Source organism: Streptomyces sp. NPDC127068, assembly GCF_042724695.1.
GTDB lineage: Bacteria > Actinomycetota > Actinomycetes > Streptomycetales > Streptomycetaceae > Streptomyces.
The window spans coordinates 1-56,439 of the sequence record NZ_JBHXEN010000025.1; the positions used below are offsets into that span (position 1 = coordinate 1).

A 56,439-nucleotide genomic window follows, 5' to 3' on the forward strand; every position below is an offset into this window, starting at 1 on the left:
GCTCACCCTCACCTGGTCCCTCGCCCTCACCACCCTCGGCTACCTCTGGGCCACCGCCAAGTACCACAACGACCCCAAGTAACCCCCACCGAACACCCCCGAACGACCTCGCCGAACGCCCCCGCACAGATCACCACGGGCGGCTCGGGGAAATGAGCTCGACTAGGCCCGGTGTTGTAGATGGACTGGGGCAATGACAACTTCCACTGAAGAACTCCTCCCCGCCACCCGCCGCGCGTTGCTGCACCGACTCGCCGTGGCCCAGTCCGAAGGACGGGCGCCCTCGGTGGTCGCCGCGGTCGGGCGGGGCGGGGAGACCGTCTGGAGCGGGGCGCGGACCTCGGCGGGCGGATCCTGGTCCGCCCTGGACACCCAGTACCGGATCGGGTCGATCACCAAGACGTTCACCGCGGTACTGGTGCTGCGGTTGCGGGACGAAGGGCTGCTGGACCTCGGTGACCCCCTGGAGAAGCACCTTCCGGGGACCGCGGCCGGCGAGGTCACGCTCGCCGAACTGCTGGCGCACACCGGCGGGCTCGCCGCGGAGACCCCGGGACCCTGGTGGGAGCGGACCCCCGGATCGTTGCGGCCGGAGCTGGCGGACGTCCTGGGCGAGCGGCCCTTCCGCCATCCGAAGGGGAGGGTCCACCACTACTCGAACCCCGGGTACACCCTGCTGGGCGCCGTCGTGGAGAAGCTGCGGGGCGCCCCGTGGGAGGAGGTGCTGCGTCGGGAGGTGCTGGAGCCGCTGGGGCTACGCCGGACCGGCGCCCGGCCGCAGGCCCCGCACGCCGACGCGTGGGCCGTGCACCCGTGGGCCGATGTGCTGCTGCCCGAACCCGTGGAGGAGCTGGGACTGATGGCCCCGGCGGGGCAGTTGTGGTCCACGACGGCGGATCTGATCCGCTTCGGTGTGTTCCTCGCCCGGGGCGACGAGCGGGTGCTGAGCGCCCGGTCGGTACGGGAGATGGGCACTCCGGCCGCTCCCCCGGCCACCGCGGACCTGGCGTCGGGGATCTCGTACGGGCTCGGGACCCAGGTGCTGCGGGTGGGCGGGCGCACGCTGGTGGGGCACTCGGGTTCGCTGCCCGGATTCCTGGCCGCGCTGTTCTTCAGCGCCGAGGACGACGTGACGGTCGTGGTGCTGGCCAACTGCACCTCGGGGCCGGCGGTGGTGGGGGTCGCCGCCGATCTCCTGCGCATCGTGGCGGAGGCCGAGCCGCGCATCCCGGAGCCGTGGCGGCCGTTGCCCGCGGTGGACCGGGCGGCCCTGGACCTCACCGGGCCCTGGTACTGGGGCGCGGCCCCGCACGCGCTCCAGCTCACCGGGGACGGCGGGGTGGTCCTGGGGCCGCTGAACGCATGGGGACGGGGTTCCCGGTTCCGGGCCTGCCCGGACGGCACTTGGCTGGGTCTTGAGGGGTACTACGCAGGGGAGACGCTGCGGGTCGGGCGGCGCCCGGACGGTTCGGTGAGCCATCTCGACCTGGGTTCGTTCGTCTTCACCCGGGAGCCGTACGAGCAGGGCGCGCCCGTTCCCGGTGGAGTGCACCCCGAGGGGTGGCGGGGCGGCGTCCAGTAGTGGGCGACACCGCGGGGCGGGCCGGGACACGGAGACGTCCGGCCCGCCGGCGGGTGTGGGCACGGCTGCCGTCGCCGCGGACCGGTACCGGTGCTCAGAGCGCCAGCTTGAACCCGATGTGGGACGGCGTGAACCCCAGGCGTTCGTAGAAGCGGTGGGCATCGGTGCGGGTGGCGTCGGACGTGAGCTGCACCAACTGACAGCCCTGGCGTCGGGATTCCTCCATCGCCCATTCGATGAGCCGGCTGCCCAGACCGCTACCGCGCTCGTCGACGTGGACCCGGACGCCCTCGATGACCGACCGGACGGACCCCCTGCGCGACAGACCGGGGATGACGGTGAGTTGCAGGGTCCCGACGACCCGGTCCTGTCGGACGGCGACGACGAGGTGCTGGTGGGGGTCGTCGGCGAGCCGCCGGAAGGCCGCACGGTAGGGGGCGAGGTCGTCCGGCGACTCCCGTTGGGCGCCGAGCGGATCGTCGGCGAGCATGTCCACGATGGCCTGGATGTCTTCGTCCGTTGCCGGCCGTATGTCGAGGTCTCCCATGCCGAACACCCTAGGTCCCGCGGTGGCGTCAGCCCGCGGCCACCGTCAACGGGGCGAACCGGCGGGTCCAGTCGCCCGGAAGTTCCGTGGTGCCGTAGGTCATCACGTCATTGTGGAAGGACGGGGTGAGGCCGCGCTCCCGGAGCCAGGACAGTACGTCCTCGTGGCGGGCGTCGACGTCGACGCGCACCGGTCGGGTGGCCCCCGCGGCGAGTGAGGCGATGAGTGCCACGGCCGTCTCGGTGTCACGGGCGATCAGTGGGCCGACGACCTCGGCTCCGGTGTTCGGCCAGATTCCGCCGTAGCCGATGATCCGGCCGCGCTCCTCGGCCACCCGGAGTCGGTCCGCGAAGGCCGGCAGTCGGGTGATCATGTGCGTGCGGTCGGACCCGAAGACCGCACCGTCCAGATGCAGGATCGTGGGCAGGTCCTCGGCGGTGGCCGGACGGGTGGCGATGCGCGGTTCCTGGCCCTCGGGGGTGAAGGTGCCCTGGAGGGATTCCACGCCACCGACCGTCTTGAACCCCAGCTCTTCGTACAGGGGACGGCCGTTCGCGGTCGCGTGCAGGGTGAGAGGTGTCGAACCGGCCTCCGTGAGGACGTGTCGGATCAGGTGCCGCCCCACCCCCCGGCGGGCGTAGCGGGCGGCGACCAGGACCATGCCGATCGCCTGGAGGTCGGGGTTGCCGGGAGGGCCGTACGACGTCACCACGCAGGTGCTGAGGAGCCCGTTGCCGTCGGGTGCGTCCATGCCGTACGCGGTGCCCGCGGCGAGGAGGAGGCCCCACTTGTGCTCTTCCCGTGGCCAACCACGGTCATGGGACAGGTCGGCGCAGAGCGTGGTGTCCCGCCGGGTGAGCCGGCGGATGGGGAGTGCGGAGAGGGAGAGTGAAGGTGTCGACACGCTGGTCAGGCTGTCTGACGGACCCCCTTGGCGTCCACCGCTTTGCCAGCACTCGCCCGGATGTTTCGGCCACGGCGGGTGAGTCCCCAGGGTTTGAGGACCGAGACGGCCGTGATGAAGACGTACGTGGTGAGCGAGACGGCTGGTGGCAGGACGAGGTCGATCGTGCTCTCGACGGGCTGACCTGACGTCACCCGGGCTGCTGCGGCGCTGACCTCGGGGCGGAAGGCGAAGATCGACGCGGTGGTGGCGGCCAGCGTGAGGCAGAACTTGGTGAGGACCCAGCGGTGGCGCAGGAGCCCCCAGGGAGTGCCCAGCGAGAGCACCAGACCGGTGGTGAGGGTGGTGAGGGAGAGCGGCAGGATCAGCCAGTCCGTGAAGACCCTCATGGACCGGTAGGAGGTGGCCACGGTGTCTGGTTGACGGGTGGTCGCTGCGGTGACGGCCAGTGCCAGGAGCGCCAGCGAGAGCCCCAGCCAGCCGGCGGAGAAGGCGATGTGTGTCACGAGGGTGGCCCGGCGGGCCCGACGGCTTAGTTTCACGTGAAACACCGTGCCGGGATGTCGGACGCCCGTCGTCTGGCCGGGGGAGTAGCTTCGGCTACGCGGCTCGGCGTAGGGCCCGGCCCCGCAAGGGCGTTGAGCGGTTCATCGATGCGCTCCGGGGCGCGGCGCGGGGTGGGTCGAGTGCTTGTGCGTATCCCTCATGGGTAGGGTCGGCTCCGGTAAGTGATCGTCAGATCGCAGCGCGTGGGGCCATGGGAACCGTGTGACGGGGCAGCGTAGCTGGAGGGGGAGATCGACGTATCGCACTTCGCGCTTTGTGCCCCCGACCGGGGACTCTGATGGGAAGCTACTTTGTAACGACTGCGGTCAATGTCACATCTTTGTCCATCTTGTCCCCGCTAGAAGGGATTCACGGTTGAATGAGCGCTGCATTGGCTGATGGGCGCAATGCGGGGGAATCAGCGGCTTCCGGCCAGGGAAGTACCCGGATCGACCGAAAGATGCTTGAGGCGAGGCAGAGAATGGACGCTCCGACCACCACGTCGGCCAAGGGCACCACCGACACCGCCGACGAGGCTGAGGAGAACGGTGGTTGGTTCACCGCCGGGACCGCTCCGGAGCCCCCGGGTGGGGAGGCGAACCCCACGGCGAACCCATCGGCGGAGCGTCCGCGCACCACCGTGGTCCGTCCGGTGGGCCGAGCGGCGGGCGCGGGACCGGTGTCGGCTCCGCAAGCGCACGCGCCGGAGGGCCCGAGCACCCCTGAGGACGTGCGAATACTGCCAACGGTGGAAGACGCGCATCAGCAGCGGGGCGGCAACGGTCAGGTGGCCGTCGTCGACCATGCGAACGGCGGGGTCCGTCCCGGCAGGACGAGGAGTGCTGACGGATCGACACCGTCCCCCGACGCGCTGCGCGTACGCCGCACCCTGGAGGAGATCGAGCCGATCGGCGACAAGGTCACCTCGTACTTCTACGCGCTGTTGTTCGTTCGGCATCCGGATCTGCGTTCGCTGTTCCCCGCGGCGATGGACCTCCAACGGGACCGGCTGCTCAAGGCGCTGCTGTTCGCCGCGGACCACATCGACGACCCCGTGGTCCTGGGGGAGTACCTGAAGAACCTCGGGCGCGGCCACCGCAAGTACGGGACGCGGGCCGAGCACTATCCGGCGGTGGGCGAGGCGTTGTTGGGTGCGCTCTCCCGCTATGCGACGGGCTCGTGGGACGCGGAGTGCGAGGCGGCCTGGGTCAGGACCTACACGACGATCTCGCAGGTCATGATCGATGCGGCGGCCGAGGACGAGGTGCGCGCGCCCGCCTCCTGGCACGCGGAGGTGGTCTCGCACGAACTGCGGACCCCCGACATCGCGGTGCTCACCGTCCGCCCCGACCAGCCGTACGCCTTCCTGGCGGGGCAGTACGCGAGCCTGGAGACGCCGTGGTGGCCGCGGGTCTGGCGACATTACTCGTTCGCCTCCGCGCCCCGGTCGGACGGGCTCCTCTCCTTCCATGTGAAGGCCGTTCCGGCGGGTTGGGTCTCCCAGGCGTTGGTGCGTCACGCCCGTCCCGGGGACGTGCTGCGGCTCGGTCCGGCCTCGGGGTCGATGACGGTCGACCACACCACCAGCAGCGGTCTGCTCTGCCTCGGCGGCGGGACCGGGATCGCCCCGATCAAGGCCCTGGTGGAGGACGTCGCCGAGCACGGGGACCGCCGGTCGGTCGAGGTGTTCTACGGCGCCCGCACCGATCACGACCTGTACGACATCGACACGATGCTCCGGCTCCAGCAGATCCATCCCTGGCTCTCGGTCCGGCCGGTGATCGACGCACAGGCACGGGTGCAGCTGCCGGACGCGGTACGGGAGTTCGGGCCCTGGTACGAGTACGACGCCTATCTGTCCGGGCCGCCGGGGATGATCCGCAGCGGGGTGCAGGCGCTCCGGTCGAGCGGAGTGTCCGTCAACCGCATCCGTCACGACTATGTGGAGGGTCTGGTGGCGGCCGGCACCTGATCGGGCGGCTGCGGGGTGCGGAGGGGCACCCTCAGCCCAGATCGGGTGCGTGCATGGCGCGTACGCCTTCGATGTTCCCGTCGAGGTAGTGGCGGAGGGACAGCGGCACCAGATGGACCGAGGCGATGCCGACCCGGGTGAACGGCACCCGGACGATCTCGTACTCGCCACTGGGCTCGTCGACTTCCGGGCCGTGGCGCAGGGAAACGTTCATGGACGCCATCCGGCAGACGAAGAAGTGCTGGACCTTCACCCCCGTCGCACCGCCGTCCTCGCCTATGTGCTCGACGGTGTCCACGAAACAGGGCACGACATCGGTGATCTTCGCGCCGAGTTCCTCGTACACCTCGCGGTGCAGGGCTTCGACGACCGTGGCGTCGTCGGCCTCCACGCCACCGCCCGGGGTGACCCAGTACGGATCGACCCCGGGCTTGGTCCGCTTGATGAGGATCAGTTCGTCGCCGTCCAGGAGGATGGCGCGGGCGGTGCGTTTGACCACGGGACGGACCGTCATGGGAGAAATGTGGCCCGCTTGGTTCCACGTGAAACATCGCCCTCCGGACAGGCGGGCCGGAAACTGCTCAACTCCACTGCGCTCCGGCCCTCAGGAGCCGGTCGTGTGCCCGGGCGACGGTCGGCACGGCCAGGGTCCCGGTGCGGACGACGAGGAAGTACGTGCGCAGGGGTGACACCACGGGTTCCAGGAGGCTGACCACATCGCCGCGGGCCAGCGCCGGGGCAGCCAGATAGCGCGGGAGCACCGCGAGTCCGACGCCCGCTGCCGCACAGGACAGCACTGCCCGGAGGTCCGGGACGATCACCCGCCCGGAGCCGGTGGGGACCGAGTCGAAGACGGCCGTCCAGTAGTGCGTCACCAGCGGGAGGGAGGCATGGACCTCGACCACCGGCAGGCCGTCGAGCAGGGGTGCGCCCGTGCGCTGCAAGGCGGCGGTGCTGATCCGCGCGGCCCACCGGGGAGCGGCGACCAGGACGTGCTCCTCGTCGCAGAGCGGGGTGGCCGTCAGCAGTGCACCGCGCGGCCGGGTCGTGGAGATCGCCAGATCGTGATGCCCGGCCCCCAACCCCTCCAGTACCTCCTCGGCGGTGCCGAAGGACACCCGTAGTGCCTGGTCCTGGCCGTTCCCGTCGGCCCGGGAGGCGAGCGCAGGGAGCACCCGCTCCGCCGTGAACTCGGGCGGGCCCGCGAGGTGCAGCGTGCGGGGCACGGTGCTCTCGGCGAGTCCCGTGCCGGCGATCTCGACCAGCGCGTCGAGATGGGGCGCGGCCTTGTACGCCAGTTCGTCGCCGATGGTCGTGGGGGTGACCCCGCGGGCCTGGCGCAGGAACAGGGGGCGGCCGAGCTGGCGCTCCAGGGTGCGGATCTGGGAGGTCACGGCGGGTTGGGAGAGCCCGAGCAGGGCGGCGGCCCGGGTGAAGGAGCCGGCCCGGTGCACCGTGACGAAGGTGCGCAGCAGTGCCAGGTCCATGGCGCGCCTCCCCTGCGCTGTCCGCTCCGTTCGGGTGCCCCACTATAAATATGTCGATAGGTTGCTGTCGCTAGGGTGATTGGACACGGACAGAGGGTCAACTAGCCTGGATCGGGCGGTTCTTCGCGCGTCGAACCGCGAGTGGCGGTCCGAGCCACGAGGGGGGAGGCTCGGGCCGCCCGCCCCGGTTCAGACCGCCCGGTCGAGTGCCTGGAGAACGTCCCGGACCAGGTCGGGCGCGTCCTCGATGCCGGCCGAGAGCCGGATGAACCCTTCCGGTACGGGATCGCCGCCCCAGCGGCGGCGACGTTCCGCGGTGGAGCGGACCCCGCCGAAGCTCGTGGCGTCATCGACCAGGGTCAGTGCGTCCAGGAACCGTTCCGCACGGGCCCGGGACGGCAGGGTGAAGGACACCACGCAGCCGAAGCGCCGCATCTGGCGCACGGCGACGGGGTGCGCGGGGTCGTCGGGGAGCCCCGGATAGCGCAGCCCGGACACGTCCGGCCGTTCGCGCAGCGCTTGGGCGACGGCGAGCGCATTGGCGTTCTGGCGGTCGACGCGGACCTGGAGCGTGGCCAGGGAACGGTGTGCGAGCCATGCCTCCATGGGGCCCGGAATGGCGCCGACGATCTTGCGCCAGCGGCGTACGGCCTCGGCGGTCGCGGCGTCGCGGCAGCTGACGTACCCGAGGAGCAGATCGCCGTGCCCGGTGAGCTGTTTGGTGGCGCTGGCCACCGAGAAGTCGGCGCCGAGCTCCAGCGGGCGTTGCCCCAGGGGGGTCGCCAGCGTGTTGTCGACGGCGACCAGGGTGCCCCGCGCACGGGCGGCGTCGATGAGGCGACGCAGGTCGCAGACGTCGAGCCCGGGGTTGGACGGGGTTTCGACCCAGAGCAGCCGGGCTCCGTCCAGGACGTCGAGTTGGGCGTCCCCGGCGGTGGGCGCGGTACGGACCTCGATCCCGTACGCGGTGAGCTGTTCCCCGACCAGGGGGAGGACCTGGTAACCGTCGGCGGGGAGGACCACGGTGTCACCCGCGCGGAGCTGGGAGAAGAGCACGGCCGAGATCGCCGCCATCCCGGAGGCGAAGGCCAGCGTCTCGACCGGCCGGGGCCCGTCCGTACCGCCCGTCGTCCCGTCGGGGGCCTCCAGCTCGCCGACGGCCCGCTCCCACAGCGTCCAGGTGGGGTTCTCGTCCCGCGCGTACCGGTAGGGCCCCGTTGCCTCCCCGGGGAGGTGGAAGTGCGCGGCGAACACCGGGCCGGGCAGCGCGGGCTCGTGCTTCACGGGCTCGGGCAGCCCGGCCCGTACCGCCCGGGTGCCGTCCCCGACGGGACCCGGCAGCGGGCTCCCCGCCGGACCGTTCCCCGCCGGACCGCGCTGCGTACCGTCCGCCGTCATCGCCTCGACCCTCCGCCTTCCCGGGCGGTCCCCGTGCGGCACCGCCCGTGCCGGGGCGGGCGGGCCGGTGCCCGCCGCCCGGAGGCCCGCCGGGCGCGTGGTGCGGAGCCGGCGGGGTCTCCGTCACCAGGGTCGGTCACGTCCGGGGTGGCGGCCGGGGCGGGGTCGCCCGGACGGGGGGCGACCCGGCACGGACCCGGCACCGTGCGGATCAGTCGCCGTCGGGCAGCACGACGTTCAGCGCCCAGGAGACGACGGAGATGATCAGGGCGCCGAGGACCGCGGTCCAGAAGCCCTCGACGTGGAACCCGACGTCGAGCTTGTCGGCGACCCACGAGGTCAGCAGCAGCATCAGGGCGTTCACGACGAGGGTGATCAGGCCCAGCGTCAGGATGAACAACGGGATGGTCAGGATCTTGACGACCGGCTTGACGACGATGTTGACCACGCCGAAGATCAGCGCGACGACGACCAGGGTGAGCGTCTTGGCACCCGTGCCGTCCCCGGTGAGGGTGATCTTGTCGAGCAGCCAGATCGCCACGGCCAGGGCGCCGGCGTTCGCGAGCGTCTTGACTAGGAAATTCATCATGTGTCTGATCGTGGCAGACGCGTCCAACCGGGTGACCCGGGAGGACCGCGCCAGTTCGCCGGGACCACCATGGACCCCGGTGGACGGGGAACACGTGCACGGATGGGTGCTGACGGAGATGGGCAAGGGCTGATGAAGGCATTCCGGCTGGACGAGCTGGAGATCGAGCGGGCCGCCAACGACGGCGCGTACCTACAGTTCCTGCGGGAGCGGAACATGTCGGTCGGCCTCTACGCGCTGGACGCGGGGGCATCCGATCCACAGCAGCCGCACGGCCAGGACGAGGTGTACTTCGTGGTGAGCGGACGTGCCTCGATCACCGTGGGCATGGAGACGACGACCGTGGCCCGGGGCAGCGTCGTGTACGTGCCGGCCGGGGTCGCGCACAAGTTCCACCACATCACCGAGGACCTGCGGGTGCTCGTGGTGTTCTCTCCTCCGGAGGGCTGAGGAGGCCCGTCCGGTTCCCCGCCGGAAGGCCGAGTTCCGGCCTCGGGGTTCCCTCAGGGTGCGGTCAGGGGAGGACAAGGGGCCGCGGGCGTCCGTCCGACGGCGCGGCGCCCTAGCATCGAAGGCACGGATCGAAGACTCGCACCCCTCGCGCCCCACGGCCCGGCAACGGGCCGCGTCGTCGAGGGCGGGGTCGGGCCGGGTACGCGAAGGGTGCGCCGACGTCGGACGACGGTGGCGCGGAGCGGAAGGAAGGAACCGTGCGGGAGATCTTCTCGGGCTTGCCGTGGTGGGTGAAGTGGGTCGCGGTGCCGGTCATCGCGCTGTTCGTGTTCGGCGGACTGATCGTCGGGGTGCTCTCCTTCCTGGTGGAGCTGCTCTTCAAGGTGCTCGTGTTCGTGGTGCTGGTCGCCGGCCTCGTCTACGTGGTGCGGAAGTTCACGTCGTCGTCCTCGTCACGGGGCGACTGGTAGCACGTCAGAGCGGTGGGGGTCCGGGGCCGGGTCCCCCTCCCGGGGGAAGATTGTCCGGGGTATGGAAATAGTCCGTATCGGACGACTAGAGTCGAAGCGGACACCCACTCGCCACGGGAGTGAGCCTTGGCCCCGGATGATCCCGCTCCGACCCTGATCGGCTCCGTACAGCGCGCGCTGCGACTGCTGGAGGCCGCCGCCTCGCACCGCGGGGGCGCGCCGGCCAAGCAGTTGGCGCGCGAGTCGCGGGTGGCGCTCCCCACCGCGTACCACCTGCTGCGCACCTTGGTGCACGAGGGCTACGTGCGTCGTGAGCGCGGGGTGTACCTGCTGGCGGAGGCGGCCGAGAGGCTGGCCGGCGCCGCGGCCCAGCAGAACCGTCGGGGCAGGATGCACGACGCGCTCGCGCACTGCCGCGACGTGCTCGGGGTGCCCGTGTACTTCGGGGTGTACCGCGACGGCGAGATCGAACTCGCCGCGGTGGCCGACAGCCCCGCGCATCCCGCGATCGAGGAGTGGGTGGACTTCCGCGAGACCGGGCACGCCCACGCGCTGGGACAGTGCCTGCTGTCGCAGCTCGGTGAGAAGGCCCGCCGCGACCACCTGCACCGGCACCCCGTCCGGTACGTGACCCCGTACTCCGTGCGGGACGAGGAGACCTTCCTGCGGCGGCTCGCGGCCGTCGACCGCATGCAGCCCGTGCTGGAGCACCAGGAGTACGCGCTCGGGACGGTCTGCGCGGCGATGCCCCTCATGGCCGGCAGCACCGCCATGGCCATCGGCTTCTCGCTGCCCGCGCACCAGGAGGACCGACTGCTGCCGACGTTGGCGCGGTTGGAGCGCGAGGTCGGAAAGCTACTAGGGACACTCGGCTTCTCTATCAGCATCTGAAAACTCACTCCTTGTGATCTGTCGTGTACTTTAAGCAAGATGCCATGAGTGTCAGGGGGCTGATTCCTGGCCAGTCGACGCCACACGACGGGGTAGCCAATGCGCGAGTCGGTACAGGCAGAAGTCATGATGAGCTTTCTCGTGTCCGAGGAACTCACCTTCCGCATTCCCGTGGAGTTGCGTTACGACAGTGCCGATCCCTATGCCGTGCGGCTGACCTTCCACCTCCCCGGCGATGCGCCCGTGAGCTGGACGTTCGGCCGTGAACTGCTGGTCGACGGGGTCGCCGAGCCCTGCGGGGACGGGGACGTGCACATCGCCCCGGACGATCCGGAGATCCTCAGCGATGTGTTGATCACGCTTCAGGTGGGTGCCGAACAGGCCGTCTTCCGGGCGGGGGTGGCGCCGTTGATCGCCTTCCTGGACCGCACGGACAAGATCGTTCCGCTGGGCCAGGAACGGGCGATGGCCGGATTCGACTCCCTGTTGGACCAGGCGCTCGACCGCATCCTGGCGGAGGAACAGAGCGCGGGTTGACGTCCCGTCAACGCCGTGGCCGGACCATCCCCCCGGGGGTGGGTCCCCCGATGAGCACCCGCCCCCGTCCCGGACGGTTCAGCCGCCCGTACGCGCCTTGCGGCGGCGGCGGCCCCGGCCCCCGGGCGACGGGACGGTACGCGCGGGAGCGGCGCCCGTTCCCGGGCGGTCCGCGGCCACCACCAGCGTGGCCAAGGCCGTCGTGACCGGCACGGACGCCACCAGGCCGATCGATCCGACCAGCGTCCGGACGATCTCCTCGGCGACCAACTCGCTGTTGGCCACCGTGCCCACGGAACTCTGCGCGATCGAGAACAGCAGCAGCAACGGCAGCGCCGCGCCCGCATAGGCCAGGACCAGGGTGTTGACCACCGAGGCGATGTGGTCCCGCCCGATGCGGATGCCCGCGCGGTACAGCGCGCGGCGACTCATCGTCGGATCGGCCTGGTGCAACTCCCAGACCGCCGAGGTCTGGGTGACGGTCACGTCGTCCAGCACGCCGAGCGAACCGATGATCACCCCGGCCAGCAGCAGACCGCTCATGTCGATCCCCGGGTACAGCCCGTGGATCAGACCGGTGTTGTCGTCGGTGTCCCCGGTGAGCGAGGCCCAGCCGATGAACAGGGAACCCAACACCCCGATCAGCAGCAGGGACACCAGCGTGCCGAGCACGGCCACCGAGGTGCGGGCGGACAGCCCGTGGCACATGTACAAGGCGATCAGCATGATCGCGCTCGCCCCGACCACCGCGACGACCAGCGGATTCGAGCCCTGGAGGATCGCGGGCAGGATGAAGAACGTCAGGATCAGGAAGCTCACCGCGAGGGCCACCAGGGCCATCAGCCCGCGCAGCCGGCCGACGAGCACCACGGCGAGCGCGAACAGTCCGGCCAACAGCACCATCGGAAGCCGACGGTTGGTGTCCGCGACCGAGTACTGGAGGTCCCGCGGCGCGTCGGGGGCGTAGGCGACGATCACCTTCTGGCCCTGTTCCAGCTTCCGCGAGGCATCGGGCTGCACGATCTCGGTGAACGTCCGACCCGCGTGCGGACCCGTGGTGACCTTGACGGTGGCCTTGCCGCAGTCGCCGGTCGACCGCTGCTGCGCCTGACTGCCCTCAGGGGTCGAGGTGTCTCCGGTCGGCGGGACGGCGCCCGCGTTGACGGACTTGCAGTCGACCCGGTCGACCCGGGTGACCGTCGCCTGCTCGGTCTGCCGGTCGAAGCCGACGCCCGTGCGCTCGTGGGTGGGGGCGCCGCCCGGCCACAGGACGACCAGCCCCACGACGACGGCCGTGGCGAAGGGGATCAGCACCGCGGCGATGATGCGGCGCAAGCGGGCCGAGACGGGCGCCGCCGGACCGTGGGAGTGAGAATGCCCGTGGCCCCCGTGGCCCCCGTGGCCTCCCCCGCCTCCTCCCTGGCCGCCGTGGCCGTCCGGACCGTGGCCGTGGCCGTGGGCGGTCGACTCCGGGGCCGTCGCGGGGGACGGCGACCAGGGCTGTCCGGCGGGCGGGACGGGAGGCTGCGGCGTGGTGGTCACCGCCCGATCATCGCAAGAACGGGCGGGGCCCACTGTTCAGCACGCCAGACATGACGCTAGCGTGGGGGCACCTTTGCACACGCGGGAGCTCGGAGCACCGGGCTGAGAGGGCGCTGACCTCCGTACCCGGACCTGCTCGACGCTTCACGCGGACGGGTGCTCCGGCGGAGAACCGCTGCGTCGACCGCTGAACCTGTTACCGGGTAATGCCGGCGTAGGGAGTAGGTCTCATGACCATCAAGGACGCACGCACGCCTGCCGTGACCGCGCCCGACCCCACCGATCCCACGGACACTGCGGCCCCCACGGACACTGCGGACCCCGGGCCGACCGTCGGTTGGCACAAGGCGTACGTCGAGGGCCCCCGCCCCGACCTGCGCGTGCCGGTCCGTCAGGTCCACCTCACCAACGGCCGGTCGATCACCCTGTACGACACCTCCGGCCCGTACACCGATCCGCACGCGGACACCGACGTCCGCCGCGGGTTGGCGCCGCTACGGGAGAACTGGATCATCGCGCGCGGCGACACCGAGGAGTACGCGGGACGTCCGGCCCGCCCCGAGGACGACGGGCTCAAGCACACCTCGCCGCGCGGGGGTCTGCGCAACCTGGACGCGGTGTTCCCGGGGCGCCCCCGCCAGCCCCGACGGGGCCGCGACGGAAAGCACGTCACCCAACTCGCCTACGCGCGCCGCGGTGAGGTCACGCCCGAGATGGAGTTCGTGGCGCTCCGCGAGAACGTCGAACCCGAGGTCGTACGGGCCGAGATCGCCGCCGGCCGGGCGGTGCTGCCCGCGAACGTGAACCACCCGGAGATCGAGCCGATGATCATCGGCAAGCGGTTCCTGGTGAAGGTCAACGCCAACATCGGCAACTCCGCCGTCACCTCGTCCATCGAGGAGGAGGTGGACAAGATGACCTGGGCCACCCGTTGGGGCGCCGACACCGTCATGGACCTGTCCACCGGCCGCAACATCCACACCACCCGGGAGTGGGTGCTGCGCAACTCCCCCGTGCCGATCGGAACGGTGCCGCTCTACCAGGCGTTGGAGAAGGTGGACGGCCGGGCGGAGGAACTGACCTGGGAGATCTACAAGGACACGGTCATCGAGCAGGCCCAGCAGGGCGTGGACTACATGACCGTCCACGCGGGCGTCCGGCTGCCGTACGTACCGCTCACGGCGCGCCGCAAGACCGGCATCGTGTCGCGCGGCGGATCGATCATGGCCGCGTGGTGCCTGGCGCACCACAAGGAGTCCTTCCTGTACGAGAACTTCGAGGAACTGTGCGAGATCCTCGCCGCCTACGACGTCACGTACTCCCTGGGCGACGGGCTGCGCCCCGGTTCCATCGCGGACGCCAACGACGAGGCGCAGTTCGCGGAGTTGCGCACCCTCGGTGAACTGAACCGGATCGCCAAGGGCTTCGACGTCCAGACCATGATCGAGGGCCCCGGACACGTGCCGATGCACAAGATCAAGGAGAACATCGACCTCCAGCAGGAGATCTGCGAGGAGGCCCCGTTCTACACCCTGGGTCCCCTGACCACCGACATCGCGCCCGCCTACGACCACATCACGTCCGGGATCGGCGCCGCCATGATCGCCTGGTGGGGCACCGCGATGCTCTGCTACGTCACGCCCAAGGAGCACCTGGGCCTGCCCAACCGTGACGACGTGAAGACCGGGGTCATCACGTACAAGATCGCCGCCCATGCCGCGGACCTGGCGAAGGGGCATCCCGGGGCCCAGGAGTGGGACGACGCGCTCTCCGACGCCCGTTTCGAGTTCCGCTGGGAGGACCAGTTCAACCTGGCCCTCGACCCCGACACGGCACGGTCCTTCCATGACGAGACCCTGCCCGCGGAACCCGCGAAGACGGCGCACTTCTGTTCCATGTGCGGGCCGAAGTTCTGCTCGATGAAGATCAGCCAGAGCATCAACGAGCGGTTCGGCGGCGACGCCGCTGCGGACGCCTCCGCGGAGGAGGTCGCCGAGGGCATGCTCCAGAAGTCCAAGGAGTTCGCGGCCTCGGGCAACCGGGTCTACCTCCCGCTGGCGTAGCGGGCGCGACCGGCCCGAGCTGCGGCGGGTCCGCGCGGGAGGTCCGCGCGGGCCCGCCGCCGGACGCGTGCCCGAGTGCGGCGGGCTACTCCGGTGGGTGTTCGGGCCCGCCGAAGTCCGGGCTGCTGAAGTCCGGGCTCGAATAGCTGGGGCGCGGCCCCGTCGAGCCCCGGTCGGGGCTGCTGAACCCCGGCCGGTGGTAGCCGAGGTGCGGCATCCGACCGGAGGTGCCGGCACCCGCCGGGGCCGCCGGGCCGTACGTTCCGCCGGTCCCGGCAGCCCCGGCGTCGGGTTTTGGGGCGTTCGCCAGGGCGGTGCGGAGGAAGGGCACGATGCCGTGCTCCACCAGGGCGTCGCGCCACACCTCGCGGGCCAGTTCGACCCGTTCGTCGATCTCGCGCCGCGGGGCGTCCCGCAGCGCCGTCGCGTTGTTCCGCAGTGCGGCGAACAGCAGTCCGGCCGCGGCGACGAGGATCGCGGCGGCGGTGATCGCGCCGAAGACCCAGCCGGTGGCGAGCAGGGTCCGGCCGATCGCCAGCCCGGGGCTGAGCGCCCGTAGGGCGTAGCCGACGAGCAGGAAGATCACTGCCGAGGCCCCTGCGAGCACCGGTGCGAGCACCGTGAGGACGGCGAGGACACCGGCGCCCGTGGGCTCGGGCGTGCCGTCGGTCGTGGTGCGCGGGGCGGTGGCACGTGCTTCCGCACGGACCTTCACGTAGGCGTCGTACTCGGTGGTGGCCGCAGCAGTGATCAGGGCCCGGGCTTCGACGGCCCTGCTGCGCAGCTGTTCGGGGTTCAACCGGTGGCTGACGGGCCCCAGTTCGGGATGGTGCGCGGTGGTGCGCAGCGCCTCGTCGAGGATCCGCTCGTACTCGGTGCGGTCCTCGCTCGACAACTGCCGCGGAACGCTGTTCATCTGCATCCCCCGATGCTCCGTAGGGCGTGTGGCTCACATGGTTGAGAGCCGTCGGGCAGAAACGGAGGGGAGCCTGCTACGGATGGGCCATGGTAGGGCCGGCACGGCGCACGGTGACAGGGGATTTCCGAAAATGGTGCCCCGGTGCCGCAAGATCCTCCGTTTCCGCCGTGGCCTGCGGAACGTTCAGTCGTGCAGGGGGAGTTGCTGGACCAGCAGCTTTCCCGCCATGGTCACGCCGCCGTCCATGGCGATCGCGAGTCCGTCGGCGTAGACGTGCGGTCCGTGCACCACCGGGCCGCGGCTGTCGTCGTCGTCCTCGGAGCCGACCTCCCCGAGCAGGTAGGGGATGGGGCTGTGGCCGTGCACGACGCGGGAGCCGCCGTAGGCGGAGAGGAGTTCCCGGGCGGCTTGCGGGCCGGCCTCGTCGCGGAAGGCGAAGCGCTTGGTGAACTTCCGGAACAGGTCCCAACACTCGTCGGCGTCGTTGCGCGTCAGGGTTTCCCGCACCGTGTCGTTCACGGCCTCGATGGAGTCGCCGTAGTCGAGGTAGGCGGTGGTGTCCGAGTGCAGGAGCAGGTGGCCGTCCTCCTCCACCATGGCGTCGAGCCGGGACATCCACTGGAGGTGGTGGTCCTGAAGCCGGTCCATGTCGGCCTTCTGGCCGCCGTTGAGCAGCCAGGCCGCCTGGAAGGTGGCGGTGCCCGCACCGGAGTTGACCGGCGTGTCGCCGAAGCGGCGGGCGCCGATGAGGAGCAGTTCGTGGTTGCCCATGAGGGCCTTGCAGTAGCCCCCGGCGGCGGCGGCCTCGGCGGACAGCTTCATGACCAGGTCGATCACGCCGATGCCGTCGGGCCCGCGGTCGGTGAAGTCGCCGAGGAACCAGAGCCGGGTGGTGCCGGCGGACCAGTTGCCTTCGGTGTCGATCAGGCCCTGCTCGTGCAGCGCGGCGACCAGTTCGTCCAGGTAGCCGTGCACGTCGCCCACCACGTACAGCGGCCCGGGGCCGTCCGGGGCGTGGGGCGCGGGGGCCGGGGCGGGGGACCCGTCCGGTGTCGGGAGGGCGTCGCCCCGCTTGATCACCGGGAGGTCGCGCTGCGTCGGGGTGTAGCCCTCGGGCTCCTCGCCGCCGTCGTAGGGCGGGGTGCCGCCGGGCGTGGCGGGGTACGCGGCGACCGGCGGGTGCCGGTCACCGGGTGCGTGCCGGTCACCGGGTGCCGGGTGCTCACCGGGTTCGGGGTGGGCGGGGGCGTTCGCGGGCTGGTACGGCGCGCCGTCCGGAGGTGCGGCGGGCTGCGGTGGGTGCGCCGGAGCGGCGCCCGGGTCCGCCATGGCGCCCGGGTGCGGACCGACGCTGCCCGGATGCGGACCGACCCGTGGATCGGGCCGGTCGTCGGGCCGGTCGGGATGGACGGGACCGGCCTCGTGCACATAGGCCGGCACCCGGAAGTCACGTACCGTCGGCGTTCGCACGACGGGTCCCTGACCTGCCCCCTGAGTCATCGACCCCTCCACCACCTCGCGCCGCAACTGCACCGGATCGGACTGCCTGGTCGCAGCGGCCCGCGGTGTCGTCCGCCCATCATAGGAATGCGGATCGCGCTGTGTGATGACCCAGGGGTGGTGAATCGGAACAGCGGCCCGGTTCACCGCGCTTTTCTCCCGAATTGGGCGGCGACCGGATGTCCGTTCACCCTCGGCTAGCCGGTGCGCGGCGAGCGGGGAGGGCTGACGGTGGTGCGCGGATGACGCCGTTCGGAGGAGGTGCGGACGATCAGTTCCGTGGGTATGACCTGCTCCATCGGATGGTCGGACTCGACTCCCTCGATCGCGTCGATCAGGAGTTGGACGACGGCCGTGCCGATCCGCCGCGGTTTGAGCGAGAGCGTGGTGATCGGCGGTTCGGTGGTGGCGTAGACGGTCGATTCGCTACAGCAGACGAGGAGCAGGTCGTCCGGTACGCGCAGTCCGTACCTGCGGGCGGCGGCCAGCAGGTCCGTGCCGTTGGGGTCGAAGAGGCCGTAGACCGCGTCGGGACGGTCGGGTCGGGCCAGGAGGCGGTCGGCGGCCACGGCGCCCGCGCAGGGGTCGTGCGCCGGGTACGCCTCGTAGACGGGGTCCTGCCCCACGCGCTCGCACCAGTGCAGGTACGCCGTCGTCGACAGGTGGGTGTAGGTGTCGGTGGTGGTGCCGGTGAGGAGTCCGATCCGGCGCGCGCCGGCTTCCGCCAGGTGGTCGAGGATGCCGAGCACGGCGGCCTCGTGGTCGTTGTCCACCCAGGCGGTGACCGGGAGCGAACCGGCGGGTCGGCCGTCCGAGACGACGGGCAGGCCCTGGCGGACCAGTTCGGTGACGACCGGGTCCTTGTCGGAGGGATCGATCACGACGGTGCCGTCGAGCGCGACGTTCGACCACACGTCGACGGGACTGCGGCGGGAGGTCGCCGGAAGGATGACGAGGGCGTACCCCCTGGCCAGTGCGGCGGAGGTGGCGGCTCTCGCCATCTCGGCGAAGTAGGCGAACTCCGTGAAGGTGAAAGGTTCATCCCCGTAGGTGGTCACGGTCAGCCCGATGAGGCCGGACTTGCCGGTACGGAGGGTTCGGGCGGCGGCCGAGGGGCGGTAGCCGAGACGGTCGGCGACCTCGCGGACGTGGCGCCGGGTCGCGTCCGGTAACCGGCCCTTGCCGTTGAGTGCGTCCGAGACGGTCGTGATGGAGACACCGGCGGCGGCGGCCACGTCTCTGATGCCCGCTCGGCCCGGCCGGCCGCCTCGGCGGGGGGTGTCCGCCCGGCTCACCTGGTGCTTCCCTGCTGCTGTCATGGCGTGCCGATAGTAGGGCTCAGACGGTGGGGTGGGGCGGACGGGGATCCACACGTTGACAGGCACGTTTCTGCATGGTGATGAGGGGTGAGAAGGGTTCAAACACAAGGATGTTGAGGGATCAGCCAGGGAATCCAGGACCTTGGAGGGGGCTGGGCCTCGGTGGGCAGCCATGTCTCGAAGAGGTCTCAACTCACCTTGACGAGGGATGCGCGCCACGGCGCAAGCCAGGGGCGCGAGCTTCTTCGGCGTGCGCCGTCGGGTTCTTCCGGGGTCGTCCGTCGGGTTCCTCGGGGGTTGTCTGGGGCGGGAATCCTCTTAGGGTGTGAAGCATTACGGTGCTGGTCGAGTCGCGAGGAGTTGCGTGGTGAGCGTGCAGAGTCCCAGGCTTCGGGCCGAGCTGGCGGGGGTCCCCGCCTACACGCCCGGCAAGCCCGCGGCGGCCGGCGGCCCGGTGGCCTACAAACTGTCGTCGAACGAGAACCCGTACCCCCCGCTTCCGGGCGTCATGGAACGGGTGGTCGCGGCGGCCGGAACGTTCAACCGGTACCCGGACATGGCGTGTACGGAGCTCATGGCCGAGCTGGCCGACCGGTTCGACGTCCCGGTGGGCCACCTGGCGACCGGCACCGGTTCGGTCGGGGTCGCCCAGCAACTGCTCCAGGCGACGGCGGGGCCGGGCGACGAGGTGATCTACGCCTGGCGGTCCTTCGAGGCGTACCCGATCATCACGCAGATCAGCGGGGCGACCTCGGTGCGGGTGCCGCTGACCTCGGGGGAGGTGCACGACCTGGACGCGATGGCCGCGGCGATCACCGAGCGGACCCGGCTGATCTTCGTCTGCAACCCCAACAACCCCACGGGGACGGTGGTGCGGCGGGCCGAGCTGGAGCGTTTCCTCGACCGGGTGCCCGGCGACGTGCTGGTGGTGCTGGACGAGGCGTACCGGGAGTTCATCCGCGACCCCCAGGTGCCGGACGGGGTCCGGCTCTACCGGGACCGCCCCAACGTGTGCGTGCTGCGGACCTTCTCCAAGGCGTACGGACTGGCGGGCCTGCGGGTCGGGTTCGCGGTGGCCCACGAGCCGGTCGCCGCGGCGCTGCGGAAGACGGCGGTGCCCTTCGGGGTGAGTCAGCTCGCGCAGGACGCCGCGGTGGCCTCCCTGCGCGCGGAGGACGAGTTGCTGGGCCGGGTGGGCTCGCTGGTGAGCGAGCGGACCCGGGTGCAGGCCGCGTTGGGCGAACAGGGGTGGACGGTTCCGGAGTCGCAGGCGAACTTCGTCTGGCTGCGGCTCGGGGACCGTACGGGTGACTTCGCCGCGGCATGTGAGCGCGCAGGGGTGGTCGTCAGGCCGTTCGCGGGGGAGGGCGTGCGGGTCTCCGTCGGTGAGACCGAGGCGAACGACTTGTTCCTGCATGCCGCCGAGGCGTTCCGCAAGGAGCTGTGATCACCGCCATGTAGGCGTACGAGGCTCCTGGCATAGAAGGCCCCCGGGCACCGAGACCTTCGGTTCCGGGGGTCTTCTGCTGTCTGTGCCTGGGTTCAATGGGGTGTCTGGTGGTGATTCCCTCCCGTAAGGGGGCCCCCGGGTGCAAGGGGTGGAGAGGGGTAGGACATAATGCTTGTGAATGTGAACGCGTTCACAAGCGCGCCTGGATGGTCCCGTTATGCCGGAGATCAAAGGGGCAAAACTGCCGCTGTGAACACGGCACGTAAGGAGAAGGAGACGTGGACCTCGCTCTAGCGCCGGAGACCCTGTCGCGATGGCAGTTCGGCATCACAACCGTCTACCACTTTCTGTTCGTCCCTCTGACGATCTCCCTGGCGGCCCTGACCGCCGGACTGCAGACGGCGTGGGTGCGTACGGGGAAGGAGAAGTACCTCCGGGCGACCAAGTTCTGGGGCAAGCTCTTCCTGATCAACATTGCCATGGGTGTCGTGACCGGCATCGTGCAGGAGTTCCAGTTCGGGATGAACTGGTCTGACTACTCCCGCTTCGTCGGTGACGTCTTCGGGGCGCCGCTCGCGTTCGAGGCGCTCATCGCCTTCTTCTTCGAGTCGACGTTCATCGGGCTGTGGATCTTCGGCTGGGACAAGCTGCCGAAGAAGCTGCACCTCGCGACCATCTGGATGGTGGCGATCGGCACCATCCTGTCCGCGTACTTCATCCTCGCTGCGAACTCCTGGATGCAGCACCCGGTCGGCTACCGGATCAACGAGGTCGCCGGGCGGGCCGAGCTCACCGACTTCTGGGCGGTCCTGAGCCAGAACACCACCCTCACCCAGGTCGCCCACACCCTGACGGCGGCCTTCCTCACCGGTGGCGCGTTCATGGTCGGCGTGTCCGCGATCCACCTGGTCCGCAAGAAGCACATCCCGGTGATGAAGGTCTCGCTGCGGCTCGGGCTGGTCACCGTCGCCATCGCCGGAATGCTCACTGCGCTCAGCGGTGACCGGCTCGCCAAGGTGATGTTCGACCAGCAGCCGATGAAGATGGCCGCGGCCGAAGCCCTCTGGGACGGTCAGAAGGCGGCGCCCTTCTCCCTCTTCGCCTACGGGGACGTGGACAAGGGCCACAACACCGTCGCCATCGAGATCCCCGGGATACTGTCCTTCCTCGCCGAGGACGACTTCGACCACTTCGTGCCCGGCATCAACGACGTCAACGCCGCCCAGCAGGAGAAGTACGGACCCGGCGACTACCGGCCCAACATCCCGGTCGCCTTCTGGTCGTTCCGCTGGATGATCGGCTTCGGCATGGCCTCCTTCGGCATCGGCCTGCTCGGACTGTGGCTGACCCGGAAGAAGTTCCTGCTGCCCCCGCACATGAGGGTCGGCGAGGACGAGATGCCGAACCTCGTGCTCTTCCGGAACAAGGCGCTCCATGCGAAGTGGGCCCGGGGGTACTGGCTGCTGGCCGCCTGGACCCTGGCCTTCCCGCTGATCGCCAACTCCTGGGGCTGGATCTTCACCGAGATGGGCCGTCAGCCCTGGGTGGTGTACGGCGTGCTCCAGACCCGGGACGCGGTCTCCCCCGGTGTCAGCCAGGGCGAGGTCATCACCTCGATGGTCGTCTTCACCCTGCTGTACGCCGTTCTCGCCGTCATCGAGGTCAAGCTGCTCGCCAAGTACATCAAGGCCGGCCCGCCCGAACTGACCGAGGCCGACCTCAATCCGCCGACCAAGATCGGCGGCAATGACCGCGACCCCGACCGGCCGATGGCCTTCTCCTACTGACGGCCTACTCACGGAAAGGAGCTGAAACGTGCAACTCCACGATGTCTGGTTCGTCCTCATCGCGGTCCTGTGGATCGGCTACTTCTTCCTGGAGGGCTTCGACTTCGGTGTCGGCGTCCTGACCAAGCTGCTCGCCCGCAACCGGACCGAGAAGCGGGTCCTGATCAATACGATCGGCCCGGTCTGGGACGGCAACGAGGTGTGGCTGCTCAGTGCGGGCGGTGCCACCTTCGCCGCCTTCCCCGAGTGGTACGCCACCCTCTTCTCCGGGTTCTACCTCCCGCTGCTGCTGATCCTCGTGTGTCTGATCGTGCGCGGAGTCGCCTTCGAGTACCGCGCCAAGCGCCCCGAGGAGAACTGGCAGCGCAACTGGGAGCGCGCGATCTTCTGGTGCTCCCTGCTCCCCGCGTTCCTCTGGGGAGTCGCCTTCGCCAACATCGTCCGGGGCGTGAAGATCGACCAGAACAAGGAGTACGTGGGCAACGTCCTCGATCTGCTCAACGGCTACGCCCTGCTGGGCGGTCTGGTCACCCTGACCCTGTTCACCTTCCACGGAGCCGTGTTCGTCGCGCTGAAGACCGTGGGCGACATCCGGGTCCGGGCGCGCAGGCTGGCCACCCAGGTCGGTCTGCTGACGGCGGTGCTCGCCCTGGGGTTCCTGATCTGGACCCAGCTCGACAAGGGCGACGTCGGCAGCCTGGTCGCCATGATCGTGGCCGTCGCCGCGCTGGTCGCCGCCCTCGGGGCCAACCTGGCCGGACGGGAGGGATGGTCGTTCGCCTTCTCCGGCGTCACGATCATCGCCGCCGTGTCGATGCTCTTCCTGACGCTCTTCCCGAACGTCATGCCGTCCTCGCTCGACCCGGCCTGGAACCTCACGGTCACCAATGCCTCGTCGACGCCCTACACCCTGAAGATCATGACCTGGTGTGCAGGGATCGCGACCCCGGTGGTGCTCCTCTACCAGGGCTGGACGTACTGGGTGTTCCGCAAGCGGATCGGTACGCAGCACATCGCGGACCCCGTGCACTGATGTCCCGGGGCGGGACCCACACCCGAGTGCCGCCCCACCGCGCTTCCCTGGGGGTGTTTCACGTGAAACACCCCTGAACCGACCCCGAGGGTGTGTTTCACGTGAAACCGATCGACCCGCGACTGCTCCGATACACCCGCGCCACCCGAGGTTTCCTCGTCGCTGTGGTGGTTCTGGGCCTGATCGGGGCGGGGCTGGTCATCGCTCAGGCCATGCTGATCGCGGAGATCGTGGTCGGCGCCTTCCAACACGGGCTGTCCGTGGGGGAACTCTCCACTCCGCTGCTCTTGTTGCTGGCCGTGACCGCGGGCCGGTCCGCCGTCTCCTGGCTCACCGAACTCGCCGCCCACCGGGCCAGCGCGGCGGTGAAGTCGGAACTGCGCGGGCGGCTGTGGGAGCGGGCGGGCGCCCTGGGGCCGGGCTGGCTGAGCGGACAGCGCACGGGCTCGCTGGTCGCCCTCGCCACCCGGGGCATCGACGACCTGGACGACTACTTCTCCCGCTATCTGCCGCAGTTGGGTCTCGCGGTCGTCGTTCCGGTCGCGGTGCTGGTCCGGATCGTCACCGAGGACTGGGTCTCGGCCGCCATCATCGCGGGCACCCTGCCGCTCATCCCGATCTTCATGATCCTCATCGGCTGGGCGACCCAGGCGCGCATGGACCGCCAGTGGCGGATGCTGTCCCGGTTGTCCGGGCACTTCCTGGATGTCGTCGCCGGGCTGCCCACCCTCAAGGTGTTCGGCCGGGCCAAGGCCCAGGCCGAGTCGATCCGCACGATCACCGGCGACTACCGCCTCGCGACCATGCGGACCCTACGGATCGCGTTCCTGTCCTCGTTCGCCCTGGAACTGCTCGCGACCCTGTCCGTCGCCCTGGTCGCCGTCACCATCGGCATGCGACTGGTGCACGGGGGCCTCGACCTCTACACCGGTCTGGTCATCCTGATCCTGGCGCCCGAGGCGTACCTACCGGTTCGCCAGGTGGGAGCGCAGTACCACGCCGCCGCCGAAGGGCTGGCCGCCGCCGAGGAGGTCTTCGAGGTCCTGGAGACCGAGGTGCCCGCTGCCGGAACCGGTGCGGTCCCCGTGGTGTCCGGAGGGTTGGAACTCCGCTTCGACGCGGTGACCGTGCGCCATCCGGAACGATCGGTGGACGCGGTGTCCCGGGTGTCCTTCGCCGTGGCCCCCGGTGAGACGGTGGCCCTGGTAGGGCCCAGCGGCGCCGGGAAGTCGACACTGGTCGCCGCTGCGCTCGGTTTCGTACGGCCCCGGGACGGGCGGGTGCTCGTCGGGGGCGCCGACCTCGCCGGCGTCGACCGGGACTCCTGGCACCGACAGGTCGCCTGGGTGCCGCAACGCCCCCATCTGTTCGCCGGTTCCCTCGCCGAGAACGTCCGCCTCGCCCGCCCCGAAGCGGACGACACCGCGCTACGAGCCGCCCTGCGGGACGCCGGGGCGCTGGAGTTCGTGGACGCGCTGCCCGCCGGGGTGGACACCCCGCTGGGCGAGGACGGAGCGGGACTCTCCGCCGGTCAGCGGCAACGGCTCGCCCTGGCCCGGGCGTTCCTCGCCGACCGCCCCGTCCTGCTCCTCGACGAGCCGACGGCCGCGCTGGACGGGGAGACCGAGGCCGGGATCGTCGACGCGGTACGACGGCTGTCGGTGGACCGCACCGTCCTGTTGGTGGTGCACCGCCCCGCCCTGCTGGCCGTCGCGGACCGCGTCGTCACGCTGCCGCTGCCCGAACAGGACGCCCCCGCACACCTCGACCGGTCGGCTGCGGACGGGCGGGACACCTCGTCCACCGGCGCGGGCATCGCCGCCGATCACGGGGCCCGGCAACGTCCCACCGGAGTGGACCTGCTCGCCGACCTCACCGACGGCGGCACCGCCTTCGGCGACGAACTGTTCCAGCCGGCGCGGGACCGGGAGGAGCCGCTGGTCCCGGCCCCGGGCGGTGCGGTGCCCGGGGACACCGGACGCGTCGACGCCCGGGAGCGCGGGGCCGACCGCGGGAAGGCGGCCGGCGCGTCGGGTAGGGGGGCCGTGCTCGCCCGGGTACGGAACATGGCCGGGCCGCGACGGGGGCGGCTCGCCCTCGCACTGCTCTTCGGGAGCCTCGCCCTGGGCAGCGCCGTCGGCCTGATGGCGACGTCCGGGTACCTGATCTCCCGCGCCTCCGAACAACCGCCCGTGCTCTACCTGATGACCGCCGTCACCGCGACCCGCACCTTCGGCATCGGACGGGCCTGCTTCCGCTACGCCGAACGACTCGTCTCGCACGAAGCGGTGCTGAGGATGCTGGCCGACACCCGGGTGGCGGTCTACCGGCGCCTGGAACGGCTGGCACCGGCAGGACTGCGCAAGACCCGCCGCGGTGACCTGCTCTCCCGGCTGGTCGCGGACGTGGACGCGCTCCAGGACTACTGGCTGCGCTGGCTGCTCCCGGCCGCCGCCGCCCTCGCCGTGTCGCTGGGGGCCGTCGGCTTCACCGCCTGGCTGCTGCCCGAGGCGGGCGCCGTGCTCGCGGTGGGGCTGCTCGCCGCGGGGGCGGGAGTGCCCCTGATGTCGGGCGCCGTCGCCCGGCGGGCCGAACGACGCCTCGCCCCCGCCCGCGGTGCGCTCGCCACCCGGGTCGCCGATCTGCTCACCGGAACCGCCGAACTGACCGTCGCGGGTGCCCTGGGCGACCGCACCGACCGGGCCAAGCAGGCCGACTCGGTACTGACCCGGATCGCCTCCCGCGCGGCGAAGGCGACCGCCCTCGGAGACGGACTGACCACGCTGATCACCGGGATCACCGTCACCGCGACCGCGTTGGTCGCGGTGCAGGGTGTCGCCGACGGACGCCTGAGCGGGGTGGCCACGGCCGTGGTGGTGCTCACCCCGCTGGCCGCCTTCGAGGCGGTCATGGGCCTGCCGCTGGCCGTCCAGTACCGCCAGCGGGTGCGCAAGAGCGCCGAGCGGGTCCACGAGGTGCTGGACGCTCCGGTGCCGGTACGCGAACCCGCCGTCCCGGAAGCCGCACCCGACTCCCCCTTCCCGCTGCGGCTGGACGGGGTGCGCGCCCGGTACGAGGGCCAGTCGGACGAGGCGCTCGACGGGGTCGACCTGGTGCTCACCGAAGGCCGCAGGGTCGCCGTCGTCGGGGTCTCCGGCTCGGGCAAGACGACCCTCGCGCAGGTGCTCGCACGGTTCCTGGACCCGGTGCCGGGGGCGGGGACGTACACCCTCGGCGGGGTGGACGCGGGTGCGTTGGACGGGGACACCGTGCGCCGGTTCGTGGGGCTCTGCGCCCAGGACGCGCACCTCTTCGACAGCTCGGTACGGGAGAACCTGTTGCTGGCCCGCCGCGGAGCGGGAGAGGCCCGGCTGCGGGAGGTACTGGCCCGGGTGCGCATGCTCGACTGGGTCGACTCGCTGCCGAACGGTCTGGACACCCTCGTGGGCGAACACGGCGCGCGGCTGTCCGGCGGCCAGCGGCAGCGGCTCGTCCTCGCCCGGGCGCTGCTCGCGGACTTCCCGGTCCTGGTGCTGGACGAGCCCGCCGAGCACCTCGACCTGGCGACGGCCGACGCACTGACCTCGGACCTCCTGGCGGCCACCGCGGGGAGCACGACCCTGCTGATCACCCACCGACTGGCCGGGTTGGACGCGGTGGACGAGGTGGTCGTGCTGGACGCCGGCCGGGTCGTGCAGCGGGGCCCCTTCCGGGAACTGGTCGACGCGGAAGGGCCGCTGGCCCGGATGAGGGAACGCGAGCGCGCGGTGGACCTGCTGGCCGCGGGGGTGTGAGCCCGCGCGGCCGGGGTGCCCGGGCGGCACTCCCCGGGTGGGATCGTTGCGGTGACCGTACGCCCACCCGGGCGCCACGGACGGGGTCGGGTTTCGGGGGGTACAGGGGGTTATTAGGCTTTGGGCATGGCTGGGAAGCAGGACGGTGACGGATCGTTGCGGATGTCCGGCGAGCTGGCGGCCCGGGTGCCGCAGTTGCTGGACGCGATGCGGTCGGTCGGTACCGGGCTGGAGCTGCACTCGACGCTCGACCGGATCTGCGAGACGGCCGCCGAGCTGGCACAGGCGCGGTACGCCGCGATCGGCGTGGTCGCGGAGGACGGCGACGGGCTCTCCGACTTCGTCTTCCACGGGATCGACGAGGCCACCGCGGACCGCATCGGGCGGTTGCCGGACGGCCACCGCGGGCTGCTCGGCGCCCTGATCCACCACCCCGAGCCGGTGCTGCTGGCGGACCTCGCCGCCGACCCGCGCTCCTGCGGGTTCCCGCCGCACCACCCGCCGATGCGCAGCTTCCTCGGCGTGCCCATCCGGGTGCAGGGCGAGATCTTCGGCAACCTCTACCTGACGGAGAAGCGGAACGGCGCCGAGTTCGACGACGACGACCTCAGCATCGTCCGGGTGCTCGCGACGGAGGCGGGCATCGCCATCGGCAACGCCCGGCTCTACGGGGCCGCCCGGCAACGGGAGCGCTGGATCGACGGCTCCGTCGCGGTCACCACCGCCCTGCTGTCGGGCGGCGACGCCGATGACGCGCTCCAGGTCGTCGCCGAGCAGGCCCGCCAACTGTCCGACTCGGCCGCGGGGATCGTCCTGCTGCCCGCCGAGGAGGGCGGGCTGGAGATCGTCGCCGTGGCGCCGGAGGGACGGCACGGGGCCCTCGGAGTGGTCATCCCGCCGGAGAGCCAGATCGCCGCGCTGCTGCTCGCCGGCGAGACCGTCTTCCTGGAGGACGCGGCCACCGACCCCCGGGTGCTCAGCGCACTCGTCCGCGGCTACGGACCGTCGATGCTGCTGCCCCTCCAGAGCGAAGGACGGGTGCTGGGCTCGCTGGTCACCCTGCGGGAACGGGGCGCCCGTACCTTCACCGAGGCGGAACGCACCCTCGCCGGCCAGTTCGCGGCCCAGGCGGCCCTGGCGCTGAAGATGGCCGAGGCCCAGCGCGACCGGGAACGCCTCGCGGTCTTCGAGGACCGCGACCGGATCGCCCGGGACCTCCACGACCTGGTCATCCAACGGCTGTTCGCGACCGGGATGATGCTGGAGAGCGCCCAGCGCAAGTCCGGCAACCCGGCGGTCCAGCAGGGCGTGGGCAAGGCCGTCGACGAACTCGACGTGACGATCCAGGAGATCCGCACGGCGATCTTCGCCCTTCAGCAGGGGCCGGCCGAGGCACCCTCCGGACTGCGCACCCGGGTCCTGCGGGAGATCAACACGGCTGCGGTCCCCCTCGGCTTCAAGCCCTCGCACCGGTTCGTCGGACCGGTGGACACCATGGTGGGCGAGCTGACCGGCAAGAACCTCATCGCGGCGCTGCGGGAGGCCCTGTCGAACGCGTTCCGGCACGCGGAGGCCGCCCGGATCGACGTGGTCGTCGATTCCACGGTGACCCTTCCCGACGGGGCGTCCGGGGTCCGGCTCACGGTGGCGGACGACGGGGTCGGCATCCCCGAGGGCGGTCGGCGCAGCGGTCTGCGGAACCTCAAGCGCCGCGCCGAGTCCCTGGGCGGCGACAGTTGGTACGGGCCCGGCATCGGTGAGGACGGCGGGGGCACCAGCGTGGTCTGGCAGGCGCCGCACTGACGGAGGAGCACCCGTGGCGGTCCCTTCGGTCCGGCCGCCCTGTTCGGCGGTATCCGGCTGATCCGTACGGACCACCTCGTCCCCCGTGCGTACGATCAGTGCGCGCCGGCGCCACCGAGTCGCGTAACGATCCGTCACATGCCCCTCTCCTCCCGCCGTCGCCCCTTCTTCGTCCCGGCCGTGATGTGCGTGCTGCTCGGCCTCGCCGTCCCCCACGTCAGTGCGTACGACGACACCTACCCGCCCGGGCTCCCCGACGGTCTCGGTGTGGCCGGGCGGGGGGCCGGTGCCGAAGTCGCGCGGCTCTACGAGGAGGCGGCCGAGGCGGCCCGCTCCCACGAGGCCGGCCAACGGGAGGCCGCGGCGCAGCGGCAGCAGGCGGAGGAGCTGGAGCAGCGGCTGGCCCGGGAGCGGCAGGCCATCGAGGAGCTGCACGGGGACCTGGGCCGGATCGCCAGGGCCCAGTACCGGACCGGCGGCGAGGTCCCCTACACCGCGCGGATGCTGCTCACCGACCGCCCGGAGGAGGTGTTGCAGGGGCAGCGGGCGGTGCGCCAGGCGGAACTGGCGGTGCGCCAGCAGATCGGCGAGAGCCGCGCGGCGGAGCGGCAGCTCGTCCGGGACGAGGCGGCGGCGTCCCGGGCGTGGCGGGCGCTGGCGAGCCGCAACGAACGGCTCGCCGAGCTGAGGCGGGGCATCGAGCGCAAGCTCGAAGAGGCGCAGTGGCGGTTGCGGAGCGAGGCCGAGCGGTCCGTGGCCGCGGGGCGGTGCCCGGGAGCGGTCCGGCTGTCCCAGGACGGGCCCCCGACGACCCGTACCTGGGTCGCCCCGCTCGCGGGGTACGCGCTGTCGGCGGGGTTCGGCGGGACGGGGCAGCGCTGGGCCAGCCGGCACACCGGACAGGACTTCGCGGTGCCCGAGGGGACGCCGGTGCGGGCGGTCGGCGAGGGGCGGGTGGCGGGCGTGTCCTGCGGGGGCGCGTTCGGCATCGCCGTCGTGGTGGCGCACCCGGGCGGCTACTACACGCAGTACGCGCACCTCTCCTCGGCGGCGGTCGAGCAGGGCGAGCAGGTGCGGGCGGGGCAGTGGATCGGCTTGTCGGGGACGACGGGGAACTCGACGGGTCCGCATCTGCACTTCGAGGTGCGGCTGACCCCGCAGCTCGGTTCCGGAGTCGATCCGGTGCCCTGGCTGGCCCGGCGGGGCGTCGAGCTGTGAGCGCCCGGGTGCCGGGCGGCGGCTGTGATCAGTCCGTTCGGCGCGCGGTGAGGAGGCGTTCGATGACGAGGGCGACGCCGTCCTCGTTGTTGCCGGTGGTCCGTCCCGAGGCGGCGGCCAGGACATCGGGGTGGGCGTTGCCCATGGCGTACGAGGTGCCCGCCCAGTTGAGCATCTCGACGTCGTTCGGCATGTCGCCGAAGGCGATGACCTCGGCGGGGGAGATGCCGCGCTCGGCACAGCACAGTTCCAGGGTGCTGGCCTTGGAGACGCCGGGGCCGCTGATCTCCAGCAGGGCGGTGGGGCTCGACCGGGTGACGTTGGCCCGCTCCCCCACGACGGCGCGGGCGAGGCCGAGGAACGCGTCGGGCGCGAGGTCCGGGTGGTGGGCGAGCAGCTTGAGCACCGGCTCGGCGGCGACGGCCGACCCCGCGGCGAGCAGCTTCTCGGCCGGGGCGACGCTCTCCCCGACATCGAACGAGAGCGGCGGGTAGGCAGGCTCGTGGTGCAGGCCGCCGGTGCGCTCGATGGCGAAGGCCGTGTCGGGGGCCGCCTCCCGCAGGGTGCGCACCACCTGGAGGGCGGAGTCGGCGGCCAGCTCGCGGACCTTGAGGAAGCGGGGGTTGACCGCTCCCCCGTGCAGGTCCACGACGGCGGCGCCGTTGCCGCAGATGGCGATGCCGTGGCCGTGGAGGTGGGCGCTCACGACGTCCATCCAGCGGGCCGGGCGTCCGGTCACGAAGAAGACCTCGATGCCCGCCTCCTCGGCGGCGGCGAGGGCGGCGACCGTGCGGGGGGAGACGGACTTGTCGTCCCGCAGCAGGGTCCCGTCCAGGTCCGTCGCGATCAGCCGGGGCGGGAGGGCGGAGGTGGCGGTCGTCCACGGCCGCGGGGATGCTGACGTCACCCCGTCATTCTCGCGCATATGCCAGCACGTGTGTGTGAGGGTTCGCACATGTGAGTGATTATCGACGCGTCGAGCCTTGCGCGCACGGGGTCCCCGGGGGTCCGTGGGGGTCCATGGGCCCGGGTGCGCTGCTGCTGTCGGTGTGCTGCCGGACAAACCTCGGCGGGCCTCGCGGGACGTAGGGTCGAGGCCATGCGACTGAGTACGGTGATCCTTCCCGTCCACCGGTGGAGCGAGGGGCAGCAGACCTGGCGGCGGGCCGAGGACCTCGGCTTCCACACCGCGTACACCTACGACCACCTGTCGTGGCGGACCTTCCGGGACGGGCCATGGTTCGGCACCGTCCCGACGCTGACCGCCGCCGCCACCGTGACCACCCGGCTGCGCCTGGGCACCCTCGTGACCTCAGTCAAGCCTTTTTCACCTATCGCGAGCTGACCTGCTCTTTCGTGGGCGCTCTGGAGCCAGCCACGACCAGATCCGGCAAGAGCTAGACGGTATGGATGAAGGAGCGGTACTCCCGGGCCACCAGCTCCACCTCGCGGAAATGTCTGTTGAGGTACTGCCTAATGGAGACAATCTCCCCATCGGCCGCAATGCTGGCGTAGGCCTGTGTGTACCCGCGCGGATCCGTGTCCGAGGAGTAGACGCGAGCCCCCTGATCCTGATGTACCCAGATGCGTTGCTCGTCGGCCATGGACACCTCGGCCCCAACGGGTGTGATCCTCTCCAGGAGCACGTAGTGCAGCCCCAGAAGATCCAAAAGCTCTCGGTCACGTTCCCACACGGTCCCCGCGTACATGTTGCTCATCAGGAACAGCGGGTCTCGGTAGACGAGCCGTACCGCATCGGGGAACGACATACCTCGGCCGTTCCAGCACAGGGCACCACGTACCGAGTACTGCAGCCCTTGGCGGGGTACGGCTTCGCCCATGACTATGGGCAGGAGATTCTCCATGCGGTCCGACCACCCATGGATGACTGCTCCCAGGAGGTCACAGGGGTTGTAGACGTGCAATCCGACGTCTCCCTCACCGACCTTCGGGCTCACCCCGTCGAGCCAGCCGTCTACGAGTGATTCCCACTCGTGATTACCGCCCAGGCTCTGCCGAGCCTCCTGCCGGAACGCTTTCCAACGGCTGGCTACCTCCGGGCTGGCGGTGCCTGTGTACAGGATCTGGCTGTCTCCTCGTTCGTCCCCGGTCAGGAAGCGGAACAGGTCCGGCTGCTCGAACGCGGCGGTGTCGTCGTAGGCGCCAGTGCCGCGGAAGCCTTGGATGGCCCAGTTGGGGTCGTCACGGAGGTTCTTCAACAGCCCTGGCCGTGCAGACTCCATGTTCATTCCACGTAGGTTGCTGCGCGCGAGCCGGTTGCAGAGCTCGCAGAGGGCCAGGTACTCCGCCTGGTGCTCTTCGGCGAACGGTTCCGGCCCGTCGTAACCCTCTAGAAGATCCGCTGCGGCGAGCTCCTCGTTCACCCGGCCAACCGCCAGGTACAGGCCGAAAGGCGCGGGGATGTAATGCTTCTCCGCTACCCGGTCCAGATCCGCCGCCAGCAGGTCGAGTGCCCCCAGCTCGTCCGCGACCTTGCTGATGATCCTCCAGCCCTGCTCACGCTGTTCCTCCGTGGCGAAGAAGAACAGGTTGTGGATGGGGGTGATGCGGGGTTCGAACGCCCGGGGCAGAAGCTCCACCCGCTCGGTCCCGATGGGAGTGCCGTTGCTGTCCAGGAGCAGTTGGTACCCGCGAAGATCATGACTCCAGTCGCGCGCGGCGTGGCTGACGGCGATCAGGAGTTCCTCCCAGTCGTCCGGCATGGCAACGATCACCGCACGGATCCGGTCCGGCGCGAGGTTCTTCTCCCGGCAGAGAAGCTCGGTGTACTTGTTGACCTCGTGCAGGGCCTGCCGCGCACTGGACCGGGACCGCTTCAGCTCGATGACCACCCACATCTGGTGCCGATCACGGGCCAGGATGTCGATGCTGCCCCTGGTGCCGTGTGCGTTGGGTAGCGGGTACTCCTCGAACTGAACCGGCCGGAGCCCTGGCTCGATCAACTCCAGGTTGTGTACGAGCGCATTACGGAGAACGTTTTCGAGAGGCGGTTGCATGACCGAAGGCTAAACCGGAGAACTGACAAGAGCCCTGGGGTGGGGCACAGTTGGCGAGTCTCTACCCCTTGGTCACCCTGTCTAAGGACTGCCCTGTATCTCGGCACAAGTGCTGGCCGACCGCCACTAAATCGAATTGTCCGGTTGTGGTTTGACTTGTGACTTTGGTCGCGACCTGAACATTCGGGGAATCAAATGCCGGTTAGGAACCTCCAGGGCTACGACACAACCCTTGGTGGTCTGACGGTCAGGCAGTGGGAGACTCTTGCCATGCCTATGCAGCCTTTCGCAGCCGACTGGGACCGCGCGACCGCACAACAGGCCGAACAGTGGAACTGGCTCGCGGTCGAGATAGCCGAGATCCGACGATGTGCCGCGGCTGGTGATCAGGCACATGACCGTCTCGCCCTCATCCTCTTGGACCACCTGGTGGAGGTGGTGATCAGCCGTGAGGTCAACGCCCGGCTTGCGCTCCAGGCCGCTGACAGCATCATTGCGGAGATACGCGAGTCCCGTGACAATGGCGGGGAGCTCACCGAGAAGCTGAGCCGGTTGGTTGACGAGCACGTGGGACCAGATCGCCGCGAAAAAATCGATAAACACCTGAACGAGAAGACTAGATTTCTGAAGCAGAAGGGCGTGCTGACAGCCCAGGAATGCGAAGTACTCGACCGGCTGCACCAGTACCGCAACGCCGCATACCACCGTGACACGCTGGAGCCTGATCTGATTTCAGATCTGGTACTGGCCTACAGGGTTTTGGCTGATGAACTTATCGGTCGGCACCGGCCGATCGCATGGACCATGGCGTCATCGGGCTCCGGCCCCGTCGTAACGCCGCAGCAGCTACGGGGCCGGCTCAGCGAAGGTGTCGATGCCGATGTCAAGGCGATGGCCCGCCGGTTCCATGGTCACGCGGTAAAGCGGGTAAAGGCCGTTGCTGCGGCTGTTGCCATCGCGCGGCAAATGTTGGGCATCGACAGCTCCGGGAAAGCGGACCCCTCCCTCCCGGATGACGAAATGGCCAGCATGTTGACCGGCCTCAGCAACGTGTCCAAAGACCTGCCGGCCTGGGCAAAACAGGCGGATGGGTTGAAGTCCAAGACGTCATCGCTCACCGGGCTGATGATTCCGTTTATTAACCTAGACCGGACCCTCAACCGTATCGAACCGTCCGTCAGGCGCCTCGAAATGATCCTGGACTATTGGGAACAAGAGCGGATCGATGAAATCCGCGGCAAGTAGCAGTAGCCCCAACGAAATCGCGTGCAGCCAGCTGCCGCCTAGTCGAAGCGACAGCGTGGTTCAGCCCAAAATTTTCGATGCTGGATAATAGCAGTTGCCGGTGGTGCTCGCGTGAAGAAGCTTTCGGCTGATCAACTCGTCCAGGCGGATACGCCCCTCCAGCACGCAGTAGAGGTCTCCGCCGTCCATGGTAATGAACGATGTTCCTCGCTTGAAGATGTCACGTCCGCCTTCGGAGAATCCGTTGACGCTTACGAACAGACCCAGGGCGTTCTTGCCCTTGAGACGCACCTTGCCGTCGAACTTCATCAGGTCCTCAGCTTCGACGGTGCCGGCCAACCACTTGGCCTCAACGATAAAGTGATCTGTGTTGTAGTAGATCGCCCCGTCTATCTGTTCGCCTTTAAGGTTGTAGGCGAGGGTGGGTTCCAAGTCGAACAGGGTGAACAAACGATGCAGGAAGGGCTCGAACTCACGCCCTGCCTGCTGGCGATTCGCCACGGCATGGAGCCGCAGAAACTCCTGCGTCAGCTCCTGCAGCACCTGAGCGAAGCTGCGACTGCGGGTGACTTCCTCCTGGTGAGCCGCGAGGTCAACAGCCAGTCTCTCTCGCTCTTCCGCCAGACCAGCATGCCGCTCAACCCACTTGCTGAGGTTCGCCACGGCCGCCCGAGCCGCAGCCAGGAGCTCGTTGGCGTCCACCTGCTTCATCAGGTTTGGGAAGGTGTCCAGGCTGGCCACGTCAGTCATCAGCTCGATGGTGAAGTCCCGGTAGTCCGACTCCCGGTCCATCAGCATGTGTACCAGCTGAGCTGCCGTCTGGCGCTTTGTTGTGGTGAAGTCGAGGCGCACTAGCAACTCGGTGTGCTCTCGGAGCCTGCGCCGTATGTCCTGCTCGAATGGGATCTTGTTCCAGTTGATCGTGGTCAGCGCCTCGATGAGCGCTCCGTAAGCATCCGGGTGGATCTTCTTCACCGCGCCTGACTGCACCCTCACCATGGCCACCCCAGATCCGTACTGATCAGACCATCCGATTATTCCACTACAGGGTGATCTGATTGCTTCCCTGGTTGGTGAGGGAGACAGTCGGAGCGTCTCTGGGCGTCCTCGGTGCTGTGGGCTAATGCACGGGAGCACGCGCTGCGTGGAGCGTGTCGACGTCGACCGCACCGGAGTCCTTGATCAATTCAGTTCGGCCACGGCCTCAGTCGCGATGCGCTCGAAGACCGACTGGTCGGCGGCGAAGTCGGAGTCCGAAATCGGCCAATGGACCACGATCTCGGTAAAGCCGAGGTCGCGGTGGCGGCCGGCGAAGTCGGCGAAGGCGTCCACCGACTCCAGCGGGCGGTTCCGGTCCGGCGTGAAGCCGTGCAGCAGGATCTTGTCGAGCTCGGCTGCGTCCCGGCCGAGCTCGGCGCAGGCCTTGCCGAGCTTCCGGACCTGGTCCCGCAACGCCTCCACCGACTGCTCGGGGGTGCCCTCGTCGTACAGCTTCGGATCGCCGGTCGTCACCCACGCCTGCCCGTACCGTGCGGCCAGCCGCATCCCGCGCGGACCGGTCGCCGCCACCGCGAACGGTAGCCGGGGCCGCTGTACGCACCCGGGGACGTTGCGGTACTCCGATGCCGAGTACCAGGCGCCCTCGGCATCCACCTCTTGCTCGGTGAGCAGCCGGTCCACCAGCGGCAGGAACTCCCCGAACCGGTCCGCCCGCTCCTTCGGCGTCCACGCCTCCTGGCCGAGCGCGATGGCGTCGAAGCCGCTTCCTCCCGCGCCGATGCCGAGGGTGACCCGACCGTCCGAGACATCGTCCAGCGACATCAGTTCCTTGGCGAGCGTCACTGGGTGCCTGAAATTAGGCGACGTGACGAGGGTGCCCAGGCGCAGGCGATCCGTGGCCGTGGCGGCGGCGGTGAGGGTGGGCAGGGCTCCGAACCAGGGGCCGTCGCGGAAGGTCCGCCAGGAGAGGTGGTCGTAGGTGTACGCGGTGTGGAAGCCGAGCTCCTCGGCGCGCTGCCACTTCGCGCGACCTCCCTCGTGCCAGCGGTCGACAGGAAGAATCACGGTGCTCAGGCGCAGGCTCATGCTGGTGAGCCTACGTCGAGCGCGGCCTTGGCCGTGGCTCGACGTAGGCGAGTCCCTACTGATCAGGCACGGTGCCATGTGTCGGGCAGACCGCCCAGGGAGCCCGCTCACCTTGCGGTGGCTGTCGGCCATCCGTAGCGGGAAAAGGACGGGCCGCCGTCCCTGTACGCAGCAAGGGCTTGTGCGGCGGTCGGGAACGCGGGCTCGGGGAGACGTTCGGCCGCGATCCACTGGACGGCCAGGTGTTTGTCCGGTTCGGTGTTGGTCAGTTCGCCGGCCCATGTGTCGGTGGTGAAGGCGAAAAGCACGAACTGCCCAGCCCGGTCCCAGCCCTGTTCGACGTGAACGACATGGACGAGTGAGAGGTCAGCCGGGTCGACGAGCAGGCCAGTCTCCTCCTTGAGTTCGCGGGCGGCGGCTTCGTCGAGGGGTTCGCCGGGTTCGGCCTTGCCGCCGGGGAGGGTCCAGACCGGTTGAGGGGACCAGTTGCGGGCCCCATAGAGCAGGGATGCGACCGTGTCGGTGTCCTTGTCGTGGACGATCACGCAGACCGCATTGCGACTGTTCATCACGCTGTTGCTGATCACCGTGTCCACTCCTCGTAGATGCGCTCGAAGACTTCGGGGACTTGCGGGCGTCTGGGGCCAACGACCTCCTTCGACGCGTGCGGGCGCTGTTCAGCGCCCAGATGTGAGGTGGTCCGCATCGGTGCGCGAGAACACCAGGTCGGTCATCTCCTCGGGGACCGTGGTGCATCGAATGGGCGGCTGCGGGTGGCGCATGGTCCTGGGATAGCTGGCCGGGTCGTAGTCGTTGGTGAGCGTGTACGCGTGGAAGCCGTGCCCGCGGAGGGTGTCGATGATGTCGGCGGCGCTCTCGCCCTGCTTGGTCAGCAGCCTGGGGGTGACTTCCATGACGAGTTCCGCGTCGTCGCGCAGCTGCGAGAGCGCGGGCAACAGCCCTCGGATGGCTGCTGCCTCGGCACCTTCGACGTCGATCTTGATGATCCGGGTGGTGGCGAACTCTGCTCCACTGATCAGGTCGGCCAGGGGTGCGGTCGGCACGTCGAAGGCAGTGTGGACGTGGCTGGGCCGAACGGCGGTGGTGTGACCGAGGTTGGCGGGGTCCTCCAGGTACAGGGTCAGGGTTCCGTGGGCGTCGGAGACGGCGGAGCGGACGGCCCGGATGTTGGTGCAGTGGTTGGCGGTGGCGGCGGCAGTCAGGTCGTCGTGGAACTGCGGGGAGGGCTCGATCGCGACGACTCGGCCGTGGGGGCCGACGGCGTGGGAGGCCAAGAGGCTGAAGGCGCCGCGGTGGGCTCCGACGTCGATGAAGGTGTCCCCGGGGCGGAGCCGGTCGCGTAGGAAGGAGATCAGGTTCGGTTCCCACTCGCCGAACAGGTACTGGTAACGCTGGATGACGTCGCTGGTGGTGACGGTGACCACGTCGCCGGATCGCAGTCTGACGGTGGTGCGGACGGGGCGGGTGCGCAGGTGTTCGTCCAGGAAGCTGCCGACGAGCCGGGCCTTGCCCACGGTGCCGGGGGCGTAGCGGACGTAGGCCCGCAGCGTGCGGGCGAGTGCGGAGACGGACACGGCGGCTCCTTCGGGTGGTGGTGTTGGGGAATGGGGCCTTGGGCTGGTCGGCGGTGGCAGACTGGCCAAGGAACGCTGGTGGTGTTGAGGGGAGTTGGCGGTGGCCGAGCGCACTCCGGTGGTGTTCTTGTTGGTGGGGCTCACCGGTTCGGGGAAGACCACCTATGCCCAGCGGAAGCTGGAGCCCGAGGGTGCTGTGCGGCTGTCGGTGGACGAGGTGGTTTTCGAGCGGCACGGTCGGTACGGCGTGGCCTACCCGGAGAACACCTACTTCGAGAAGGAGGCCCCGGTCGTCGCCGAGCTGCACGAGCGGCTTGCCGAGCTGGTCGCCGAAGGCCGGGACGTGGTGTGGGACCACGGGCTGTGGCCGCGCAAGGACCGCGACGCGATGAAGGAGCTGGTGGAGTCAGCTGGCGCGCGGTGGCGGCTGCTGTACTTCCCGGTGGAACGGGACGAGCTGCTACGCAGACTGGCGGAGCGCAACGACCGGGAGGACGCCAACGCGCTCGTCGTGACGCCGGAGGCCCTGGAGGACTTCTTCGCCCGCTTCGAGGCACCTCATGGCGAGGGCGAGGAGATCGTGGAGCCGGACTGGCTCTGAGGCGTGTGCGGGCGCCAGGTGGTGGCGATCTTGGAGGCTTCGGCGGCCCAGCCGTCCGGCAGGCGGTCGAGGGTGACGTGGCGGAAGGCCAGACGGGGATCTGCGACGTCGATGCGACCGTGGTGACGGTCGATGTGCTGCAACAAGCGGGACGCCTCGCTGCGGACGGCCGAGGTGTGCTCGGCCCACTCCCTGGAGGTGAACCGGTCGACCCGTCGGCGCAGGTCGTCAAGGACGCCCGAGCGCCACTTGAAGTGGTGCACGCACGCGAGCCTGTCCAGGGCGGGCTTGTGGCCCGGAGCCCGGTGGTTTCCAGACGTCATGGTCACCGAGGAGTGGGCGAGGACGATCTTGCGGGGGTCGCCCTTGAGGAGCCGGTGGGTGAGGTGTCCGCCGAGCGGGAAGGCGCGGTCCAGGCCGGTTTCCGGGCGCCACAGGGCCAAGCGGCCGTCGTTCGTGGCTCGGTCGAGCATCAGCCCGCCGATCACCTTCTGTTTGGCGGCCTCGGCCTCGGCGATCACCTCGGTGAGCTGGGCGGGATGGGCCTGGAACTCGTCGGAGTCGGCGATCAGGTGCCAGCCGGTCCCCGCCTGCTCGCGCAACGAGTCACGGAGCTGGGTGTTGGTGTGCTCGTGCCACGGCCCGGTGCTGATCCGGACGGGGACGATGCCGAGGTCGCGACTGACCGCGAGAAGCTGGTGCTGCCAGGCGTCGTGGACGTGGTCGGGGAAGTGGAAGGCAAGGTGGAACCGCTCGACGCCGAGTCGGCGGTAATGGGCGGTCCAGGCGGCCAGCAGGGCCGGTTCGACCGGGCCGACCACCGCTACCAGGGCGGGAGGGACGGGCGTCTTCATCGGAACTCCTTGGCCAGACGGGTGTAGGTGTCGGTGAGGAAGGCGGCCTGCTCGGCCGCCGAGTGCATGGCCAGGACTCCGCGCGCCGAAGGTTCCGGGCGGGTGGGCGCGTCGGTCGCGAGCTGGTCCAGCATCTTGGCGAGGGTGTTCGGATCGCCCGGAGGGAAGAGCCGGGCCCACGGCTCCCCGGTGAGCCGGGCGGTCAGCTCGGGGTCGTGTGCGGAGACGATCAGCGGGACGGCGAGGCGTGCGGTGTCCATGACCAGCCCTGATTCCTTGCCCACGCCGGACTTGCGGGCGACGAGGGCCGCGTCGGCGGCGGCGTAGACGAGCCGCAGGACCTGGTCGTCGACCGGACCGGCCACGGTGTGGAGCCGGACGTTGGGGAGCTGGTGCCAACGTGTCAGGACGGCGTCGTCCAGCGGGGTGCCGCACACCAGGACGTGCAGTGGGGTGGTGAGGCGGCCGAGGGCGGCGTCGATGGTGAGGAGGTCCTTGTACGGCCACCAGCCGCCGACCACGCACACCGCCTTCGCGTCGGCGGGGATGGCGAAGGCGGTGCGGGCTCCGTCGCGCTCGGCATCGGTCAGCGGGCGGCCGTCGTCGACCGCGAAGGCCCGCACCTCACCGGGTAGGCGGGGGAAGGCCGGTGCGACCTGGTCGCGGACGGCGATGGTCGGGTACAGCGCGATCACTCGCTTCTCGCCCGCGCGGGCGAGCCGACCCAGCCACCGGACGGGACGGTCTTCGGTGGTGACCACCTCGTGGATGAACCGCAGGTGCGGGGTGCCACCGAGCAGGGCGGCGACGCCGTGCAGTGCCTCGCTCGCACTGAGGATCACCACTGCCGACGCCTGCCGGGTGAGACGGCGCGCGGTGCGAAGGCAGGCGGCCTCGGTCATGCACCGGGCGAGGAGGGTGACCTGGTGTGGAAACCTTCGGACCGCTTCTGGCCAGCACCGAGAGGCGAAGGCCCGCTGGCCGACTGCGGAGACCCGTGCTGCCGCCCGCGCGGCGGCCAGAAGAACCTTCGCCGCGGGCCCGGCAGGACCGACGGCGACCCGGGTACCGGCCCGCACCAGCAGGCCCAGGTCCTCGCTCGGGCCGCCCGGGGCGATGACGAGGCTGTCCGGTCGCGCGGCGGCGAGCGCCGCCAGAGTCCGCTGGTGGTGTCCGCCGACCCGGTGCGCGTACGGCTCGATCAGCACCAGCGGCTCGGGGGCGGCGGTCATCCAGTGACCGCCTGCTCGCCGTACAGCGTGGTGAAGTGCTGGTGCAGCCAGGGCGGGTCATTGAGCGCCTCGAAGCGTTGGGGGTCGCGGGCTACGGCCTTGGCGAAGCCGAGTCCGTCGCGGGCGCCAGCCGCCGCGTAGGCGGCGAACTCGCCGTCGCGGCTGGTCGTCCAGGCGGCGATGCGTTCCTGGGCGGAGGCATCGGTCATGCCGTACTCGCTGCCGCGCGCGAGCATCGCGCACTCGCGGAAGCCCGCCTTCCACGCGTGGAACGGACTCTGGTTGAACCGCGTGATCCCGGCGGGCTGGCGGCAGAACTCGACCCGACCGGGTAGCGCGGCCAGCACGTCGACGGCCTGGCCCATCTCCCTCAGCGCCGAACGGCGGATCAGCTTGAGCCCGCCGTAGCCGTAGGTCAGGCCGTTGACCGGATTGACCGCCTGCCAGACCCGCATCGCCACCCCGTCGGAAAGCGGCTCTACCGTGGCGGTGGGGAACTCGGGGTCGATGGCGAAGTCGCCGTCGGCGAGAAAGAACGTCTCGGAGTCGACCATCTCGGCGGTGAGCCGGTAGGCGCGTCGCATCCCACGGACTCCGTGAAGGCGTTTGACGGTGCCACCCAGCACTCGGCCGAGGCGGGTGTGCAGGGAGCCGGCCAGCGGTTCGTCGTAGGAGAGCTGGACGGCGTCGAAGCCGGTCACTTGATCGCCTCCAGGTAGCGGGCGGCCACCACGGCGGGTGTGAGGTCCGCGGTGGAGGCGTACGCGCGCTTGGCGTGCACCAGGTAGAACTCGGCGTCCGTGGCGAGGCGCTCGGCGATCTGGACGGCCTGCCCATCGGTGTCGAACAGCAGCTCGTGGTCGATGTGCTCGGCCAGCCAGCCGATGCGGGGGCCGATCACGGGCAGGCCCATCGCCTGGCAATCGATCACCGACATGGACCAGGGGCAGCCGGGACGGAAAGGAGCGATGCCGAAGTGGACGTCGGCCAGCAGGTTGCGGTAGCGGATGCGGTCGCCGCGGTCGGAGGCGATGGTGACGCCGTCCGTGGTCGCCAATTCCTCCAAGTGTCGTTCGGGGCTGGGGTCGAGGCGGACGCGTTCGGGGCTGCGGGTGCCGAGCAGGTCCATCACCGTGAGCCGCACCGGGGCGTCGGCGACGAGGCGGCGGGCGAGCCGGGTGAAGCGGGCGGTGCCGTAGTGCCTGTACAGGCGGTGGTTGTAGATGCCGGTTGCCCTGCCCTCGGGCGGGGTGATGTCGGCCGGGTCGCGCATCAGCCGTGTGTCCCTGGGGGCGGGGACGATGTGCAGCTTGTCGCCGAGGTCGACGCCGGTGCGGGCGGCTGCCGCGGCGGTCCAGGAAGCGGCGGTGGAGGAATGGACCAGGACGCGGTCGCAGGCCGCGAGGCCAGCGGCGAAGGCCAGCAGCACGCTGCGGCCCAGACCCCGGTCGTTCATCGCGGGGTCCAGCTCCAGGGCGCCGGTGTCGGTGTCGGTGAAGGAGAACGGCAGGTAGTGGCAGTAGCCGACGATCAGCGCGTCCACCCCGGCTTCCAGGAGCGCGGCACGGATCGCGGGGGCGGCCTCGATCTGGTTGGCCACCACCACCTCGGGCCGCCGGTCGCGGATCAGGGTGACCAGGGCGTCCATGCCCGGGTCGAAGCGGGCCCGGTACTTGGTGGACGGCGAGATGGTGGGCGCGAAGTGCACGCGGGCGTCCCCGGTGGGGACCGGGGAGGCCATGGTCACCTCGGCTCCTGCGTCGGTCAGGGCCGGGGCGAGCAGGTCGGCGAAGATGAAGCCGGAGTCGGCGGACAGCTGGCTGGAGTTGGAGACGTTGAGCAGATACAGCACGCGCATCGCGGGGGGACCCTCCTCGTCTGGGCCCGGGTCGACCTGGGCCGGTGAAGGAAGGAAACCGGCGAACGGGACCGTGACAGAATGGTGAGTCGAGATCACTTACGGTTCATTCATCTCATCCGACGGCCGGGGCGGGAGCTTTGATGGACGCGCGGGACAGCGCTCTGACGGTCGAGCAGGCCGCCGAGGCGTTCCCGGCGGAGGTCGCCTACTGGCGTGAGGTGCGAGGTCTTGCCAAGCGGGAGTTAGCCAGAAGGATGGGCTTCGACCCGTCGTACGTGAGCCATGTCGAGTCGGGCCGTCACAAGCCGACAGAGGACTTCGCCCGCCGTGCGGAGCAGGCCCTGAACGCGGGCAAGGCCATCTGGAAGCGCTGGCTGGACTACGAGACGGCCAAGGCCCCTTCGGCCCCAGCAGCGGTGCCGGCCTCCCGCAGGGCCGAGCAGCCGTACGCGACCGGCTCGGCGATCGTCGTCGAACACGATGCGGCCCGTCTGGACTACGACGGCCGCCTCTACCGGCTCACGATGCGCCGACTGCTGCGGAACACCGGCAGTGAGCCGATCACCCGCTACCTGATCCGCATCAGCGTCGACCGCTACCCGGGCGAGCCGGAACGGTCCAACGCCCACTACCGCGAGCACCCGCTGGCCTGGGACGAACTCGCCCTCACCGCAACCTGCCGCGGTGAGGCGATGCGCTGGCAAGCCAAGCACGACCGCGACGCCTTCAAGGAGGTGTGGCTGCTGTTCGACAACGAGCAGGGCCGTTTCCCTCTCTACCCGGGCGAGTCGGTGTGGATCGAGTACGCCTACTCGGTGGGTGACGAGAAGTGGGGCCGCTGGTTCCAGCGTGCCGTCCGCCTGCCCACCGAGCACCTGACGGTCGAACTCGCCTTTCCTGCCGACCTCGACCCCGCCGTGTGGGGCACCGAGACCTCCATGACCGCCGAGGCAGCACCGCTGCGGACGGCCCCGGTCCAGCACGACGAGGGCGGGGTGCGTGTCTTCTCCTGGAGCACGACCACACCCCCACTCCACACCCGGTACCGTCTGGAATGGCGGTTCCGGGCGCGACCCGAACATCAATTGGAACAAGGGGAGTTCAGGTGATCCAGGTGCGGCCCAGCGAGCAGATGCGCGTCCTCGGCGTCGTCCAGAACGGCGCCCCCGTCCTCGCCGAGCCTGCCCGCGCCTTCGACCTGCCGGCCGAGCGTGAGGTGGCCGATCAGGTCATCGAGCAGCTGTTCTCCGCGATGGAGCGGATCGGGCAGGTCCACCCCTTCGCCAAGGGCATGGGCATCGCGGCTCCGCAGATCGGGGTGGGCCAGGCCGCCGCCGTGGTCCAGCCTCCCGACCCCGCCACCCCTGCGATCGTCTTGCTGAACCCTCGCATCACCGACAGCTCCAGAGACGGGGACGAGCAGTACGAGGGCTGCCTGTCGTTCTTCGACGTCCGCGGTCTGGTCCCCCGGCCGCTGTGGATCACCGTGGAGACCACGACGCTGGAGGGCCAGCTGGTGACCACCACCTACGAACGCGGGCTCGCCAGGCTGGTCCACCACGAGATCGACCACCTCGACGGCATGCTCTACACCGCACGGATGCGGACGGGAACCGCCCCCATCCCCGTCGAGGAGTACCGCCAGACCGGCCGGGCGTGGGCATACGAGCAGTAGCAACTGAACCGGAGCCTTGAGCTTGGGGAGGGTGAGGGTTGGGCGATTTTGCCGCCGGGGTGGCAGATCTGTTCGCCGTCCTTGTTGAGGTCGCCGGAAGGTCCGCGGCGGGGCATGGGAGCGATGGTATGAGCACGGGTTGGGCTCGCCGAACTTCCGGCACCCGGTCCCCCTGGCCAAGGACCTCATGTCCCTGGACGACATCTCCGGGGGGCGGATCACGCTGGGCGTCGGAGCCGGCGGCAACGGCTTCGACGCCGTCGTGCTGGGTCAGGAGCCGTGGACGCCCAGGGAGCGGGCCGACCGGTTCGCCGAGTTCGTGCCGCTCCTCGACCGGCTGCTCACCACCCCCTCCGTCAGCCATGGGGGCACGCACTACTCGGCGCAGGAGGCCCGCAACATCCCCGGGTGCGTCCAGCGGCCCCGGCTGCCGTTCGCCGTGGCCGCCACCGGCCCGCGGGGCATGGAACTCGCGGCCCGGCACGGTCAGGCGTGGGTCACCACGGGAGACCCGAAGATCTTCGAGACGGGTACGCCCGCCGACTCCCGTGCCGCCATCGCGGAGCAGATCGAACGGCTGGGGAAGGCGTGCGCGGACCTCGGCCGGGACAGCCGCAAGATGGACAAGGTGCTGCTCACCGGGTTCACCCCCGACCGGTCGGCCCCGTTGGACTCGGTGGACGCGTTCGTGGACTTCGCGGGACGTCACCTGGACCTCGGGATCACCGAGATCGTGATCCACTGGCCGATTCAGGACACCGACTTCGCCGCCGACCTCGCCGTGTTCGAGCGGATCGCCGTCGAGGCCCCGGACCAGCTCCGCTCCCGCTGACCGGGCCCGATCGGAGTCCGTCCCCGGTCGGGCCTGGAGTCGGATCCTGAAGTCGAACCCTCCGGACGGTGGGGTGACCGCCCCGCCGTAAGGGGTGCAGCGGCGTGTCGTCAGGGGCGTGTTCCAGCCGTCTTCCGCAGCATTCGCGCCGCTCGTGGGGGCGCGCCGCGGGGGGCTCCGGGTGGGTACGGGCCATGCGGCTACGGCCGACCGGCGGGGTCCTGGCGGTGAGGTGACGTTCCTTCAGCGGTATACATCACGCCACGCGCCAGCTTGCATTCCGGCCTCGCACCGTGGCCCGTACAGCAGCATGGCCCCCGGGGACCGGGGCGCCGATGATCACGCTGCGCCCCGGCTCTCCGCAGGTACACCAGGAGCAGGAACGGGACAGGAAGCGGGGAAACATGACGCATCGACGCAGGACCGCGGGCGCCGTCGCGCTGGGGTCGGCACTGTTGACGCTGGGCGCGGGAGTGCCCGCGCACGCGACGCAGGACGGCGCGGGCGGGCAGGACGCCGCCGTGAGCAGCCCGGCCGCACGGCATCCCGACGGGCGGGCCGCCGGCGCGACGGCCGCCGCCGATCCGGACACCGCGGCGCTGCGCGCGGTGCTCCAGAAGGCGTTGACCCAGGGTGCGCCGGGGGCGATGGCGCGGATCGACGACGACGGCACCACGTACCGCGTCACCGAAGGGCTCGCGGACCGGGAAGCCCCGCGCAACCTGAGCACCGCCGACCGCTTCCGCGTCGGCAGCGTGTCGAAGACCTTCACGACCGTGGTCGTCATGCAGTTGGTCGCCGAGGGGAAGCTGGACCTCGACACCTCCGTCAACCACTACCTGCCCGGTCTGCTGCCGAACGACGGCATCACCGTGCGCCACGTCCTCAGCCACCGCACCGGGCTGTGGGACTACACCAACGACATGTTCCAGCAGACCGTCCCCGGTTTCGAGGCGGTGCGCAACCGCGTCTACACGAACCAGGAACTCATCGACCTGTCGCTCACCCGGGCCCCGTCCGCCGCGCCGGGCGCCGCGTACTCGTACTCGAACACCAACTTCGTCGTTGCCGGGATGCTGGCGGAGAAGGCCACTGGGACCTCGATCGGGCAGGCGTACCGGACCCGGATCTTCGCGCCGCTTGGGCTGAAGAACACCACGTACGTGCACCCCCAGACGGCGATCCCCGGGCGGCACGCGCGCGGGTACCTGACGCCGGACCAGGCCGGGGCCCCGCTGGTGGACTCGACCCGCCAGACCGCCTCCTGGGCGCAGGCCGCGGGCGCGGTGATCTCCAACCCGGGTGACCTCAACCGCTTCTTCTCGGCGCTGTTGGGCGGACGACTGGTCCCGGCCGACGAACTGGCCGAGATGCAGCGATGGGCGCCCACCAACGCGGCGGGCACCCAGTTCTACGGGCTTGGGCTGCGCCGCCGTGACCTGTCGTGCGGGGTCTCCGTCTACGGGCACACCGGCACCGTGCAGGGCTACTACACCTACGCGTTCACGACCCGGGACGGGAAGCGGAGCGTCAGCGCGCTCGCCAACACGTCCAACAACGGGAGCGTGCTGACGACGATGGCGGGCACGCTGGAGGCGACGTTCTGTCCGGCGGGGGCGGCGGGCGCAGGGGCCGCCGGCGCACCGGGTGCGGCGTCCGAGCGTGCCGGCGCTGGGGCCGGTGCCGAAGCGGGTCCCGTGTACGAGGACGTGGCGCCCGGGATCGCCCGGCGCTGACCGCTCCCCGGGCAACGGGGCGGGCGGTCCGGTACGCATCGGGCCGCCCGTGGCACCGGAACGGTGCAGGTGGTGGGGCTGACCGGGTGGCGGATGCTTGTGGTCACCGCGGCTCGGGGAAGTTCACGTACGCCGGGGGAACGGAGTGCGTCAGCCACACGCCGTTGGCGCTGACGCGGAACTCGTGGCCGGTGCGGTAGAGGTCGCCCGCTCGGACGGCGAGGACGACCGGGCGTCCGCGTCGGGCGCCGACCCGGGTCGCGGTCTCCCGGTCGGGGGAGAGGTGTACGTCGTGCCGGGCCATCGGGCGGAGCCCCTCGACGCGGATCGCCGGCAGGTGGGTGGCGACCGTGCCGTGGTAGAGGTACGCGGGCGGGGTTGCGGGGACGAGTCCGAGGTCCACCGCCACGGTGTGGCCCTGGCTCGCCCGGATGCGGTCGCCTTCCACGGAGAACCGTCGCTTGTCGTTGACGGCGACGACGTGGTCGAGTTCGGCGCGGTCGATCGGGAAGCCGTGTGCCGCGGTGGCGGCGAGAAGGGTGTCGACCTCGACCCAGCCACCGGGATCGAGGGTCAGCCCGAGGCGTTCGGGGCGGTGCCGCAGATGCTTCGAGAGGTACTTCGACACCTTCACGGTGCGTCTGTCATCCATCGCCACAGCGTGCCCGGGGCCGCGGATTTCCGCACATGAATTTAGGTACAGAGGTTTGATCCACAGTCAAGTGTGGTTATCCACAGGTGATTTGGCGATTCTGTGGATAACTCCATTGAGTTTCATGGCTGTTTGGGTAACTCTTTTTGTTTTTGGTGTATTTGGTCGCGAGTGCTTTAAATGTCGTTTGTGGGTGTGGGGTTCGGGTGATGGTGTGGGGTGCTCTGATTGCGTGTGCAATGCATGTCACCCTGCTGGAAGGGGTGGTGGGATTTCCAGTGTGGACGAGTGAAGTCCACGGGTGCGCCGAGCGTGCGGCGCGGCAGGAATGGCAACGTGCAGGTGGGGTAGCTGGGTTCGCCGTTCGGGGCTGCGGATTCGTCGTGCGGAGTTGGCCATGGAGACGCGTTCCGGTGTGTTTCCGGTGGGGGTGGTGGGTGGCGGCTGCGCGGGTGTGAACTGCCGTTGGGGCATGGTGCCCTGAAGGGCGGTGGAGGCAAGCAGGCCGTGCATCAGGGCCCTTGGGCGGATGGTGATGCAACCAGGTGCGGTGCGAGGAGTGTTGTCAGCGGCGGGGCGACGGTCTGGAGCCGATGCGGGCGGCGGTGCGGAGGAAGCCCGGGGCGAGGCGGGACAGCAGCCGGGCCGCTCGGGCCTCGGGCGTCACCGGGACCACGGCACGGTTGCGGACCACCGCGCGCAGCACCGCGTCGGCGACCTTCTCCGGGGGGTAGTTGCGCAGCCGGTACATCCGGGTGGCCTGCGCCTGGCGTTGCCGCTGCTCCTCCGGGCCCGCACCGGCGAACCGGGTCGTGCTGGTGATGTGGGTGCGGATGACGCCGGGGCAGACGGCCGAGACCCCGATGCCCGCGCCCGCCAGCTCCGCCCGCAGGCATTCGCTGAGCATCAGCACCGCGGCCTTGGTCGTGCTGTACGCGGGCAGGGACCGGGACGGCAGGTACGCCGCGGCCGAGGCGATGTTGACGATGTGGCCCCCCTGCCCGCGGTCGGCCATCTGCGCACCGAAGAGTCGACAGCCGTGGATGACGCCCCACAGGTTCACGTCGAGGACGCGTCGCCACTCCTCGGGGGTGGTGTCGAGGAAACGGCCCGACAGGCCGACCCCCGCGTTGTTGACCAGGACGTCCGGCACACCGTGCTCGGCGGCCACCTTCACGGCGAGCGCCTCCATGGCCGAGCGGTCGGCGACGTCGACGGTTTCGCTCCAGGCGTCCTGCGCACCGACCTCGCGTGCCGTCCGCGCGGTGCGGACCGCCGCTTCGGCGTCGCGGTCGACGGCGATGACCCGCGCTCCCGCCCCGGCGAACGCCAGGGCGGTGGCCCGTCCGATGCCGCTGCCCGCCCCCGTGACGAGGACCAGGTGCCCGGCGAACCGGCCGCGGTAGCGGTCCGCACCCGTGCGTGGCGCGGGCCGGGGGGTCTCGGCGGTGGCGACCCCGCTGGTGGCAGGCCCCTTCTCGTGCACGGCCACGAAGTCCGCGATCCAGGTCGCCAGCAGGTCAGGGCGGGTCCGCGGCGCCCAGTGACCGGTGTCGACGGTGCGGCGGGTCAGGTCGGGCACCCACCGTTCCAGGTCGTCGTAGAGGCTGGGCGACAGGTACGCGTCCCGCAGGGGAACGACGAGTTGCACGGGCGCGTGCGCGTGGGCGTCGGCCCGTGGGGACCGGGTCCGGGAGCGGACGTTGTCCCGGTAGAGCCAGGCGCCGTGGGCTCCGTCCGAGGGGACGGAACGGGTCGGGTAGTCGCCGGGGGGCACCTTCCCGGCGCGGGCGAGGAACGCCGGCCACCTTCTGCCGACGGGGCCGTGCCACACCCGTTCCGGGAGCCCGGGGACGCGTAGCGCGGTCACGTACCAGGACCTGGCGGCCTGCCCGAGCAACTGGGCGAGCCGCCGGGGGGTGGGACGGGCGGCCCGGCGCTTCAGCCAGTGGCCGAGGTGGTCGAGGGACGGGCCGGACACCGAGGTGAAGGACGCGATCCGTCCCTCGGCGCGGGCCGCCGTGACGAACTCCCAGGATTGCACCGAGCCCCAGTCGTGCCCCACCAGGTGCACCGGGCGTCCCGGGCTGACCGCGTCCACGACGGCGAGGAAGTCGTCGGTCAGCTTCTCCAGCGTGAATCCGCCGCGCAGCGGTCGAGGCGCCGTCGAACCGCCGTGCCCCCGCACGTCGTAGAGGACCACGTGGCAACCGTGGCGGTCCGCGAGCCGTGCGGCCACCTCGGACCACACCTCCTTGGAGTCGGGGTACCCGTGCACCAACACGACCGTGGGCCGGGCGGGATCGCCCAGCTCCGCCACGCACAACTCCACGCCCCCGGTCGTCACCCGGCGCTCGCGCGCTCCCCGCAGACCCATCGTTCGTCCCCTCGCCCTTCGTCCTCGGTTCGCCCTCGCACGGACGGGACCGCCGTCGTCACGTCACCGTCCGTCACCCAATGGCGCACTTCGTGTTCGGAACGTGACGCTTCCGAATGTGACCCCCGCTCGACGATCACGTCAAGGGCCCTTCCGTCCGCCTGTGGATAACCCGCTCGCCCCGTACTCCGGCCTCGCCCCCCGGACGGCGGGGAGGCCTGGCACCTGAGGAGGACCCTTACGGGGCCGTAATACTGGAGTCTGAGATGAGGTCGGCACTGTGGTCTGACGACCGCTGTGGTCCGCGCCACTACCTTCGAATCGTGACTGTGATCGCGACCGAAAGCCTGAGCAAGCGGTTCCCGCGGGTGACCGCTCTGGACCGGCTCTCCATGGACATCGGCCCCGGGGTGACCGGGCTCGTCGGTGCCAACGGGGCCGGCAAGTCCACGCTCATCAAGATCCTGCTGGGCCTGTCCCCCGCCACCGAGGGACGGGCCGCCGTGCTCGGGCTCGACGTCGCCACCGAGGGCCCCGCCATCCGCGAGCGCGTGGGCTACATGCCGGAACACGACTGCCTGCCGCCCGACGTCTCGGCCACCGAGTTCGTCGTCCACATGGCGCGGATGTCCGGCCTGCCGCCCACCGCCGCGCGCGAACGCACCGCGGACACCCTGCGCCACGTCGGTCTGTACGAGGAGCGCTACCGCCCCATCGGCGGGTACTCCACGGGCATGAAGCAGCGGGTCAAGCTGGCCCAGGCCCTGGTGCACGACCCGCAGCTGGTGTTCCTCGACGAGCCGACGAACGGCCTCGACCCGGTGGGGCGGGACGAGATGCTCGGTCTCATCCGCCGCGTCCACACCGACTTCGGCATCTCGGTGCTCGTCACCTCCCACCTCCTCGGCGAGTTGGAACGCACCTGCGACCACGTCGTCGTGGTGGACGGCGGCAAGCTGCTCCGGTCCAGTTCCACCACCGACTTCACCCAGCACACCGCGACCCTCGCCGTCGAGGTCACCGACACCGACGAGCACCCGGACGGCACCAGGGCACTGCGCGAGGCGCTGTCCGCCCGGGGCGTCACCACCGATACGGGCGGCGGACTGCCGGGCGCCGGACGCATCGTGCTCCTCACCGCCGAGGGGGAGGGCACCTACGACCTCGTCCGTGACGTCGTCGCCGACCTCGGCATCGGTCTGATCCGCATGGAGCAGCGCCGGCACCACATCGCCGAGGTCTTCCAGGACGAGCCCGGCACCGACAGCGCAGTTCCGGTCACCCCCACCGGCCAGGAGCGGAAGGAGACGGTCCGCCATGGCGACTGAACAGCCCACAGCCGGTGCCCAGACCCAGATCCACAACATCGGGTACCGCAACTACGACGGGCCCCGACTCGGCCGGTCCTACGCCCGCCGCTCGCTCTTCTCCCAGACGCTGCGCGGCTCCTACGGACTCGGCAGGTCCGCCAAGTCCAAGGTCCTGCCCATGCTGCTGTTCGCCGTGATGTGCGCCCCGGCGCTGATCATGGTGGCGGTCGCCGTGGCGACCAAGGCGAAGGACCTCCCCCTGGAGTACACGCGCTACGCGGTCGTCCTCCAGGCCGTCATCGCCCTGTACCTCGCCTCCCAGGCACCGCAGGCCGTCTCCCGCGACCTGCGCTTCAAGACGGTGCCCCTGTACTTCTCGCGCCCCATCGAGCACGTCGACTACGTCCTCGCCAAGTTCGCCGCGATGGCGTCCGCCCTGCTCATCCTGACCGGCGGGCCGCTGCTGATCCTCTACATCGGCGCACTGCTCGCCAAACTCGACTTCGCCGACCAGACCGAGGGGTTCCTCCAGGGCATGGTGTCCGTGGCCGTCCTATCGCTGCTGTTCGCCGGCATCGGCCTGGTGATATCCGCAGTCACCCCGCGCCGGGGCTTCGGTATCGCCGCCGTGATCGCCGTGCTGACCATTTCCTACGGCGCCGTCTCCACCGTGCAGGCCATCGCCTACGAGCAGGACAACGCCGAGGCCGTCACCTGGATCGGCCTCTTCTCCCCGGCCACCCTGATGGACGGGTTGAGCACCGCGTTCCTCGGTGCCACCTCCGCCTTCCCCGGCAACAAGGGACCGTCCGCCGCCGAGGGAGTCGTCTACCTGCTCGTCATCCTGGCCGTCATCGTGGGCTCCTACGCCCTGATGGCCCGTCGCTACCGGAAGGTCGGGCTGTGACCACCATCGAGATCGACCACGCCTCCCGCTGGTTCGGCAACGTGGTCGCCGTCAACGACATCACCATGAGCATCGGCCCGGGCGTCACCGGGCTGCTCGGTCCCAACGGCGCCGGGAAGTCCACCCTCATCAACATGATGGGCGGCTTCCTCGCCCCCTCCAACGGCACCGTCACCCTCGACGGCCGGGGCATCTGGCGCAACGAGAAGATCTACCAGCACATCGGCATCGTCCCCGAACGCGAGGCGATGTACGACTTCCTCACCGGACGCGAGTTCGTCGTCGCCAACGCCGAACTCCACGGTCTCGGCGACCGGGAGGCCCAGGAGGCCCTCGCCACCGTGGCGATGGAGTACGCGCAGGACCGCAAGATCTCCACGTACAGCAAGGGCATGCGCCAGCGGGTGAAGATGGCGTCCGCGCTGGTCCACCAGCCGTCGGTGCTGCTCCTCGACGAACCGTTCAACGGCATGGACCCGCGTCAGCGCATGCACCTCATGGACCTGCTGCGCCGCATGGGAGAAGAGGGCCGCACCGTCCTGTTCTCCTCGCACATCCTGGAGGAGGTCGAGCAACTCGCCTCGCACATCGAGGTGATCGTCGCGGGACGGCACGCGGCGAGCGGCGACTTCCGCCGCATCCGCCGTCTGATGACCGACCGACCCCACCTCTACACCGTCCGTTCCAGCGACGACCGGGCGCTCGCCGCCGCGCTGATAGCCGACCCGTCCACCGCAGGCATCGAGGTCGACGTCAAGGAGGGCGTCCTGCGCATCCAGGCCGTCGACTTCGGACGCTTCACCGAACTGCTGCCCAAGGTGGCCCGGGCCCACGGCATCCGACTGCTCACGGTCTCCCCGTCCGACGAATCCCTTGAGTCCGTGTTCTCTTACCTGGTCGCGGCGTAGGAGGCCCACGATGTACGACCCCACTGTCGCCCGACTCACCTACCGGGCCCTGCTCGGCCGCCGTCGGGCCCTCATCCTCTTCGCCCTGCCCGCGCTGCTCATCGCGCTCGCCGTGGCCGTCCGCAGCTTCACCGGCGCGGACGACCAGGTCGCCTCCGACGTGCTCGGCGGCTTCGCGCTCGCCACGATGGTCCCGATCATCGGCGTCATCGCCGGTACGGGAGCCATCGCCCCCGAGATCGACGACGGCTCCGTCGTCTACCTCCTCGCCAAGCCGATCAAGCGGCCGACGATCATCTTCACCAAGCTGATCGTCGCCGTCGCGGTGACCATGGCGTTCTCCGCCGTGCCCACGCTGATCGCGGGATACATCCTCAACGGCAACGGCCAGCAGATAGCCGTCGCCTACACCGTCGCCGCGCTCGTTGGCTCCATCGCCTACGCCGCCCTGTTCCTGCTGCTCGGCACCATCACCCGGCACGCCGTGGTCTTCGGTCTGGTGTACGCACTGGTGTGGGAGGCCGTGTTCGGCACGCTCGTCGCAGGGGCGCGCACGCTCAGCGTCCAGCAGTGGTCGCTGGCCGTGGCGCACGAGGTCGCGGGCAACGACCTCGTCACCTCGGACGTGAGCCTCACCTTCGCCACCGTGCTGCTGGCCGGGGTCACCGTCCTCGCGACCCTGTACGCGGGGCAGAAGCTGCGCACGCTGAAGCTGGCCGGGGAGGAGTGAGCCCGGCCCGGTCCACCTGATCGTCCGGCCGTCTTGACGGTGCCTTCACCCTCCTCCGGGAACCCTGGGGGAGGGACGGCCCGTTGATACGGGACTGCCCGAGGAAGGAGCCACGATGGCAGGGGAACCGACGCCGCGGGGTGACACCCCGGAGGGGGACGACCGCGACGACTGGGACGCGGTCGAGTTCGACGAGTCGTTCGTCCGGGCCGCGGAGGCCCAGGAGCCGTCCGCACGGGCGCGGATGCTGGCCGAGAAGTGGCGCGGTCAGGCGCCCGACCCGCAGCCGTGGCGTTCGGACGAGCCGCCCGCCGGGTGGTTCTGGTCCAAGGCGCGACGCCGGAAGTGGCGCAAGCGCTGAGCCGCGGACTAATTCGGTGGCGGCCAACTACCCGGTGCGGGACATTGGTTGTGTGCCGCCGGGCAGTCCGGCGCTGACGGCCGGGGAGGAGCGCGACGTGTTCCTGAGTACGTCCCGTTCCCCTCAGGGCAACGGGCGGAGCGCACCACCGGAGTAGTCACTCCGTGGAGTCAAGCTCCGTACGGGGAGTTGCCCGGGGCGACCGCTTCGAGCGCGCGAAAGCGCGGGTCGCCCTCCCGGAGGATTGGCCGAGTGGGAAGGCACCGGCTTGCTAAGCCGTGGTCGGGTTGTGCCCGCGCGCGTTCGAATCGCGCATCCTCCGCAAACAGGCAAGCAGGCGAACAGTACGCCGCCGTGACCGACGGGCCGGCGCCCCGTGGACCTTCAGGCACCCGCGAGGGCGTTCGTCCCACCGGTGGTGAGGAGGCGCTCCAGGACGTGGGCGATGCCGTCGTCGTCATTGGTCGCGGTGACCTCGTCGGCGATCGCACGCAGGTCCTCGTGGGCGTTGCCCATGGCGACCCCGTACCCGGCCCAGCCGAACATGGGCAGGTCGTTGGGCATGTCGCCGAAGGCGATCGTCTCCGCGGGCTTGACGCCGAGGCGGCGTGCCGCGATCGACAGACCCGTCGCCTTGGTGAGGCCCAGCGGCAGGATCTCCACTATCCCCGGACCGGCCATGACCACCCCGACCAGCCCGCCCGCAGCGGCCCGCGCGGCCTCGGCGAGTTCGTCGTCACCGAGCCCGGGCCGCTGGATGTAGATCTTGTTCAGCGGCTCGGCCCACGCCTCGGCCCGATCGGTGAAGGGGACGTACGGCAGCGGTCCGCCGTCGGTGGTGACGTAGTCGGGCTCGACGATCACGTTCCCGTCCAGTCCGTCCCGGCTGACGGCCAGCGCCAGGGTCCCCACCTCGGACTCGATCTTCTCCAGGGCGAGCCGGGCGGTCCCGCGGTCCAGTGTCACGGAGGTCAGCAGCCGCCCGGAACCCGCGTCGTACACCTGCGCTCCCTGGGCGCACACCGCGAGTCCCTCGTACCCGAGGGCGTCGAGGACGTGCCGGGTCCAGGGCACCGCACGGCCGGTGACGACGATGTGCGCGGCCCCGGCGGCGGTGCTCGCCGCGAGGGCCTCACGGGTGCGCTCGGAGATGGTGTCGTCGCTCCGCAGCAGCGTGCCGTCGAGGTCCGTGGCGACCATCCGGTAGGGGAACGCACCGGGCTCGGCGCCCCGCCGGGCGCCCGGCGCGCCGGCCGACGGCTCCCCGGCGGGAGACGGTACGGGAACGGGGCGGGCGGGCTGCTCGGCGGGGGTCGACGCGGGGTTCACGTGCTGATCGGCTCCAAGCTGAGTTCGGGGGCGGGCGCCGACGCGCGGGTGCCCTACTTCGGTTCGAGGACCTCGCGGCCACCGAGGTACGGGCGCAGCACCTGGGGCACCACCACGGAGCCGTCGGCCTGCTGGTGATTCTCCAGGATCGCCACGATCGTCCGCGGTACCGCGCACAGCGTGCCGTTCAGCGTCGCCAGCGGCTGGAGCACCTTCTTGCCGCCCGCGGTGTCCCGCATCCGCACGGACAGCCGTCGGGCCTGGAAGCTGTCGCAGTTCGAGGCGGACGTCAGTTCGCGGTACTTGCCCTGGGTGGGGATCCACGCCTCGCAGTCGAACTTGCGCGAGGCAGAGGCACCGAGGTCGCCGCTGGCCACGTCGATCACCTGGAAGGGCAGTTCGAGGCCCGAGAGCCACTGCTTCTCCCAGTCCAGCAGTCGCTGGTGTTCGGCCTCGGCTTCCTCGGGCGCGACGTAGGAGAACATCTCGACCTTGTCGAACTGGTGCACCCGGAAGATGCCCCGGGTGTCCTTGCCGTACGTGCCGGCCTCGCGGCGGAAGCAGGGCGAGAATCCGGCGTAGCGCAGCGGGAGGCTGTCGGCGTCGAGGATCTCGTCCATGTGGTACGCGGCGAGGGGGACCTCGGAGGTGCCGACGAGGTAGTAGTCGTCCTTCTCCAGGTGGTACACGTTCTCGGACGCCTGGCCGAGGAATCCGGTGCCCTCCATGGCGCGCGGGCGGACCAGCGCGGGGGTGAGCATCGGGATGAACCCGGCTTCGGTGGCCTGGGCGATCGCCGCGTTGACGAGGGCGAGCTCCAGCAGGGCGCCCACGCCGGTGAGGTAGTAGAAGCGCGAGCCGGAGACCTTGGCGCCGCGTTCGACGTCGATGGCGCCGAGGGCCTCGCCCAGCTCCAGGTGGTCCTTGGGCGCGAAGCCCTCGGCCGCGAAGTCGCGGATGGTGCCGTGGGTCTCCAGGACGACGAAGTCCTCCTCGCCGCCCACCGGGACGTCGGGGTGCACCAGGTTGCCGAGCTTGAGGGAGAGCCGCTTGGTCTCCTCCTCGGCCTCGTCCTGCGCGGCGTTCGCGGCCTTGACGGCGGCGGCCAGCTCGCCGGCCTTCTTGAGGAGCTCCTGCTTCTCGTCCCCGGTGGCCTTGGGGATCAGCTTGCCGAGCGCCTTCTGCTCGGAGCGCAGCTCGTCGAAACGGAGCCCGGAGGACCTGCGCCGCTCGTCTGCGGAGAGCACGGCGTCGACGAGGTCGACGTCCTCTCCACGGGCGCGCTGCGAGGCGCGGACACGGTCGGGGTCCTCACGGAGCTGGCGAAG

Annotated in this window: 50 protein-coding genes, 1 tRNA gene, 1 pseudogene and 1 riboswitch (1 of these 53 only partly in view); of the genes and pseudogenes, 27 read left to right on the forward strand and 25 right to left on the reverse strand. The window is 70.3% G+C overall.

All coding sequences use genetic code 11. The features are described 5' to 3' along the window. The first annotated feature begins 193 nt into the window (after window positions 1-193). Entirely contained in the window at window positions 194-1,582 is a 1,389-nt protein-coding gene (locus ACFWIA_RS17445) for a serine hydrolase domain-containing protein (protein ID WP_387005560.1), read from the forward strand. Window positions 1,583-1,676: 94 nt separating this feature from the next. Here ACFWIA_RS17445 and ACFWIA_RS17450 read toward each other — a convergent pair whose 3' ends face one another. Genes ACFWIA_RS17450 through ACFWIA_RS17460 form a run of 3 tightly spaced genes read right to left on the reverse strand, consistent with a single transcriptional unit; the run spans window position 1,677 to window position 3,575 of the window. Beyond that, on the reverse strand, window positions 1,677-2,129 hold the full coding sequence (locus ACFWIA_RS17450; protein WP_387005563.1) for a GNAT family N-acetyltransferase: 453 nt from the start codon (window positions 2,127-2,129) through the stop codon (window positions 1,677-1,679). A 28-nt stretch (window positions 2,130-2,157) separates the two neighbouring features. Further along, window positions 2,158-3,033 (reverse strand): GNAT family N-acetyltransferase, encoded by an 876-nt coding sequence (locus ACFWIA_RS17455; RefSeq protein WP_387005566.1) that lies wholly within the window; start codon window positions 3,031-3,033, stop codon window positions 2,158-2,160. Between the two features lie 5 nt (window positions 3,034-3,038). Beyond that, complete coding sequence (locus ACFWIA_RS17460) at window positions 3,039-3,575, reverse strand: DUF2269 domain-containing protein (RefSeq protein WP_387005569.1); 537 nt, start codon at window positions 3,573-3,575, stop codon at window positions 3,039-3,041. A gap of 464 nt (window positions 3,576-4,039) precedes the next feature. Here ACFWIA_RS17460 and ACFWIA_RS17465 point away from each other — a divergent pair, with 464 nt between their 5' ends. Continuing rightward, window positions 4,040-5,551 (forward strand): globin domain-containing protein, encoded by a 1,512-nt coding sequence (locus tag ACFWIA_RS17465; RefSeq protein ID WP_387005572.1) that lies wholly within the window; start codon window positions 4,040-4,042, stop codon window positions 5,549-5,551. A 31-nt stretch (window positions 5,552-5,582) separates the two neighbouring features. On the opposite strand, the gene ACFWIA_RS17470 is transcribed toward ACFWIA_RS17465, so the two are convergent. The 4 genes from ACFWIA_RS17470 to ACFWIA_RS17485 all read right to left on the reverse strand — a co-directional run bounded on the left by ACFWIA_RS17470 (window position 5,583) and on the right by ACFWIA_RS17485 (window position 9,025). Further along, complete coding sequence (locus ACFWIA_RS17470) at window positions 5,583-6,065, reverse strand: NUDIX domain-containing protein (RefSeq protein WP_387005575.1); 483 nt, start codon at window positions 6,063-6,065, stop codon at window positions 5,583-5,585. Window positions 6,066-6,132: 67 nt separating this feature from the next. After that, the gene (locus tag ACFWIA_RS17475; RefSeq protein WP_387005578.1) at window positions 6,133-7,038 is read right to left on the reverse strand and encodes a LysR family transcriptional regulator; all 906 of its coding nucleotides are present in this window, start codon (window positions 7,036-7,038) and stop codon (window positions 6,133-6,135) included. 189 nt (window positions 7,039-7,227) lie between these two features. Beyond that, window positions 7,228-8,436 (reverse strand): cystathionine gamma-lyase, encoded by a 1,209-nt coding sequence (locus ACFWIA_RS17480; protein WP_387005581.1) that lies wholly within the window; start codon window positions 8,434-8,436, stop codon window positions 7,228-7,230. Window positions 8,437-8,647: 211 nt separating this feature from the next. Further along, a complete protein-coding gene (locus tag ACFWIA_RS17485; RefSeq protein WP_387005584.1) occupies window positions 8,648-9,025 on the reverse strand; it encodes a phage holin family protein in 378 nt (125 codons plus the stop codon). On the opposite strand from ACFWIA_RS17485, the gene ACFWIA_RS17490 reads away from it, so the two are divergent. From ACFWIA_RS17490 to ACFWIA_RS17510, 5 genes are all read left to right on the forward strand, one after another. Then, window positions 9,024-9,158 (forward strand): hypothetical protein, encoded by a 135-nt coding sequence (locus ACFWIA_RS17490; RefSeq protein ID WP_387005587.1) that lies wholly within the window; start codon window positions 9,024-9,026, stop codon window positions 9,156-9,158. The two genes, ACFWIA_RS17485 and ACFWIA_RS17490, sit on opposite strands and share 2 nt — an antisense overlap. Further along, window positions 9,158-9,475, forward strand: a complete 318-nt coding sequence (locus ACFWIA_RS17495; protein ID WP_385485126.1) for a cupin domain-containing protein — start codon at window positions 9,158-9,160, stop codon at window positions 9,473-9,475. The genes ACFWIA_RS17490 and ACFWIA_RS17495 overlap by 1 nt, the downstream gene beginning before the upstream one ends. Window positions 9,476-9,735: 260 nt before the next feature. After that, window positions 9,736-9,948 (forward strand): DUF5326 family protein, encoded by a 213-nt coding sequence (locus ACFWIA_RS17500; protein ID WP_387005590.1) that lies wholly within the window; start codon window positions 9,736-9,738, stop codon window positions 9,946-9,948. A 126-nt stretch (window positions 9,949-10,074) separates the two neighbouring features. Beyond that, window positions 10,075-10,839: an IclR family transcriptional regulator gene (locus tag ACFWIA_RS17505; protein WP_385485122.1), complete on the forward strand. Its 765-nt coding sequence runs from the start codon at window positions 10,075-10,077 to the stop codon at window positions 10,837-10,839. Between the two features lie 99 nt (window positions 10,840-10,938). Further along, window positions 10,939-11,376 carry an SsgA family sporulation/cell division regulator gene (locus ACFWIA_RS17510; protein WP_387005593.1) on the forward strand — a complete coding sequence of 146 codons (438 nt, stop codon included), beginning with the start codon at window positions 10,939-10,941 and terminating at the stop codon, window positions 11,374-11,376. Window positions 11,377-11,454: 78 nt separating this feature from the next. Here ACFWIA_RS17510 and ACFWIA_RS17515 read toward each other — a convergent pair whose 3' ends face one another. Beyond that, window positions 11,455-12,918, reverse strand: coding sequence for a YibE/F family protein (locus ACFWIA_RS17515; protein WP_387005596.1), 1,464 nt, complete (start codon window positions 12,916-12,918; stop codon window positions 11,455-11,457). 71 nt (window positions 12,919-12,989) lie between these two features. Next, window positions 12,990-13,156, forward strand: a riboswitch (TPP riboswitch). Between ACFWIA_RS17515 and thiC the strand changes: the two genes are divergently transcribed. After that, a complete protein-coding gene (gene thiC / locus ACFWIA_RS17520; protein WP_387005599.1) occupies window positions 13,149-14,981 on the forward strand; it encodes a phosphomethylpyrimidine synthase ThiC in 1,833 nt (610 codons plus the stop codon). (Overlaps the previous riboswitch by 8 nt.) Before the next feature lie 85 nt (window positions 14,982-15,066). On the opposite strand, the gene ACFWIA_RS17525 is transcribed toward thiC, so the two are convergent. From ACFWIA_RS17525 to ACFWIA_RS17535, 3 genes are all read right to left on the reverse strand, one after another. Then, entirely contained in the window at window positions 15,067-15,903 is an 837-nt protein-coding gene (locus ACFWIA_RS17525) for a hypothetical protein (protein WP_387005602.1), read from the reverse strand. Window positions 15,904-16,083: 180 nt separating this feature from the next. Further along, window positions 16,084-17,415, reverse strand: a complete 1,332-nt coding sequence (locus tag ACFWIA_RS17530; protein WP_387005820.1) for a metallophosphoesterase — start codon at window positions 17,413-17,415, stop codon at window positions 16,084-16,086. A gap of 182 nt (window positions 17,416-17,597) precedes the next feature. Continuing rightward, on the reverse strand, window positions 17,598-18,719 hold the full coding sequence (locus ACFWIA_RS17535) for a LacI family DNA-binding transcriptional regulator (RefSeq protein ID WP_385485112.1): 1,122 nt from the start codon (window positions 18,717-18,719) through the stop codon (window positions 17,598-17,600). 367 nt (window positions 18,720-19,086) lie between these two features. On the opposite strand from ACFWIA_RS17535, the gene hisC reads away from it, so the two are divergent. From hisC to ACFWIA_RS17565, 6 genes are all read left to right on the forward strand, one after another. After that, window positions 19,087-20,166, forward strand: a complete 1,080-nt coding sequence (gene hisC, locus ACFWIA_RS17540; RefSeq protein WP_387005604.1) for a histidinol-phosphate transaminase — start codon at window positions 19,087-19,089, stop codon at window positions 20,164-20,166. A 281-nt stretch (window positions 20,167-20,447) separates the two neighbouring features. Next, window positions 20,448-21,956 (forward strand): cytochrome ubiquinol oxidase subunit I, encoded by a 1,509-nt coding sequence (locus ACFWIA_RS17545; protein ID WP_387005606.1) that lies wholly within the window; start codon window positions 20,448-20,450, stop codon window positions 21,954-21,956. Window positions 21,957-21,984: 28 nt separating this feature from the next. Next, window positions 21,985-22,989 (forward strand): cytochrome d ubiquinol oxidase subunit II, encoded by a 1,005-nt coding sequence (gene cydB / locus ACFWIA_RS17550; RefSeq protein WP_387005609.1) that lies wholly within the window; start codon window positions 21,985-21,987, stop codon window positions 22,987-22,989. A gap of 92 nt (window positions 22,990-23,081) precedes the next feature. After that, the gene (cydD, locus tag ACFWIA_RS17555; RefSeq protein WP_387005612.1) at window positions 23,082-26,783 is read left to right on the forward strand and encodes a thiol reductant ABC exporter subunit CydD; all 3,702 of its coding nucleotides are present in this window, start codon (window positions 23,082-23,084) and stop codon (window positions 26,781-26,783) included. A 126-nt stretch (window positions 26,784-26,909) separates the two neighbouring features. Beyond that, the gene (locus ACFWIA_RS17560) at window positions 26,910-28,586 is read left to right on the forward strand and encodes a GAF domain-containing sensor histidine kinase (RefSeq protein ID WP_387005615.1); all 1,677 of its coding nucleotides are present in this window, start codon (window positions 26,910-26,912) and stop codon (window positions 28,584-28,586) included. Between the two features lie 138 nt (window positions 28,587-28,724). Further along, entirely contained in the window at window positions 28,725-29,804 is a 1,080-nt protein-coding gene (locus ACFWIA_RS17565; protein WP_387005618.1) for a peptidoglycan DD-metalloendopeptidase family protein, read from the forward strand. A gap of 28 nt (window positions 29,805-29,832) precedes the next feature. On the opposite strand, the gene ACFWIA_RS17570 is transcribed toward ACFWIA_RS17565, so the two are convergent. Continuing rightward, the gene (locus ACFWIA_RS17570; protein WP_387005621.1) at window positions 29,833-30,729 is read right to left on the reverse strand and encodes a Cof-type HAD-IIB family hydrolase; all 897 of its coding nucleotides are present in this window, start codon (window positions 30,727-30,729) and stop codon (window positions 29,833-29,835) included. A 174-nt stretch (window positions 30,730-30,903) separates the two neighbouring features. Here ACFWIA_RS17570 and ACFWIA_RS17575 point away from each other — a divergent pair, with 174 nt between their 5' ends. Beyond that, window positions 30,904-31,149 carry an LLM class flavin-dependent oxidoreductase gene (locus ACFWIA_RS17575; protein WP_387005623.1) on the forward strand — a complete coding sequence of 82 codons (246 nt, stop codon included), beginning with the start codon at window positions 30,904-30,906 and terminating at the stop codon, window positions 31,147-31,149. A 52-nt stretch (window positions 31,150-31,201) separates the two neighbouring features. Here ACFWIA_RS17575 and ACFWIA_RS17580 read toward each other — a convergent pair whose 3' ends face one another. After that, complete coding sequence (locus tag ACFWIA_RS17580; protein ID WP_387005626.1) at window positions 31,202-32,821, reverse strand: endonuclease NucS domain-containing protein; 1,620 nt, start codon at window positions 32,819-32,821, stop codon at window positions 31,202-31,204. 270 nt (window positions 32,822-33,091) lie between these two features. Between ACFWIA_RS17580 and ACFWIA_RS17585 the strand changes: the two genes are divergently transcribed. Then, window positions 33,092-34,066, forward strand: a complete 975-nt coding sequence (locus ACFWIA_RS17585) for a hypothetical protein (protein WP_387005629.1) — start codon at window positions 33,092-33,094, stop codon at window positions 34,064-34,066. Between the two features lie 60 nt (window positions 34,067-34,126). Here ACFWIA_RS17585 and ACFWIA_RS17590 read toward each other — a convergent pair whose 3' ends face one another. The 4 genes from ACFWIA_RS17590 to ACFWIA_RS17605 all read right to left on the reverse strand — a co-directional run bounded on the left by ACFWIA_RS17590 (window position 34,127) and on the right by ACFWIA_RS17605 (window position 37,746). Beyond that, window positions 34,127-35,041 (reverse strand): restriction endonuclease, encoded by a 915-nt coding sequence (locus tag ACFWIA_RS17590; protein ID WP_387005632.1) that lies wholly within the window; start codon window positions 35,039-35,041, stop codon window positions 34,127-34,129. A 207-nt stretch (window positions 35,042-35,248) separates the two neighbouring features. Beyond that, window positions 35,249-36,151, reverse strand: coding sequence for an LLM class flavin-dependent oxidoreductase (locus ACFWIA_RS17595; RefSeq protein WP_387005634.1), 903 nt, complete (start codon window positions 36,149-36,151; stop codon window positions 35,249-35,251). 107 nt (window positions 36,152-36,258) lie between these two features. Next, complete coding sequence (locus ACFWIA_RS17600) at window positions 36,259-36,738, reverse strand: NUDIX domain-containing protein (RefSeq protein WP_387005637.1); 480 nt, start codon at window positions 36,736-36,738, stop codon at window positions 36,259-36,261. A 90-nt stretch (window positions 36,739-36,828) separates the two neighbouring features. Beyond that, the gene (locus ACFWIA_RS17605) at window positions 36,829-37,746 is read right to left on the reverse strand and encodes an FkbM family methyltransferase (RefSeq protein ID WP_387005639.1); all 918 of its coding nucleotides are present in this window, start codon (window positions 37,744-37,746) and stop codon (window positions 36,829-36,831) included. 100 nt (window positions 37,747-37,846) lie between these two features. On the opposite strand from ACFWIA_RS17605, the gene ACFWIA_RS17610 reads away from it, so the two are divergent. Further along, window positions 37,847-38,347 (forward strand): AAA family ATPase, encoded by a 501-nt coding sequence (locus tag ACFWIA_RS17610; protein ID WP_387005642.1) that lies wholly within the window; start codon window positions 37,847-37,849, stop codon window positions 38,345-38,347. Here ACFWIA_RS17610 and ACFWIA_RS17615 read toward each other — a convergent pair. From ACFWIA_RS17615 to ACFWIA_RS17630, 4 genes are read right to left on the reverse strand one after another with little or no spacing between them, the layout of a single operon-like run. Further along, a complete protein-coding gene (locus ACFWIA_RS17615; protein ID WP_387005645.1) occupies window positions 38,305-39,201 on the reverse strand; it encodes a hypothetical protein in 897 nt (298 codons plus the stop codon). The genes ACFWIA_RS17610 and ACFWIA_RS17615 overlap by 43 nt on opposite strands. Continuing rightward, window positions 39,198-40,433 (reverse strand): hypothetical protein, encoded by a 1,236-nt coding sequence (locus tag ACFWIA_RS17620; RefSeq protein ID WP_387005648.1) that lies wholly within the window; start codon window positions 40,431-40,433, stop codon window positions 39,198-39,200. Before ACFWIA_RS17620 ends, ACFWIA_RS17615 begins: the two co-directional genes overlap by 4 nt. After that, window positions 40,430-41,134: a hypothetical protein gene (locus tag ACFWIA_RS17625; protein ID WP_387005651.1), complete on the reverse strand. Its 705-nt coding sequence runs from the start codon at window positions 41,132-41,134 to the stop codon at window positions 40,430-40,432. The genes ACFWIA_RS17620 and ACFWIA_RS17625 overlap by 4 nt, the downstream gene beginning before the upstream one ends. Continuing rightward, window positions 41,131-42,291, reverse strand: a complete 1,161-nt coding sequence (locus tag ACFWIA_RS17630; RefSeq protein ID WP_387005654.1) for a glycosyltransferase family 1 protein — start codon at window positions 42,289-42,291, stop codon at window positions 41,131-41,133. The genes ACFWIA_RS17625 and ACFWIA_RS17630 overlap by 4 nt, the downstream gene beginning before the upstream one ends. Before the next feature lie 143 nt (window positions 42,292-42,434). Between ACFWIA_RS17630 and ACFWIA_RS17635 the strand changes: the two genes are divergently transcribed. The 4 genes and pseudogenes from ACFWIA_RS17635 to ACFWIA_RS17650 all read left to right on the forward strand — a co-directional run bounded on the left by ACFWIA_RS17635 (window position 42,435) and on the right by ACFWIA_RS17650 (window position 46,537). Continuing rightward, a complete protein-coding gene (locus ACFWIA_RS17635; RefSeq protein ID WP_387005657.1) occupies window positions 42,435-43,403 on the forward strand; it encodes a multiprotein-bridging factor 1 family protein in 969 nt (322 codons plus the stop codon). Further along, on the forward strand, window positions 43,400-43,969 hold the full coding sequence (locus ACFWIA_RS17640; RefSeq protein WP_387005660.1) for a peptide deformylase: 570 nt from the start codon (window positions 43,400-43,402) through the stop codon (window positions 43,967-43,969). Before ACFWIA_RS17635 ends, ACFWIA_RS17640 begins: the two co-directional genes overlap by 4 nt. A gap of 145 nt (window positions 43,970-44,114) precedes the next feature. Beyond that, window positions 44,115-44,801, forward strand: a pseudogene (locus ACFWIA_RS17645) (LLM class flavin-dependent oxidoreductase); the annotation flags it as partial. Between the two features lie 404 nt (window positions 44,802-45,205). Next, on the forward strand, window positions 45,206-46,537 hold the full coding sequence (locus ACFWIA_RS17650; protein ID WP_387005663.1) for a serine hydrolase domain-containing protein: 1,332 nt from the start codon (window positions 45,206-45,208) through the stop codon (window positions 46,535-46,537). A 103-nt stretch (window positions 46,538-46,640) separates the two neighbouring features. Here the strand turns inward: ACFWIA_RS17650 and ACFWIA_RS17655 are convergent, their stop codons facing one another. Then, entirely contained in the window at window positions 46,641-47,189 is a 549-nt protein-coding gene (locus ACFWIA_RS17655; protein ID WP_387005666.1) for an RNA 2'-phosphotransferase, read from the reverse strand. 565 nt (window positions 47,190-47,754) lie between these two features. After that, entirely contained in the window at window positions 47,755-49,566 is a 1,812-nt protein-coding gene (locus tag ACFWIA_RS17660) for an SDR family oxidoreductase (RefSeq protein WP_387005669.1), read from the reverse strand. Window positions 49,567-49,895: 329 nt separating this feature from the next. On the opposite strand from ACFWIA_RS17660, the gene ACFWIA_RS17665 reads away from it, so the two are divergent. From ACFWIA_RS17665 to ACFWIA_RS17690, 6 genes are all read left to right on the forward strand, one after another. After that, entirely contained in the window at window positions 49,896-50,894 is a 999-nt protein-coding gene (locus ACFWIA_RS17665; protein ID WP_387005821.1) for an ABC transporter ATP-binding protein, read from the forward strand. Then, window positions 50,884-51,783: an ABC transporter permease gene (locus ACFWIA_RS17670; RefSeq protein ID WP_387005671.1), complete on the forward strand. Its 900-nt coding sequence runs from the start codon at window positions 50,884-50,886 to the stop codon at window positions 51,781-51,783. The genes ACFWIA_RS17665 and ACFWIA_RS17670 overlap by 11 nt, the downstream gene beginning before the upstream one ends. Continuing rightward, window positions 51,780-52,691, forward strand: coding sequence for an ABC transporter ATP-binding protein (locus ACFWIA_RS17675; protein WP_387005674.1), 912 nt, complete (start codon window positions 51,780-51,782; stop codon window positions 52,689-52,691). Before ACFWIA_RS17670 ends, ACFWIA_RS17675 begins: the two co-directional genes overlap by 4 nt. Before the next feature lie 10 nt (window positions 52,692-52,701). After that, entirely contained in the window at window positions 52,702-53,421 is a 720-nt protein-coding gene (locus tag ACFWIA_RS17680) for an ABC transporter permease (protein WP_387005676.1), read from the forward strand. Between the two features lie 115 nt (window positions 53,422-53,536). Further along, the gene (locus ACFWIA_RS17685) at window positions 53,537-53,782 is read left to right on the forward strand and encodes a hypothetical protein (protein ID WP_387005678.1); all 246 of its coding nucleotides are present in this window, start codon (window positions 53,537-53,539) and stop codon (window positions 53,780-53,782) included. A 238-nt stretch (window positions 53,783-54,020) separates the two neighbouring features. After that, window positions 54,021-54,104: transfer RNA gene (locus ACFWIA_RS17690), tRNA-Ser, on the forward strand. A 62-nt stretch (window positions 54,105-54,166) separates the two neighbouring features. On the opposite strand, the gene ACFWIA_RS17695 is transcribed toward ACFWIA_RS17690, so the two are convergent. Further along, the gene (locus tag ACFWIA_RS17695) at window positions 54,167-54,982 is read right to left on the reverse strand and encodes an HAD family hydrolase (RefSeq protein WP_387005823.1); all 816 of its coding nucleotides are present in this window, start codon (window positions 54,980-54,982) and stop codon (window positions 54,167-54,169) included. 182 nt (window positions 54,983-55,164) lie between these two features. After that, on the reverse strand, window positions 55,165-56,439 hold the 3' portion of the coding sequence (gene serS, locus ACFWIA_RS17700) for a serine--tRNA ligase (RefSeq protein WP_387005681.1). The gene runs 9 nt beyond the window's last position; only the last 1,275 of its 1,284 coding nucleotides appear in the window; its start codon lies off the right edge, out of view — the gene reads right to left on this strand; its stop codon occupies window positions 55,165-55,167.

Excerpts from the sequence above, each read along its gene's own strand:
- ACFWIA_RS17445 (WP_387005560.1), top strand. The coding sequence starts at position 194 with ATGACAACTTCCACTGAAGAACTCCTCCCCGCCACCCGCCGCGCGTTG.
- ACFWIA_RS17450 (WP_387005563.1), bottom strand. The coding sequence starts at position 2,129 with ATGGGAGACCTCGACATACGGCCGGCAACGGACGAAGACATCCAGGCC.
- ACFWIA_RS17465 (WP_387005572.1), top strand. The coding sequence starts at position 4,040 with ATGCTTGAGGCGAGGCAGAGAATGGACGCTCCGACCACCACGTCGGCC.
- ACFWIA_RS17470 (WP_387005575.1), bottom strand. The coding sequence starts at position 6,065 with ATGACGGTCCGTCCCGTGGTCAAACGCACCGCCCGCGCCATCCTCCTG.
- ACFWIA_RS17475 (WP_387005578.1), bottom strand. The coding sequence starts at position 7,038 with ATGGACCTGGCACTGCTGCGCACCTTCGTCACGGTGCACCGGGCCGGC.
- ACFWIA_RS17480 (WP_387005581.1), bottom strand. The coding sequence starts at position 8,436 with ATGACGGCGGACGGTACGCAGCGCGGTCCGGCGGGGAACGGTCCGGCG.
- ACFWIA_RS17490 (WP_387005587.1), top strand. The coding sequence starts at position 9,024 with ATGTGTCTGATCGTGGCAGACGCGTCCAACCGGGTGACCCGGGAGGAC.
- ACFWIA_RS17485 (WP_387005584.1), bottom strand. The coding sequence starts at position 9,025 with ATGATGAATTTCCTAGTCAAGACGCTCGCGAACGCCGGCGCCCTGGCC.
- ACFWIA_RS17495 (WP_385485126.1), top strand. The coding sequence starts at position 9,158 with ATGAAGGCATTCCGGCTGGACGAGCTGGAGATCGAGCGGGCCGCCAAC.
- ACFWIA_RS17510 (WP_387005593.1), top strand. The coding sequence starts at position 10,939 with ATGCGCGAGTCGGTACAGGCAGAAGTCATGATGAGCTTTCTCGTGTCC.
- thiC (WP_387005599.1), top strand. The coding sequence starts at position 13,149 with ATGACCATCAAGGACGCACGCACGCCTGCCGTGACCGCGCCCGACCCC.
- ACFWIA_RS17525 (WP_387005602.1), bottom strand. The coding sequence starts at position 15,903 with ATGCAGATGAACAGCGTTCCGCGGCAGTTGTCGAGCGAGGACCGCACC.
- ACFWIA_RS17535 (WP_385485112.1), bottom strand. The coding sequence starts at position 18,719 with ATGACAGCAGCAGGGAAGCACCAGGTGAGCCGGGCGGACACCCCCCGC.
- ACFWIA_RS17560 (WP_387005615.1), top strand. The coding sequence starts at position 26,910 with ATGGCTGGGAAGCAGGACGGTGACGGATCGTTGCGGATGTCCGGCGAG.
- ACFWIA_RS17565 (WP_387005618.1), top strand. The coding sequence starts at position 28,725 with ATGCCCCTCTCCTCCCGCCGTCGCCCCTTCTTCGTCCCGGCCGTGATG.
- ACFWIA_RS17570 (WP_387005621.1), bottom strand. The coding sequence starts at position 30,729 with ATGCGCGAGAATGACGGGGTGACGTCAGCATCCCCGCGGCCGTGGACG.
- ACFWIA_RS17575 (WP_387005623.1), top strand. The coding sequence starts at position 30,904 with ATGCGACTGAGTACGGTGATCCTTCCCGTCCACCGGTGGAGCGAGGGG.
- ACFWIA_RS17580 (WP_387005626.1), bottom strand. The coding sequence starts at position 32,821 with ATGCAACCGCCTCTCGAAAACGTTCTCCGTAATGCGCTCGTACACAAC.
- ACFWIA_RS17585 (WP_387005629.1), top strand. The coding sequence starts at position 33,092 with ATGCCTATGCAGCCTTTCGCAGCCGACTGGGACCGCGCGACCGCACAA.
- ACFWIA_RS17595 (WP_387005634.1), bottom strand. The coding sequence starts at position 36,151 with ATGAGCCTGCGCCTGAGCACCGTGATTCTTCCTGTCGACCGCTGGCAC.
- ACFWIA_RS17615 (WP_387005645.1), bottom strand. The coding sequence starts at position 39,201 with ATGAAGACGCCCGTCCCTCCCGCCCTGGTAGCGGTGGTCGGCCCGGTC.
- ACFWIA_RS17620 (WP_387005648.1), bottom strand. The coding sequence starts at position 40,433 with ATGACCGCCGCCCCCGAGCCGCTGGTGCTGATCGAGCCGTACGCGCAC.
- ACFWIA_RS17630 (WP_387005654.1), bottom strand. The coding sequence starts at position 42,291 with ATGCGCGTGCTGTATCTGCTCAACGTCTCCAACTCCAGCCAGCTGTCC.
- ACFWIA_RS17635 (WP_387005657.1), top strand. The coding sequence starts at position 42,435 with ATGGACGCGCGGGACAGCGCTCTGACGGTCGAGCAGGCCGCCGAGGCG.
- ACFWIA_RS17650 (WP_387005663.1), top strand. The coding sequence starts at position 45,206 with ATGACGCATCGACGCAGGACCGCGGGCGCCGTCGCGCTGGGGTCGGCA.
- ACFWIA_RS17655 (WP_387005666.1), bottom strand. The coding sequence starts at position 47,189 with ATGGATGACAGACGCACCGTGAAGGTGTCGAAGTACCTCTCGAAGCAT.
- ACFWIA_RS17660 (WP_387005669.1), bottom strand. The coding sequence starts at position 49,566 with ATGGGTCTGCGGGGAGCGCGCGAGCGCCGGGTGACGACCGGGGGCGTG.
- ACFWIA_RS17670 (WP_387005671.1), top strand. The coding sequence starts at position 50,884 with ATGGCGACTGAACAGCCCACAGCCGGTGCCCAGACCCAGATCCACAAC.
- ACFWIA_RS17680 (WP_387005676.1), top strand. The coding sequence starts at position 52,702 with ATGTACGACCCCACTGTCGCCCGACTCACCTACCGGGCCCTGCTCGGC.
- ACFWIA_RS17685 (WP_387005678.1), top strand. The coding sequence starts at position 53,537 with ATGGCAGGGGAACCGACGCCGCGGGGTGACACCCCGGAGGGGGACGAC.
- ACFWIA_RS17695 (WP_387005823.1), bottom strand. The coding sequence starts at position 54,982 with ATGGTCGCCACGGACCTCGACGGCACGCTGCTGCGGAGCGACGACACC.